This is a genomic window from Streptomyces sp. NPDC002785 (assembly GCF_040295565.1).
Classification (GTDB): Bacteria; Actinomycetota; Actinomycetes; order Streptomycetales; family Streptomycetaceae; genus Streptomyces.
Genome location: NZ_JBEOVN010000014.1, coordinates 1 through 55,134, shown reverse-complemented (window position 1 = coordinate 55,134; position 55,134 = coordinate 1). Strand labels below are relative to the sequence as shown.

Annotated in this window: 52 protein-coding genes and 6 pseudogenes (1 of these 58 only partly in view); 23 read left to right on the top strand and 35 right to left on the bottom strand. The window is 70.2% G+C overall.

Annotation, left to right across the window (positions count from 1 at the left end; translation table 11 throughout):
- Positions 1 to 140: pseudogene (locus ABTZ94_RS06465) on the top strand (EamA family transporter); its annotated part reaches 70 nt to the left of the window's first position; the annotation flags it as partial.
- A 136-nt stretch (positions 141 to 276) separates the two neighbouring features.
- Here the strand turns inward: ABTZ94_RS06465 and ABTZ94_RS06460 are convergent.
- From ABTZ94_RS06460 to ABTZ94_RS06435, 6 genes are all read right to left on the bottom strand, one after another.
- Positions 277 to 600, bottom strand: coding sequence for a hypothetical protein (locus ABTZ94_RS06460; RefSeq protein ID WP_351198092.1), 324 nt, complete (start codon positions 598 to 600; stop codon positions 277 to 279).
- A gap of 201 nt (positions 601 to 801) precedes the next feature.
- Entirely contained in the window at positions 802 to 1,602 is an 801-nt protein-coding gene (locus ABTZ94_RS06455) for an SDR family NAD(P)-dependent oxidoreductase (RefSeq protein ID WP_351198090.1), read from the bottom strand.
- Positions 1,599 to 2,762, bottom strand: a complete 1,164-nt coding sequence (locus tag ABTZ94_RS06450) for a serine hydrolase domain-containing protein (RefSeq protein WP_351198123.1) — start codon at positions 2,760 to 2,762, stop codon at positions 1,599 to 1,601. Before ABTZ94_RS06450 ends, ABTZ94_RS06455 begins: the two co-directional genes overlap by 4 nt.
- A gap of 83 nt (positions 2,763 to 2,845) precedes the next feature.
- Positions 2,846 to 3,616: an energy-coupling factor ABC transporter ATP-binding protein gene (locus ABTZ94_RS06445; protein WP_351198088.1), complete on the bottom strand. Its 771-nt coding sequence runs from the start codon at positions 3,614 to 3,616 to the stop codon at positions 2,846 to 2,848.
- Positions 3,613 to 4,374, bottom strand: coding sequence for a cobalt ECF transporter T component CbiQ (gene cbiQ / locus ABTZ94_RS06440; protein WP_351198086.1), 762 nt, complete (start codon positions 4,372 to 4,374; stop codon positions 3,613 to 3,615). The genes ABTZ94_RS06445 and cbiQ overlap by 4 nt, the downstream gene beginning before the upstream one ends.
- A gap of 1 nt (position 4,375) precedes the next feature.
- Complete coding sequence (locus tag ABTZ94_RS06435) at positions 4,376 to 5,434, bottom strand: energy-coupling factor ABC transporter permease (RefSeq protein WP_351198084.1); 1,059 nt, start codon at positions 5,432 to 5,434, stop codon at positions 4,376 to 4,378.
- A gap of 183 nt (positions 5,435 to 5,617) precedes the next feature.
- On the opposite strand from ABTZ94_RS06435, the gene ABTZ94_RS06430 reads away from it, so the two are divergent.
- On the top strand, positions 5,618 to 5,983 hold the full coding sequence (locus ABTZ94_RS06430; RefSeq protein ID WP_351198082.1) for an SsgA family sporulation/cell division regulator: 366 nt from the start codon (positions 5,618 to 5,620) through the stop codon (positions 5,981 to 5,983).
- 200 nt (positions 5,984 to 6,183) lie between these two features.
- Here ABTZ94_RS06430 and ABTZ94_RS06425 read toward each other — a convergent pair whose 3' ends face one another.
- Both ABTZ94_RS06425 and ABTZ94_RS06420 read right to left on the bottom strand, forming a co-directional pair.
- On the bottom strand, positions 6,184 to 8,427 hold the full coding sequence (locus tag ABTZ94_RS06425) for an MMPL family transporter (protein WP_351198080.1): 2,244 nt from the start codon (positions 8,425 to 8,427) through the stop codon (positions 6,184 to 6,186).
- 119 nt (positions 8,428 to 8,546) lie between these two features.
- Entirely contained in the window at positions 8,547 to 9,119 is a 573-nt protein-coding gene (locus ABTZ94_RS06420) for a TetR/AcrR family transcriptional regulator (RefSeq protein ID WP_351198078.1), read from the bottom strand.
- A 171-nt stretch (positions 9,120 to 9,290) separates the two neighbouring features.
- On the opposite strand from ABTZ94_RS06420, the gene ABTZ94_RS06415 reads away from it, so the two are divergent.
- A complete protein-coding gene (locus ABTZ94_RS06415) occupies positions 9,291 to 12,581 on the top strand; it encodes a S41 family peptidase (RefSeq protein WP_351198076.1) in 3,291 nt (1,096 codons plus the stop codon).
- 13 nt (positions 12,582 to 12,594) lie between these two features.
- Here ABTZ94_RS06415 and ABTZ94_RS06410 read toward each other — a convergent pair whose 3' ends face one another.
- Genes ABTZ94_RS06410 through ABTZ94_RS06400 form a run of 3 tightly spaced genes read right to left on the bottom strand, consistent with a single transcriptional unit; the run spans position 12,595 to position 15,412 of the window.
- Complete coding sequence (locus ABTZ94_RS06410; protein WP_351198074.1) at positions 12,595 to 13,173, bottom strand: NifU family protein; 579 nt, start codon at positions 13,171 to 13,173, stop codon at positions 12,595 to 12,597.
- Positions 13,170 to 15,107 (bottom strand): ferrous iron transporter B, encoded by a 1,938-nt coding sequence (gene feoB / locus ABTZ94_RS06405; RefSeq protein WP_351198072.1) that lies wholly within the window; start codon positions 15,105 to 15,107, stop codon positions 13,170 to 13,172. Before feoB ends, ABTZ94_RS06410 begins: the two co-directional genes overlap by 4 nt.
- Positions 15,104 to 15,412, bottom strand: a complete 309-nt coding sequence (locus tag ABTZ94_RS06400) for a FeoA family protein (RefSeq protein ID WP_351198070.1) — start codon at positions 15,410 to 15,412, stop codon at positions 15,104 to 15,106. The genes feoB and ABTZ94_RS06400 overlap by 4 nt, the downstream gene beginning before the upstream one ends.
- Positions 15,413 to 15,649: 237 nt before the next feature.
- Here ABTZ94_RS06400 and ABTZ94_RS06395 point away from each other — a divergent pair.
- Positions 15,650 to 16,381, top strand: a pseudogene (locus ABTZ94_RS06395) (NAD(P)/FAD-dependent oxidoreductase); the annotation flags it as partial.
- A gap of 557 nt (positions 16,382 to 16,938) precedes the next feature.
- Here ABTZ94_RS06395 and ABTZ94_RS06385 read toward each other — a convergent pair.
- Complete coding sequence (locus ABTZ94_RS06385) at positions 16,939 to 17,523, bottom strand: zinc-binding dehydrogenase (protein ID WP_502967188.1); 585 nt, start codon at positions 17,521 to 17,523, stop codon at positions 16,939 to 16,941.
- A gap of 222 nt (positions 17,524 to 17,745) precedes the next feature.
- Here ABTZ94_RS06385 and ABTZ94_RS06380 point away from each other — a divergent pair, with 222 nt between their 5' ends.
- Together ABTZ94_RS06380 and ABTZ94_RS06375 are read left to right on the top strand one after the other, a co-directional pair.
- On the top strand, positions 17,746 to 18,309 hold the full coding sequence (locus ABTZ94_RS06380) for an RNA polymerase sigma factor (protein ID WP_351198068.1): 564 nt from the start codon (positions 17,746 to 17,748) through the stop codon (positions 18,307 to 18,309).
- Positions 18,306 to 19,451, top strand: a complete 1,146-nt coding sequence (locus ABTZ94_RS06375) for a CU044_5270 family protein (RefSeq protein ID WP_351198066.1) — start codon at positions 18,306 to 18,308, stop codon at positions 19,449 to 19,451. Before ABTZ94_RS06380 ends, ABTZ94_RS06375 begins: the two co-directional genes overlap by 4 nt.
- 81 nt (positions 19,452 to 19,532) lie before the next feature.
- Here the strand turns inward: ABTZ94_RS06375 and ABTZ94_RS06370 are convergent.
- Positions 19,533 to 19,631 (bottom strand): annotated as a pseudogene (locus ABTZ94_RS06370) (ATP-binding cassette domain-containing protein); the annotation flags it as partial.
- 89 nt (positions 19,632 to 19,720) lie between these two features.
- Between ABTZ94_RS06370 and ABTZ94_RS06365 the strand changes: the two are divergent.
- The 3 genes from ABTZ94_RS06365 to ABTZ94_RS06355 are packed head-to-tail and all read left to right on the top strand — an operon-like array spanning position 19,721 to position 21,727.
- Entirely contained in the window at positions 19,721 to 20,092 is a 372-nt protein-coding gene (locus tag ABTZ94_RS06365) for a peptidoglycan-binding domain-containing protein (protein ID WP_351198064.1), read from the top strand.
- Positions 20,089 to 20,715, top strand: a complete 627-nt coding sequence (locus ABTZ94_RS37770; RefSeq protein ID WP_502967187.1) for a helix-turn-helix domain-containing protein — start codon at positions 20,089 to 20,091, stop codon at positions 20,713 to 20,715. Before ABTZ94_RS06365 ends, ABTZ94_RS37770 begins: the two co-directional genes overlap by 4 nt.
- Positions 20,675 to 21,727, top strand: coding sequence for a threonine/serine dehydratase (locus tag ABTZ94_RS06355; RefSeq protein WP_351198062.1), 1,053 nt, complete (start codon positions 20,675 to 20,677; stop codon positions 21,725 to 21,727). The genes ABTZ94_RS37770 and ABTZ94_RS06355 overlap by 41 nt, the downstream gene beginning before the upstream one ends.
- A 269-nt stretch (positions 21,728 to 21,996) precedes the next feature.
- Here ABTZ94_RS06355 and ABTZ94_RS06350 read toward each other — a convergent pair whose 3' ends face one another.
- The 4 genes and pseudogenes from ABTZ94_RS06350 to ABTZ94_RS06335 form a co-directional block, all read right to left on the bottom strand.
- Positions 21,997 to 22,191 carry a hypothetical protein gene (locus tag ABTZ94_RS06350; RefSeq protein ID WP_351198060.1) on the bottom strand — a complete coding sequence of 65 codons (195 nt, stop codon included), beginning with the start codon at positions 22,189 to 22,191 and terminating at the stop codon, positions 21,997 to 21,999.
- Positions 22,192 to 22,278: 87 nt separating this feature from the next.
- Entirely contained in the window at positions 22,279 to 23,169 is an 891-nt protein-coding gene (locus ABTZ94_RS06345; protein ID WP_351198058.1) for an SDR family oxidoreductase, read from the bottom strand.
- Entirely contained in the window at positions 23,166 to 24,116 is a 951-nt protein-coding gene (locus ABTZ94_RS06340; protein WP_351198056.1) for an alpha/beta fold hydrolase, read from the bottom strand. The genes ABTZ94_RS06345 and ABTZ94_RS06340 overlap by 4 nt, the downstream gene beginning before the upstream one ends.
- Positions 24,113 to 25,629, bottom strand: a pseudogene (locus tag ABTZ94_RS06335) (flavin-containing monooxygenase). Before ABTZ94_RS06335 ends, ABTZ94_RS06340 begins: the two are co-directional and overlap by 4 nt.
- 168 nt (positions 25,630 to 25,797) lie before the next feature.
- Here ABTZ94_RS06335 and ABTZ94_RS06330 point away from each other — a divergent pair.
- A complete protein-coding gene (locus ABTZ94_RS06330) occupies positions 25,798 to 26,448 on the top strand; it encodes a MerR family transcriptional regulator (RefSeq protein ID WP_351198121.1) in 651 nt (216 codons plus the stop codon).
- Positions 26,449 to 26,554: 106 nt separating this feature from the next.
- Here the strand turns inward: ABTZ94_RS06330 and ABTZ94_RS06325 are convergent.
- Positions 26,555 to 26,758, bottom strand: a pseudogene (locus ABTZ94_RS06325) (exodeoxyribonuclease III); the annotation flags it as partial.
- Here ABTZ94_RS06325 and ABTZ94_RS06320 point away from each other — a divergent pair.
- The 3 genes from ABTZ94_RS06320 to ABTZ94_RS06310 all read left to right on the top strand — a co-directional run bounded on the left by ABTZ94_RS06320 (position 26,731) and on the right by ABTZ94_RS06310 (position 29,833).
- Positions 26,731 to 28,281: a recombinase family protein gene (locus ABTZ94_RS06320; RefSeq protein WP_351198054.1), complete on the top strand. Its 1,551-nt coding sequence runs from the start codon at positions 26,731 to 26,733 to the stop codon at positions 28,279 to 28,281. The pseudogene ABTZ94_RS06325 and the gene ABTZ94_RS06320 sit on opposite strands and share 28 nt — an antisense overlap.
- 466 nt (positions 28,282 to 28,747) lie before the next feature.
- Positions 28,748 to 29,326, top strand: a complete 579-nt coding sequence (locus ABTZ94_RS06315) for a recombinase family protein (protein ID WP_351198052.1) — start codon at positions 28,748 to 28,750, stop codon at positions 29,324 to 29,326.
- Between the two features lie 141 nt (positions 29,327 to 29,467).
- Positions 29,468 to 29,833: a hypothetical protein gene (locus ABTZ94_RS06310; protein ID WP_351198050.1), complete on the top strand. Its 366-nt coding sequence runs from the start codon at positions 29,468 to 29,470 to the stop codon at positions 29,831 to 29,833.
- A 101-nt stretch (positions 29,834 to 29,934) separates the two neighbouring features.
- On the opposite strand, the gene ABTZ94_RS06305 is transcribed toward ABTZ94_RS06310, so the two are convergent.
- Complete coding sequence (locus tag ABTZ94_RS06305) at positions 29,935 to 30,528, bottom strand: XRE family transcriptional regulator (RefSeq protein WP_351198048.1); 594 nt, start codon at positions 30,526 to 30,528, stop codon at positions 29,935 to 29,937.
- A gap of 287 nt (positions 30,529 to 30,815) precedes the next feature.
- On the opposite strand from ABTZ94_RS06305, the gene ABTZ94_RS06300 reads away from it, so the two are divergent.
- The gene (locus ABTZ94_RS06300; protein WP_351198046.1) at positions 30,816 to 31,010 is read left to right on the top strand and encodes a hypothetical protein; all 195 of its coding nucleotides are present in this window, start codon (positions 30,816 to 30,818) and stop codon (positions 31,008 to 31,010) included.
- The gene (locus ABTZ94_RS06295) at positions 31,010 to 31,207 is read left to right on the top strand and encodes a hypothetical protein (protein ID WP_351198044.1); all 198 of its coding nucleotides are present in this window, start codon (positions 31,010 to 31,012) and stop codon (positions 31,205 to 31,207) included. The genes ABTZ94_RS06300 and ABTZ94_RS06295 overlap by 1 nt, the downstream gene beginning before the upstream one ends.
- A gap of 70 nt (positions 31,208 to 31,277) precedes the next feature.
- Here the strand turns inward: ABTZ94_RS06295 and ABTZ94_RS06290 are convergent, their stop codons facing one another.
- Positions 31,278 to 32,093, bottom strand: a complete 816-nt coding sequence (locus tag ABTZ94_RS06290) for an exodeoxyribonuclease III (RefSeq protein ID WP_351198042.1) — start codon at positions 32,091 to 32,093, stop codon at positions 31,278 to 31,280.
- A 50-nt stretch (positions 32,094 to 32,143) separates the two neighbouring features.
- On the opposite strand from ABTZ94_RS06290, the gene ABTZ94_RS06285 reads away from it, so the two are divergent.
- A complete protein-coding gene (locus ABTZ94_RS06285) occupies positions 32,144 to 32,623 on the top strand; it encodes a GNAT family N-acetyltransferase (protein ID WP_351198040.1) in 480 nt (159 codons plus the stop codon).
- Positions 32,624 to 32,802: 179 nt separating this feature from the next.
- On the opposite strand, the gene ABTZ94_RS06280 is transcribed toward ABTZ94_RS06285, so the two are convergent.
- The 7 genes from ABTZ94_RS06280 to ABTZ94_RS06250 form a co-directional block, all read right to left on the bottom strand.
- Positions 32,803 to 33,588, bottom strand: coding sequence for an SAM-dependent methyltransferase (locus ABTZ94_RS06280; RefSeq protein WP_351198038.1), 786 nt, complete (start codon positions 33,586 to 33,588; stop codon positions 32,803 to 32,805).
- Positions 33,589 to 33,758: 170 nt separating this feature from the next.
- The gene (locus ABTZ94_RS06275; protein WP_351198036.1) at positions 33,759 to 33,947 is read right to left on the bottom strand and encodes a hypothetical protein; all 189 of its coding nucleotides are present in this window, start codon (positions 33,945 to 33,947) and stop codon (positions 33,759 to 33,761) included.
- A gap of 65 nt (positions 33,948 to 34,012) precedes the next feature.
- Complete coding sequence (locus ABTZ94_RS06270) at positions 34,013 to 36,175, bottom strand: DEAD/DEAH box helicase (RefSeq protein WP_351198034.1); 2,163 nt, start codon at positions 36,173 to 36,175, stop codon at positions 34,013 to 34,015.
- A gap of 16 nt (positions 36,176 to 36,191) precedes the next feature.
- A complete protein-coding gene (brxD, locus tag ABTZ94_RS06265) occupies positions 36,192 to 37,577 on the bottom strand; it encodes a BREX system ATP-binding protein BrxD (RefSeq protein WP_351198032.1) in 1,386 nt (461 codons plus the stop codon).
- Positions 37,574 to 40,339 carry a BREX-2 system phosphatase PglZ gene (gene pglZ, locus ABTZ94_RS06260; protein ID WP_351198030.1) on the bottom strand — a complete coding sequence of 922 codons (2,766 nt, stop codon included), beginning with the start codon at positions 40,337 to 40,339 and terminating at the stop codon, positions 37,574 to 37,576. Before pglZ ends, brxD begins: the two co-directional genes overlap by 4 nt.
- The gene (locus ABTZ94_RS06255) at positions 40,339 to 44,421 is read right to left on the bottom strand and encodes a DUF6079 family protein (protein WP_351198028.1); all 4,083 of its coding nucleotides are present in this window, start codon (positions 44,419 to 44,421) and stop codon (positions 40,339 to 40,341) included. The genes pglZ and ABTZ94_RS06255 overlap by 1 nt, the downstream gene beginning before the upstream one ends.
- A 211-nt stretch (positions 44,422 to 44,632) precedes the next feature.
- Positions 44,633 to 44,833 (bottom strand): hypothetical protein, encoded by a 201-nt coding sequence (locus tag ABTZ94_RS06250; protein WP_351198026.1) that lies wholly within the window; start codon positions 44,831 to 44,833, stop codon positions 44,633 to 44,635.
- A gap of 26 nt (positions 44,834 to 44,859) precedes the next feature.
- On the opposite strand from ABTZ94_RS06250, the gene ABTZ94_RS06245 reads away from it, so the two are divergent.
- Both ABTZ94_RS06245 and ABTZ94_RS06240 read left to right on the top strand, forming a co-directional pair.
- Complete coding sequence (locus ABTZ94_RS06245; RefSeq protein ID WP_189547959.1) at positions 44,860 to 45,234, top strand: PadR family transcriptional regulator; 375 nt, start codon at positions 44,860 to 44,862, stop codon at positions 45,232 to 45,234.
- Positions 45,231 to 45,845, top strand: coding sequence for an HAAS signaling domain-containing protein (locus tag ABTZ94_RS06240; RefSeq protein ID WP_351198024.1), 615 nt, complete (start codon positions 45,231 to 45,233; stop codon positions 45,843 to 45,845). Before ABTZ94_RS06245 ends, ABTZ94_RS06240 begins: the two co-directional genes overlap by 4 nt.
- Before the next feature lie 46 nt (positions 45,846 to 45,891).
- On the opposite strand, the gene ABTZ94_RS06235 is transcribed toward ABTZ94_RS06240, so the two are convergent.
- A complete protein-coding gene (locus ABTZ94_RS06235; protein ID WP_351198022.1) occupies positions 45,892 to 47,307 on the bottom strand; it encodes an NsdA family TPR-like regulatory protein in 1,416 nt (471 codons plus the stop codon).
- A gap of 162 nt (positions 47,308 to 47,469) precedes the next feature.
- Here ABTZ94_RS06235 and ABTZ94_RS06230 point away from each other — a divergent pair, with 162 nt between their 5' ends.
- Entirely contained in the window at positions 47,470 to 48,561 is a 1,092-nt protein-coding gene (locus ABTZ94_RS06230) for an NAD-dependent epimerase/dehydratase family protein (protein ID WP_351198020.1), read from the top strand.
- Here the strand turns inward: ABTZ94_RS06230 and ABTZ94_RS06225 are convergent.
- Positions 48,558 to 49,439, bottom strand: a complete 882-nt coding sequence (locus tag ABTZ94_RS06225) for a glycosyltransferase family 2 protein (protein ID WP_351198018.1) — start codon at positions 49,437 to 49,439, stop codon at positions 48,558 to 48,560. The genes ABTZ94_RS06230 and ABTZ94_RS06225 overlap by 4 nt on opposite strands.
- Positions 49,440 to 49,527: 88 nt before the next feature.
- Between ABTZ94_RS06225 and ABTZ94_RS06220 the strand changes: the two genes are divergently transcribed.
- A complete protein-coding gene (locus ABTZ94_RS06220; RefSeq protein WP_351198016.1) occupies positions 49,528 to 50,244 on the top strand; it encodes an LbetaH domain-containing protein in 717 nt (238 codons plus the stop codon).
- A 111-nt stretch (positions 50,245 to 50,355) separates the two neighbouring features.
- Here ABTZ94_RS06220 and ABTZ94_RS06215 read toward each other — a convergent pair whose 3' ends face one another.
- Positions 50,356 to 50,727 (bottom strand): hypothetical protein, encoded by a 372-nt coding sequence (locus ABTZ94_RS06215; RefSeq protein ID WP_351198014.1) that lies wholly within the window; start codon positions 50,725 to 50,727, stop codon positions 50,356 to 50,358.
- On the bottom strand, positions 50,727 to 51,092 hold the full coding sequence (locus ABTZ94_RS06210; RefSeq protein ID WP_351198012.1) for a hypothetical protein: 366 nt from the start codon (positions 51,090 to 51,092) through the stop codon (positions 50,727 to 50,729). The genes ABTZ94_RS06215 and ABTZ94_RS06210 overlap by 1 nt, the downstream gene beginning before the upstream one ends.
- A gap of 184 nt (positions 51,093 to 51,276) precedes the next feature.
- Here ABTZ94_RS06210 and ABTZ94_RS06205 point away from each other — a divergent pair, with 184 nt between their 5' ends.
- On the top strand, positions 51,277 to 51,543 hold the full coding sequence (locus ABTZ94_RS06205) for a GntR family transcriptional regulator (protein ID WP_351198010.1): 267 nt from the start codon (positions 51,277 to 51,279) through the stop codon (positions 51,541 to 51,543).
- A gap of 57 nt (positions 51,544 to 51,600) precedes the next feature.
- On the opposite strand, the gene ABTZ94_RS06200 is transcribed toward ABTZ94_RS06205, so the two are convergent.
- The gene (locus ABTZ94_RS06200; protein ID WP_351198008.1) at positions 51,601 to 51,855 is read right to left on the bottom strand and encodes a DUF7008 domain-containing protein; all 255 of its coding nucleotides are present in this window, start codon (positions 51,853 to 51,855) and stop codon (positions 51,601 to 51,603) included.
- Positions 51,856 to 52,092: 237 nt separating this feature from the next.
- Between ABTZ94_RS06200 and ABTZ94_RS06195 the strand changes: the two genes are divergently transcribed.
- Both ABTZ94_RS06195 and ABTZ94_RS06190 read left to right on the top strand, forming a co-directional pair.
- The gene (locus ABTZ94_RS06195; RefSeq protein ID WP_351198006.1) at positions 52,093 to 53,151 is read left to right on the top strand and encodes a helix-turn-helix domain-containing protein; all 1,059 of its coding nucleotides are present in this window, start codon (positions 52,093 to 52,095) and stop codon (positions 53,149 to 53,151) included.
- Positions 53,152 to 53,269: 118 nt separating this feature from the next.
- On the top strand, positions 53,270 to 53,677 hold the full coding sequence (locus tag ABTZ94_RS06190) for a hypothetical protein (RefSeq protein WP_351198005.1): 408 nt from the start codon (positions 53,270 to 53,272) through the stop codon (positions 53,675 to 53,677).
- A gap of 84 nt (positions 53,678 to 53,761) precedes the next feature.
- On the opposite strand, the pseudogene ABTZ94_RS37765 reads toward ABTZ94_RS06190, so the two are convergent.
- The 3 genes and pseudogenes from ABTZ94_RS37765 to ABTZ94_RS06175 form a co-directional block, all read right to left on the bottom strand.
- A pseudogene (locus ABTZ94_RS37765) lies at positions 53,762 to 53,932 on the bottom strand (IS5/IS1182 family transposase); the annotation flags it as partial.
- Positions 53,933 to 54,056: 124 nt separating this feature from the next.
- Positions 54,057 to 54,626 carry a GNAT family N-acetyltransferase gene (locus ABTZ94_RS06180; protein ID WP_351198003.1) on the bottom strand — a complete coding sequence of 190 codons (570 nt, stop codon included), beginning with the start codon at positions 54,624 to 54,626 and terminating at the stop codon, positions 54,057 to 54,059.
- Positions 54,627 to 54,878: 252 nt separating this feature from the next.
- Positions 54,879 to 55,134 (bottom strand): hypothetical protein (locus ABTZ94_RS06175; RefSeq protein WP_351198001.1); only part of this gene is annotated, 256 nt, incomplete at its 5' end.

Sequence of the window (55,134 nt, the reverse complement as noted above, 5' to 3'; positions counted from 1 at the left end):
TCGCGGCCCTTCGGGAGTCGTCGATCATCGTCGGTGCGGCCATAGGAACGCTGTTCTTCAAGGAACGGTTCGGTGCGCCGCGCATCGCGGCGGCGGGGCTGATGGTGGTCGGCATCGGGCTGATGCTGCACCCGAGTTGAGAGACGGCCGGGCGGGCGCGCCACTGTCCGTTCTCGGCTCACCCGGCCCCTTCGGGGGATGTGACACCCGAGTCCCGATGTCGATGTGCTGACCGACCGGCCGCGTGGGGCGCGGCCGGTCGGTCGGTGAGGGTGGCTAACAGAACCGGTCGAACGACCGGCCGTAGCCCTCGTCGTAGCCGTCGGCGTAACCCTGCGCCCACCGCACGTCCACCTCCCGGTAGCTGCGGCTTTGGAACCCGGAACCGCGGTAGCAGTCGTCCCGCGCGTCCGCATATCCGTCCCGGAAGCCCTGCCGGTAGCCGTCCTGGTAACGATCAAAGACCGCGTCGTGCGCGGCTACTGCCTGCTGCGCAGGTCTGGCGGCGGCCGAAGCCTGCGAGGTGACCGCCGGCACGAATGCCAGGCTGCCGGCGAACAGAGCGGAGCAGAGAACCGCGAACACCTTGTTGGTGCGCATGAGATTTCCCCTTCGGTCTGCGAGTACAGACGGGCGTTTTCATGCTCCTGCGGGAATGGCTCCGGCGCGACCGCACTCCGGGCCGCCGGGACGCTCCGGGCCCCGCTCGACAAGGCGGCCCCGGCGGCGGAGCATGGGGAAAGAAGGGAACGTCGGGATTCGGATCGGCGCTCCGCTTCGTGTGGTGTGGGCAGTTTCCTCCTACTTCCCCGAAACCGCCTGTCGGAAGCCTGAGTTCACGGCTGTCAGACCCCCGTCCACGCGCAGCGTCGTCCCCGTGATCCAGGCCGCGTCGCGCGAGGCGAGGAAGGCGACGGCGGACGCGATGTCGTCCGGCTCGCCGACCCTGCCGAGCGGGTAGAGGCTGCTCAGCCGGGACAGTTCCGCGTCGCGGCCCGCCCAGGCGGCGGTGCGGATCGTGCCGGGTGCGACCAGGTTGACGCGTACGCCTCGCGGACCCGCATGGCCCGCGAGGGTACGGGTCAGGCTGCCCAGGCCCGCCTTGGCCGCGCTGTAGGCGTGATTACCGAAATCCTGTTCGCCGTTGACCGAGCCGATGTTGACGATCGCGCCCCGGCCGGAGGCCACCAGGTGCGGCAGACAGGCGCGGGCACAGCGGTATGGCCCGGTCAGTGTGATGTCCAGGTCGCGCTGCCAGACCTCGTCCGGCTCGTCCTCGAAGAGCGGCGCGTCGGGGGCACAGGCGTACGCGTTGTTCACCAGCACATCGAGGGAGCCGAAGGCGGCGACGGCGTGGGCGACCGCGGCCTCGACCGCAGCCCGGTCACCCACGTCGCAGGGCAGCGACTCGGCCGTCGCGCCCGTCTCGCGTATCTCCGCGGCGGTGCGTCCGGCACGCTCGCCGTCCAGGTCCGTGACCAGGACGGCGGCGCCCTCCGAGGCCAGTCGGCGGGCCGTGGACGCGCCGATGCCCTGGCCCGCTCCGGTGATGAGTACGCCGTATCCGTCGAACCGTGAACCAGCAGGGTAAGGAGGAGTCATAGCGCCGACCGTACTGCTCTGACCAGGGCTTGGGCACGGTGATCGGCGGTGACTCCCTTCTGCAGACCGTTCGTCACATAGCCCAGCGCGATACCGGATTCGGGGTCGGCGAATCCGAGCGAGCCGCCCCGGCCCGGGTGCCCGAACGAGCCGGGGGCCAGCAGCGGGGCCGCCGGGCCGTGCAGCATGTAGCCGAGACCGAAGCGGGTGTTGACGACCAGGACCCGGTCCGGGCCCGCCGACTCCTCGGTGCGGGCGAGGGTGAGCGTGGCCGGGGCGAACAGGCGGTGGCCGTCGACCGGGCCGATCATCGCGGCGTAGCAGCGGGCCAGTGCGCGGGCGGTGGCGATGCCGTTGGAGGCGGGGAGTTCGGCCGCCCGGTAGGAAGGGTCGTTCTCGTCGGGGAGGGGGTCGATGGCCCCGAAGGAGCGGCGGGTGAGGGACTCCGGGTCGCGGTACGCCTCGACGACGGACCGCTTGGGCCGCATCCGCAGGGCGCCGCCGTTGCCCGCGTCGGCCGAGGGTTCGACGGGCCCGATCCGGCCCACCCGGTGCGCCTCCTCCGCCGGAAGTCCGAACCAGAAGTCCAGGCCGAGCGGGCGGGCGATCTCCTCGGCGACCCAGCGGCCGACGGTGCGGCCGGTGACCCGGCGCACCAGTTCGCCTATGAGCCAGCTGTAGGTCTGGGCGTGGTAGCCGTGGTCGGTGCCGGGTTCCCACTGGGGGCGCTGGGCCGCGACGGCCTGTGGCCCGAAGATCCCGTCCGCCGCCTGAGAGGGGGTCAGCGGGCAGTCGAGGGCGGGGATGCCGGCCCGGTGGGCGAGGAGGTGACGGACGAGCACACGTTCCTTGCCGGCCGCCTTGAACTCCGGCCAGTACGTGCCGACCGGGGCGTCGAGGTCGACCTGGCCGCGCTGGTGCAGCATCAGCGGTACGGCGGCGGCGATGCCCTTGCCCGCCGAGCGGACTATCTGCACGGTGTCGACGGCCCATGGTTCGACGCCGTCGACGTCTCTCGTACCGGCCCACAGATCGACGACCTTGCACCCGTCCCGGTAGACCGCGACGGCCGCACCGCGTTCGCCGCGCTGCTCGAAGTTACGGACGAAAGTGTCCCTGACCGGTTCGAATCCGGCCGCCACCGTGCCCCGTACGTCCACGCCTGCTCCTGCGCTCCCGCTCATCCCCCCATGGTGCATCCCGCCGCAGGTCGGATGTGTGGCGGGTCATCTCATGTTCGCAGTCACGGGATGTTCACCGTCACGGAACGCGGGTCGAAGCCGAAGGGCAGCTCCAGACGGTGGGTGCGCATCAACTCCTCGTCGCAGAGCAGATCCTGGGTGCGGTCGTCGGCGGCGATGACGCCCTCGCTCAGGACGACCGCCCGCGGGCAGAGCTCCAGGGCGTACGGCAGGTCGTGCGTGACCATGAGCACGGTGACGTCCAGGGACCGCAGGATGTCGGCGAGCTCGCGCCGCGAGGCCGGGTCCAGGTTGGAGGACGGCTCGTCCAGGACGAGGATCTCCGGCCGCATGGCGAGGACGGTGGCGACGGCGACGCGGCGGCGCTGGCCGAAGGAGAGGTGGTGCGGCGGCCGGTTCGCGTACTCCTCCATGCCGACCTGCCGCAGGGCTTCGGTGACGCGTTCCTCCAGTTCGGCGCCGCGCAGCCCACAGGCTGCGGGGCCGAAGGCGACGTCCTCGCGGACGGTGGGCATGAAGAGCTGGTCGTCGGGGTCCTGGAAGACGATGCCGACGCGACGGCGGATCTCGGCGAGGTTGCGCTTGTCGACCGGGAGACCGGCGACCCGGACGGTGCCCGCGCCGGCGTCGAGGATGCCGTTGAGGTGAAGGACGAGGGTGGTCTTGCCGGCCCCGTTCGGGCCGAGCAGGGCGACGCGTTCGCCTCGGGCGACCGTCAGGTTCACCCCGAAGAGCGCCTGGTGGCCGTCGGGGTAGGCGTAGGCGAGGCCACTGACTTCCAGGGACGGCGCGGGGGCGGTGGGCAGGCTCATACGGTCCATCCCAGCAGACAGATGAAGAGGGCGAGGAGGGGGAGTGCCGCGGCGTACGCCCACTGGGTCCGGGAGGCCGTCACCTCGTCGATGACCGGCATGGAACCGGCGTAGCCGCGGCTGACCATCGCGAGGTGGACGCGTTCGCCGCGCTCGTACGACCTGATGAAGAGCGCGCCCGCCGATTTGGCCAGGACACCCCACTGCCGTACCCCGCGCGCCTCGAAGCCGCGGGAGCGGCGGGCGATCGACATCCGGCGCATCTCGTCGGTGATCACATCGCCGTACCGGATCATGAAGGAGGCGATCTGGACGAGCAGCGGTGGCAGCCTGAGCCGCTGGAGACCGAGCAGCAGCGAGCGCAGTTCGGTGGTGGAGGCGAGGAGCACGGACGCGGCGACGCCGAGGGTGCCCTTGGCGAGGACGTTCCAGGCGCCCCAGAGGCCGGGGACGCTGACGGAGAGGCCGAGGACATGGGTCTGCTCGCCGGGCACCACGAACGGCATGAGCAGCGCGAACGCGACGAACGGCACTTCGATGAGCAACCGCTTGAGCAGGAAGCCTGCGGGGATGCGGGCCAGCGCGGTGACGGCGCCGATCAGTACCGCGTACAGCGCGAACGCCCACACCGCCTCGCGTGGCGTCGAGACGACGACCACGACGAAGCAGAAGGCGGCGGCGAGCTTGCAGTGCGGCGGCAGGTCGTGGACGGGCGAGTGCCCGTGCCGGTAGAGCCTGTGCGCGTGTCCGGCGCCCATGTCAGGCGGCTTCCGGGGTTCGCGGGGTGTCTGCGGGCGCGTCCGGCGTGCGACGGCGGCGGACCACGTAGAAGACCCCGCTGCCGACCACGATCGTGGCACCGACACCGATCACTCCGGCGAGACCGCCGGAGATGCGGGCGTCGGACACGTCCTTGACCCCGTAGTCGGCGAGCGGGGAGTCCTTGGCGGCATGCTCCTCGGTCTTCTTGTCGATGCCCTGGTCTGCGGCGACCTTCTCCAGGCCGTCGGGGCTGGCGGAGGCGTAGAAGGAGACGAAGCCCGCCAGGACGAGGGCGGCGACCAGGCCGGTGGCCCGGATGCGGCGGGTGGAGCGGGCGGCGACCGGGGCGACGGGCTGCCGGGCGGGGGCGTCGACGAGCTCGCCGTCGACGCGGAGCTTGAGCGGGGCGGCGAGTCCGCGGGCGCCGTGGACCAGATCGGGGCGTACGGCGACGACGGCGCCGACGGTCAGCGCGGTGATCACGGCCTCGCCGATGCCGATGAGGACGTGGACCCCGACCATGGCGGTGAAGACCTTGCCGATGGGGATGTCGGTGGTGCCGCCGATCCAGTAGATGAGCGTGAAGGCGCCGGCCGCGGCCGGTACGGAGACCAGGGCGGCGACGAAGGACGCGGCCGTCACGGAGCGGCGGGTCCGCGGCAGGACGCCGACCAGCCCACGGAAGAGGGCGTACGCGACGACGGTGGTCGTGATGCCCATGTCGAGCACGTTCACGCCGAGCGCGGTGAGGCCGCCGTCGGCGAAGAGGATGCCCTGCATGAGCAGTACGACGGAGATGCAGAGCACCCCGGTGCAGGGCCCGACCAGGATCGCGGCGAGCGCTCCGCCCAGCAGATGCCCGCTGGTGCCCGCCGCGACCGGGAAGTTCAGCATCTGTACGGCGAAGATGAACGCGGCGACGAGGCCTGCGAGCGGCGCGGTGCGTTCGTCCAGTTCACGGCGGGCGCCCCGCAGGCTGACGGCGACGGCACCCGCGGCGACGACTCCGGCGGCGGCGGAGACGGGTGCGTCGATGAATCCGTCGGGTACATGCATGGGGAGGCTCCGCTTCCTGCGATCCTGCGTTGCCGCGGACGGTGTCGTGAACCGTTCGATGATAGGGCCTTGTTGCAAACGCTTCGCAAGAGCGGGGATGTCACAGCTGACCGCTCGCCGTGCCCATGGCGAAAAATATGGGACATTAGATGACAAAGAAGAACGAACAGGAGGAGTCGGCCCATGCCCCCCGTGATTCATGAACAGGCCGAGGCCTGGCTCGTCAATGACACCCCCGACCTCCCGGCGGTGCCGGTCGACCTGTTGTATGACGCCGACGAGGACCCGCGCACCGTACATGTCGCCTTCCCCGGCGGCACGGACTGGACGTTCGGCCGCGACCTGCTGGAGCGCGGACTGCGCGCCCCCGCCGAGCGTGGCGGCATCCGGGTGTGGCCGTGCGGCCGGGCGCAGCTGATCGTGGAGCGCCGCTCGAAGGAGGGCGTGGAGGTCGTGCAGTTCGACAACGCGCCACTGATCCGTTTTCTGCACCGCACACACGAGAAGAACGCCGCCGGTCCCGCACGCATGACACACACGCGCGCATGACACCACACGCATGCGGGTGACGCCCGCGCACGCATGACGTACGCGCATGACAGAAGCCCCCGCTCGCGCGGGGGCTTCTGTCATTGCCCCGGTCCCCCGTCCCCACAGGCAACCGGCGCTTCCGGGGCCTCGTTCCGCTCAGAAGCGGACCCCGGAGGCTACGGCCCGGCCCTGCGGCTCGGACCCGTGTCGGGCCCGGCTCAGACGCGGGTCAGCTCACGCTCGCCCTCGGCGTCACCGCCGTGTCCGGCGCGGCCGGTGCCGCCCTCGGGCGTCTCGCCGAGTTCCTTGCGCAGCCCCTCGCCCTCCACGTCCACGTTCGGCAGGAGCCGGTCCAGCCAGCTCGGCAGCCACCAGGCGCGCCTGCCGAGCAGGGCGAGGACTGCGGGCACGATCGCCATCCGGACGACGAACGCGTCGAAGAAAACGGCGATGGCGAGCGAGAAGCCGATCATCTTGATCATCTGCTCGCTGGAGCCGATGAAGCCGGCGAAGACCGCCATCATGATCACGGCCGCGGCCGTGACGACCCGGGCGCCGTGCCTGAAGCCGGTGACGATCGCCTGGCCGGGCTTCTCGCCGTGGACGTACGCCTCACGCATCCGGGTCACGAGGAAGACCTCGTAGTCCATGGCGAGGCCGAAGACCACACCCACCATGAAGATCGGCATCATGGACATGATCGGGCCGGTCTGTTCCACGCCGAAGAGCGAGCCGAGCCAGCCCCACTGGAAGACCGCGACGACCGCGCCCAGGGCCGCGACGACCGAGAGCAGGAAGCCGAGGGCCGCCTTCAGCGGCACCAGCACCGACCGGAAGACCAGCATCAGCAGCAGGAAGGCCAGGCCGACGACGAGCGCCAGGTACGGCAGCAGCGCGTCGTTCATCTTCTGCGAGAAGTCGATGTTCATCGCCGTGGAGCCGGTGACCAGGACCTCGGCGCCGGTGTCGGCCTTGATGTCCTTGCCCGCGTCACGGATCGCGTGGACCACGTTCTCGGTCTCGGTGGAGCTCGGCCGGTCCTTCGGGACAACGGTGATCATCGCGGCGTCGCCGGCCTTGTTGAACTGGGCCGGGGTGACGGCGACGACACCCGGGATGCCCGAGATCTCGTCGGAGACCTGCTTGGCAGCGGTCTTGCCGTCGGCGCTCTTCGCGGTGTCGACGACGACCATCAACGGCCCGTTGAAGCCGGGGCCGAAGCCGTCGGAGAGCAGGTCGTAGGCGCGCCGCTGGGTGGTGCTGGTGGGCTGGGAGCCGTCGTCGGGCAGGCCCATCTCCAGGGACGCGGCCGGTACGGCGATCGCGCCGAGGCCGAGGATTCCGACCAGCAGCACCCACACCGGCCTGCGCAGCACGAACCGCGCCCAGCGGGTGCCCATGTTCGGCTTCGCCTCGGGCCGGTTCTCGGCCTCGGCGGCCTTGCGCGCCTTACGCCCCATGACCCGCTTGCCCGCGAAGCCCATCATGGCCGGAACCAGGGTGAGCGCGATGAGGACGGCGATCGCGACCGTGCCGGCCGCGGCGAAGCCCATCTTCGACAGCATCGGGATGTTGACGACGGCCAGGCCGACCAGCGCGATGACGACGGTGAGACCGGCGAAGACGACCGCGGAACCGGCCGTGCCGACGGCCCGTCCGGCCGCTTCCTCGCGCTCCCGGCCCTCGGCCAGCTCGGCTCGGTAGCGGGAGACGATGAACAGCGCGTAGTCGATGCCGACCGCGAGGCCGATCATCATCGCGAGGGTGGAGGTGGTGGAGCCCAGGTCGAGCACGTTCGCCAGTGCCGTGATCGTCGAGACGCCGATGCCGACCCCGATCAGGGCGGTGAGCAGCGGCAGCCCGGCGGCGATCAGCGAGCCGAAGGTGATGACCAGCACCACCGCGGCGATCGCGACGCCGATGATCTCGGTGGCCCCGGTCTCCGGCATCGCCAGGAGCGCGTCACCGCCGATCTCCACGGTCAGCCCGCTCTTCTGCGCCGCGTGGCCCGTGTCCTCCAGCGCGTCCCGGGTCGCGTCGGTCAGCTCCATCGAGTTGACCTTGTAGGACACGGAGACGTACGCCGTGGAGCCGTTCTTGCTGACGGCGCCCGCGGTGTACGGGTCGGTGACCGAGGCGATCTGGTCCGATCCGGACTTCAGCTCGCCGACGATCTTGTTCACCTCGGCCTTGTTCGCCGGGTCCGTCATCTTCTGCTCGTCGGGCGCCTTGAAGACGACCCGTGCGGTCGCGCCGTCGGCGCTGGCACCGGGGAAGCGCTGTTCCAGCAGGTCGAAGGCCTTCTGCGCCTCCGTACCCGGGATCGAGAAGGAGCTGGAGGTGGCGGTGGACGCGGAGGCCGCGCCGAATCCGGCGAGTGCCAGCAGTGCCACCCAGATCAGGGCGACATAGCGGCGGCGCCGGAAGGCGAGCCGTCCGAGCTTGTAGAGGAATGTGGCCACGGAGGCGTACTCCCGGTCAGGTCGTGTGGGTGGAAAAGGGCGTGAGGAACCAGCCCGACGACGAGAGCGGCGTGTCAGGTGGGGCTTGGGGAGGGGGCCGTGCGAAGGGGACGGGAGGGTCAGACTCCGAGTGCGGGGAGAATCACGGAGTCGACGTAATCGGTGAGGAACGCCTGGTCGACGACGCGGTCCTCGACCAGCTGCCGGGCGGTGAAGGCACCGATCAGCATGTGCGGTACATATTTCAGCGCCGGGTTGTCCGGACGCAGCTCGCCCCGGTCCACGGCTCGGCGCAGCAGCGTGTCGAGGCCGGTCATCTCCGGCTCGATCAGCAGGTCGCGCAAGGCCTGGAGCAGATCGGGATTGTCGTGGACGGCATGGCTCAAACCCCGCATCAGCGCGGAGTTCTTCTCCATCTGGCAGTCGTCGCTACGGCTCAGCGCGGCGTGGAAGTCGCCACGCAGTGATCCGGTGTCGATCTCTGCGAGGGACACCGGCTTGTTGTGCCGCAGGGCCGTGACGACCAGCTCGGGCTTGCTCCCCCACTGGCGGTAGAGGGTGGCCTTGCTGGACCGGGTGCGGGCGGCGATGGCGTCCATGGTCAGGGCGTCGTAGCCGACCTCGCGGAGCAGGTCGAGCACGGCGGCGTACAGCTCGCTCTCACGCTCGGGCGTGAGCCGGGTGCGCGCCATGTGTCGACCTCCTGTTCGCATTCCTGTTCGTGACTCTCGCACAACAGTCAATCGAACGAAACTGTTTCGTACACCTTGACGGTATCCCTCCCGCCCAGCGAAACGAAATCGTTTCGCTTGTGTTCCGCACCACAAGTTGCCGAGGCCCTCCAGCGCGGAAAGCATTGGAGGGTGAGTGACGACGTCGCGTATCTCCGATTCCCGCACCTCCACGAGGATCTGCTCTGCTTCGCGGCCGAGGACGACCTCTGGGTCGCTCCCCTCGCCCCGGAGGGGCAGCGGCCAGGCCGCGCGTGGCGGGTGACCGTCGACCGGACCAGGGTCAGCCACCCGCGCTTCTCCCCCGACGGAACCCGTATCGCGTTCACGACCTGGCGCAGCCTCGACCCCGAGGTCCATCTCGCACCGATCGAGGGCGGCCGGGCCCGCCGGCTCACCTACTGGGGGTCGACGGACGCCCGGGTCTGCGGCTGGACCCCCGATCCCGGGGACGAATCCCACATCCTCGCCGTGTCCTCGCACAACCAGCCGTTCTCGCACGTCTCCTGGGCCTACAGCGTCCCCACGGACGGCAGCCCCGGCGGCAAGCTGCCCTGGGGACCGGTCTCCGACATCGCGGTCGCCAACATCGACGGCGAGCGGCGCACCCTCCTCCTCACCGGGAAACCGCCGCATGAGCCGGCCTCCTGGAAGCGCTACCGGGGCGGCGCGATGGGGCGGCTGTGGCTGCACGGCAAGCGGCTGCTCCCGGACATCGGCGGCCATCTCGACTCGCCCATGTTCGTCGGCGGCCGGATCGCCTTCCTCTCCGACCACGAGGGCGTCGGCAATCTGTACTCCTGCCTGCCCGACGGCAGCGATCTGCGCCGCCACACCGACCACGACGCCTTCTACGCCCGCCACGCGTCCAGCGACGGGCACCGGGTCGTCTACCAGTGCGCGGGCGATGTGTGGCTGGTGGACGACCTGACCTTGCCGGACACGGTGCCGCGGAAGCTGGAGGTGCGGCTGGGCGGGCCGCGCGCCGGACGGCGTACGTACCAGGTGCCCGCCGCCAGCAATGTCGACTCGCTGTCCGTGGACGAGACGGGCCGGGCCAGCGCCGTCTCCGTACGCGGCAGCCTGTACTGGCTCACCCACCGCGACGGCCCCGCCCGGACGATCGCCGACACCCCGGGGGTCCGGGTCCGGCTGCCCGAGATGCTCGGCAGCGGCGGCCAGGTCGCCTATGTCACGGATGCGGACGGCGAGGACGCGATCGAGATCGCCTACCTGCCGCGCGCCAGCGGCGACCGCGCGCCACGTCGGCTGGCCGCCGGACAGGTCGGCAGGGTCCACGAGCTGATCGCCGACCCGGACGGCGAGCGGCTGGCGATCGCGACGAACGACGGGCGGCTGCTGCTCCTGGACACGGACGAGGAGGGGGCCGCCGGCGAACCCACCGAACTGATCCAGTCCCTCAACGGCCCGGTCCGCGACATGGCGTTCTCACCGGACGGCGCCTGGCTGACCTGGTCGCACCCCGGGATCGGCCGTTCGCTGCGCCAGATCAAGCTGGCGCGCATCCTGGGGACCGGCTCTCCAGTGATCGTCGATGTCACCAACGGCCGCTTCGAGGACGAGAACCCCGTGTTCACGGGCGACGGACGCTATCTCGCCTTCCTCTCCTGGCGCGGTTTCGACCCGGTGTACGACGTCCACACCGGGGACCTCTCCTTCCCGCTGGGCTGCCGCCCGTATCTGGTGCCGCTCTCCTCGGCGACGCCCTCCCCGTTCGCCCTGTCGCCGGAGGGGCGCCCCGCGGCGGGCGGTCTCGATCCGGCCGACGACGTTCCCGACGTCGGCACGGGCGAGGGGCCGTCCACGGTCACGGTCGAGTTCGAGGGCCTGGAGAGCCGGGTGACGCCGTTCCCGGTCTCCGCGTCGAAGTACTCGGCCCTTCACCCGGTGAGCGGCGGCGGGCTCGTCTGGCTGCGCTGGCCGATCTCGGGCGCGCTCGGCGAGACGTTCGCCAACCCCGCGGACATGTCGGGCCGCCCCACGCTCGAACACTTCAACATCTCCAAGGCCAGGAAGACCGAACTCGTCGGGCATCTGGACTGGTTCGCGGTCAGCGGCGACGCGACACGGCTGGTCGTCATGGACGAGGGCGAGCTGCGCGCCGTCCCCGCCACCGAGATCGGCGACAGCGACTCGACGGTCTACATCGACCTGCGCCGCATCCTGCACGAGGTCGACCCGGCGGCGGAGTGGCGGCAGGCGTACGGGGAGGCCGGCCGCATCATCCGCTCGTACTTCTGGGAACCGGACATGTGCGGCATCGACTGGGAGGGCGTGCTCGACCAGTACCGCCCACTGGTCGAACGGGTCGCCTCCCCCGACGAGTTCGCCGATCTGATGCGCGAGGTCCTGGGCGAACTGGGCACCTCGCACGCGTATGTGGCACCGGCCCGGCGCAACGAGGGCCCGCCGCACTACCAGCGCGCGATCGGACTGCTCGGCGCGAACCTGGTGTGCCGGGACGGCGACTGGACGATCCGGCGCATCCTGCCCGGTGACTCCTCCGACTCCAAGGCCCGTTCCCCGCTGGCCGGTACGGGCATCCGGGCGGGCGCGGTCCTCACCCATGTCGGCGGCCGCCCGGTCGACCCGGTGACGGGGCCGTACCCCCTGCTCTCCGCGGCGGGCGGCACCACGGTCGAACTCACCTTCAGGCCCGCCGACGACGCAGGCCCCTCGCGCCGGGTCGCGATCGTCCCGCTGGTCGACGAACGCCCCCTGCGCTACCAGGACTGGGTGGCCAAACGCCGGGAAGTAGTACGGGAGTTGAGCGGCGGCAAGTGCGGGTATCTACACATCCCGGACATGGGCGGCTCGGGCTGGGCCCAGTTCAACCGGGACCTGCGCATGGAGGTCTCACGACCGGCGCTCATCGTCGACGTACGCGGCAACGCGGGCGGCCACATCAGCGAGTTGGTGGTGGAGAAGCTCACCCGCACGATCCTCGGCTGGGACCTGACCCGCAACGCCCAGCCGGTCTCGTACGCCTCCAACGCCCCCCGGGGCCCGGTGGTCGCTCTGGCCGACGAGGCGACGTCCTCCGACGGCGACATGATCACCGCCGTGTTCCGGCTGCTGAAGCTCGGCCCGGTGGTGGGCCAGCGGACCTGGGGCGGTGTGGTCGGCATGACCGGCCGCCACCGGCTGGGCGACGGCACGGTGATCACGGTGCCGATGAACGCTGCCTGGTTCGACACGTACGGCTGGTCGATCGAGAACCACGGCGTCGAACCGGATCTGGAGGCGCTGCGCACCCCGCTCGACTGGGCCGAGGGCCGGTACGCGGTGCTGGACGACGCGGTGCGGGTGGCCCTGGACCTGCTGGACGCACACCCGGCGGCGACCCCTCCGACGTACGACTCGGTCCCGGACCGACGGCGTCCGCCCTTGCCGCCGCGTTGACCCCCTTGGACGGTCACGCGCCGCGGCGGCGCAGGGTGAGCCAGGTGGGCCTCGCCGTCTTGCCGGGCTCCTCCGTGGCCCGCAGCTCGACCAGGTCGGGGAACCGGGCACGCAGCGCCGACTCAAGGCGCGAGTGGAGGGTGAACCCGGCAGCCGGGCAGTGCGCGCAGGTACCCGCCATCCGCACCTCCACATGCCGGTCGTGGGCGGATACGACCGTCACTTCGCCGCCGTGGGAGCGGATGTAGTCGCCAACGGGTCCGTCCAGGACGTCTTGCAGTGCGGCGCGCAGCATGTCGTCCTCGGTAACTACGCAGGCCGGCCTCCACCGCTGAGGGTGCCGCAGTGCGGCACTGAGTGCGTCGCGTACCCGTGCTCCGGCGCCGGACCAGCTCCGGCCGTCGGCGAGCCGGATCACCACGGCCTGTGTCTCCACCTCGATGGAGGCGACGTCTTCGGAGTGGAGCATCTCCCCGAGCTCGTCCGGTGCCTCGGCGATCTCTCCGACGACCGGCAGCGTGCCGGCGGGGACGACCCAGCGGACGGCCTGCGGGTCGGCCGTGGCCTCGGGGTGCATGGGGACGACGCTCATGTCAGCTGCGCTACGAGCGTGCGTGTCAGGAAGGCCATGGTCCAGGCCAGCACGAACATGTAGCCGAAGGCGACCGCGGGCCATCTCCATGAGCCGGTCTCACGGCGCATGACCCCGATGGTCGACATGCACTGCAACGCGTAGAGGAAGAAGACCAGCAAGGCGGCCGTCGTAGCCGGGGTGAAGAGCTTCTCTCCCTGGTGCGGCCCGTCGGTGTACGTCATGTGCGCCAGGGCCTCGGCCGGCTCGTCGGGGTTCTGGGCGGCGGCGACCTGGCCGAGGGTGGCGACGAACACCTCGCGGGCGGACAGCGATCCCAGCACGCCGATGTTGATCCGCCAGTCGAAGCCGAGGGGTGCGAAGACGGGTTCGATGGCGTGCCCGATGTGGGCGGCGTAGCTGTGGTCGACCTCATAGGCCGAGACCGCGGTCCGGTCGGCCGGGTCGACCCCGGCGGAGCGCAGTTGCGCATCGCTGTGCATGGGCAGGCTGAGCAGCAGCCACAGCCCGATGCTGACGAGCAGGATGATCCGGCCGACCTTGTGCAGGAAGCCCTTGCACGCGTTCCAGACGGCGTCGGCCACCGACCGCGGCCGCGGCAACCGGTAGGACGGCATCTCCATGTAGAACGGCAGCACCGGCCCACCCCGGCTGCTGAACCGTTTGAAGACCCAGGCCGTCGCCATGGCGGAGAGCGCACCGACGAGGTACAGGGCGAACATGACAAGGCCCTGGGCACCGAAGGGACCGACCCTGGTATCGGGACTCACCAGCAGGCCGGTCAGCAGCACATAGACCGTCAGGCGCGCCGAGCAGGTCATCAGCGGCGCGGCCATCATGGTCGCGAAGCGGTCTTTGGCCGACGGGAGGGAACGGGTGGCCATGATGCCCGGGATGGCGCAGGCGAGGGAGGAGAGCAGGGCGACGAACGCCCGGCCCTCCAGCCCGGCCTTGGCCATGAGCCGGTCCATCAGGAATGCCGCGCGGGAGAGGTATCCACTGCCCTCCAGCAACGAGATCACGAGGAACAGCAGGGCGATCTGCGGCAGGAAGACCAGTACGCTGCCTACGCCGCCGATCAGGGCGTTGCCGAGGAAGCCGGAGAGCAACGGGTTCGAGACGTACTCGGTGACCAGCGTGCCGAACCAGTCGAAGAGGCTCTGCACCGCATCCTGCAGCGGTGTCGCGACGGTGAAGATGATCTGGAAGAACGCGAACATGGTCGCGAAGAAGATGAGCGTGCCCCACAGCGGGTGCAGCAGCACGGCATCGATGCGCCGCGTGCGGTGATCGACCTCGGGCACCTCGTAGCCCGCGCTCTGCAGCAGCGACTCCACCCAGGCCTGTCTCTGCGAGGGATCGGTGGGCGGCGGGACGACCGGCCGCTCCCATGCGGCCCGGTCGAGCAGCATGGACTGCAACTGCGCCAGGTCATTGCGTGACCCGCTCGTCACCTCGACGACGGGCACACCCAGAGCACGCCGGAGGGCCGAGACGTCAAGGGTGCCGCCGCGACGGGCCAGCTCGTCACGGAAGGTGAGCACCACACAGATCGGCAGGCCGGTCTGCATGGCCTGGGCGAGCAGCCCGAGGGAACGACGCAGCGTCGTCGCGTCAATCGTGACGAGAATCCCGTCGGGTGTGCCGATGTCCGGATTGTCCGGGTCGAGCGCATCGGCGACGACCTGCTCGTCCGGGCTGATCGGGTCGAGACTGTAGGTGCCGGGCAGATCCTCGATGACCACCTCGTGCTCGCCGACACGCGCCACCCCCTCATGGCGCGCGACGGTCACTCCGGGGTAGTTACCGGTCTTGGTCCGCAGGCCGGTAAGGGCGTTGAAGAGCGTGCTCTTGCCCGAGTTCGGGCTGCCGACCAGAGCCAGGCGAGTCTTGCCGGTGACCGTCCGGGCCGCCGGACCGCAGTGCGCGCTCACGCGCTGCGCCGTACGTGGATGCCCGCGGTCTGCGCTTTGCGCAGCGCCACCTCGTACTCCGCGACCCGGAGAACAACAGGGTCGCCGAGCGGCGCCTTCCGCAGCACGGTGACCTCCGCGCCGGGGGCGAACCCCAGGTCGAACAGTCGTCGCGCGGTGCTCGGCTCGACCGACTCGTCGATGCCGGTCACCCGGCCGCTCATCCCCGGGCGCAGGTCGGCCAGTCGCGCGTCCGGCGTGGACTCCACCGGCACGGACGGGCCGTCCTTCCGGCGCGCATCCGGCTGCACAGAGACCTTCGACATCCTCACCACCGCGACCACCTGAGCGTCTGAGCTACTTATTAGGAAAGGCAAACCTTTTATCCCGATAACAGGAATATAGCTCCCGTCCCCCTGCCCCCCACGTCGCCCCCTCGACGGCACCCGCCAGGCGCTCCGCGCCCCGGTCCCGCACCGGTGCGGGTGATCTGCCTCACGCGATGTCACAGGAAGCCGTCACGCGGTGTCTTGATGCCGAAACCCGGCAACGAAGGAGACACCATGACCGAGAACACCGATGTGGTCGTGATCGGCGGAGGATACGCCGGCGTCATCGCGGCCAACCGCCTGGCGCACCGCGACGACGTGACCGTGACCCTGATCAATCCGCGCCCTGTCTTCGTCGAGCGCATCCGCCTGCACCAACTGGTCGGCGGCAGCCATGACGCGGTCGTCGACTACGGGGAGGTCCTGGCCGGGAACATCCGGCTGATGGTCGACAGCGTGGCGACGATCGACGCGGCCGGGCACCGCGTGGCACTGACGACCGGCGGCACGGTCGGCTACGACTACCTGATCTACGCGGTGGGCAGCGGCAGCGCCGAACCGGACGTGCCCGGCGCGGCGGAGTTCGCCCACCCGATCGCCACCCTGGAAGAGGCGCGGCGACTGCGGCCGGTCGTCGACGCCGCGCCCGCGTCGGCCCCGGTGACCGTGGTCGGGTCCGGTCCGACCGGCATCGAGACCGCCGCCGAACTGGCTGAGGAGGGCCGCGCCGTGACCCTGGTCTGCGGCCAGGTGCTCGGCCCGTATCTGCACCCCCGGGGCCGGCGCTCGGTCGCCCGGACCCTCGCCGGGCTCGGTGTGACCGTGCTCGAAGGCCCCGGCGCGAGGGTGACGGCCGTGACCCGCGATGCCGTGCGGCTCGGTGACGGCCGCGAACGCCCCAGCCGGGTCACCGTCTGGGCCACCGGATTCGGCGTGCCGGACCTGGCCGCCCGCAGCGGGCTGGCCGAGGGCGAACCACCGGTTCCGGTCCCACCACCGACGTGCCACGGGGCCGACCGGTGCGGTCCGGTTCGGCCGTGCGGCAGTGCTCCCCGCATCACCCGTCCACGACATCCCGGGACAGCGCACCCGGACCGGCTCCTGACCCCGGACCGCCGGGGCCGACGGTGACCGGCTCGTCCACCACCCGGTCCCACCCGACGGGCGCCCTCAACTCGCACCACACCGTCTTCCCGTACAGCCCCTGCTCGACGCCCCACCGCAGCGCCAACGCGTCCACGAGCGACAGCCCCCGCCCCGACTCGTCGCCCCCGGCAGCGGTCCGGAGAGCCGGCCAGGCACGCGGCTCGGGATCGCTCAGCTCGACACGGATACGGCCGACGCACGTACCGCTGACGTACCGTCGTTGGTCCCGCCAGAGGTCGGCGACCGGGCCGACCCGTGCGGCTCCGCTGCGAAGAATCGCAGGGGCCGCAGGGTCGCCTCCGCCATGTCCGAGCCGAAGGCGCGGAGTACGCCCCGGACCCGGGCCGTCGGCCGCGTCGCCACGGTCCGCCCGTGTGTCAGCGGCGGGGGTCCACCAGGATCTTGACGGCGGTCTCGTTGTGGTGGATCAGGGTCTCGAAGCCTTCGGTGACGAGGGCGTCCAGGCCGATGGTCTTGGTGATGGACGGCGCCAGGTCGATGCGCCCCTCCTGCACGAGCTTGATGGTCTGCGGGTGGGAGTTGACGTAGGCGATCGTGCCGCGCAGGTCGACCTCCTTGAGGACAAGCTTCTGCATGTCGATCGACGCCGGCTTGCCCCAGATCGAGATGACGGTGATGACACCACCCGGCTTGATGGCGTCGAACAGCGTGTCGAGGACGACGTTGACGGACGTGGCCTCGAACGCGACGTCCGCGCCCGTGCCGCCGGTGAGGCGCCGGACCTCCTCGGCGACGTCGGTGACGGCGGGGTCGATGACGTGGTCGGCGACCTTGGCGTCCAGCGCCTTCTGCCGACGCAGCGGGCTGAGTTCGGAGACCGCGACCTCGACGCCCATCGCCTTGAGCACCGCGCAGGTGAGCAGCCCGATGGGGCCGGCGCCGCCGACGAGCGCGAAGTCGCCCGCCTTCGCGCCCGAGCGCTGGAACGCGTGGTACGCCACCGCCGGCTTCCTCTGTCCCAGCACCGGGCGTTGGCCCGGCAGGTGATGGTGCGCTGTCTTCACGCGCTGGATGAGGCCGGCACTGCCGAACGCGACTGCGGACCCGGATGTGACGTACGCCTCGCCTCTCGGATGTGTTTCCCGACCTGCCGCTGTAACGATCAGCCCGTTCGGCCCACTACCCAATGACAGAACACACCAAGAGGGTCAGGAGGTGCGGCAGTGCCCGACTACGACGCGGATCGTTTCACCGCCATCTACGACGGCTGCCGGCAACGCGTGTGGGCCTACGTGGTCAGCCGTGCGGGACGACAGGTCGCCGACGAGGTGGTCAACGAGACATTCACCGTGGCCTGGCGCAAGCTGGACGACGTCCCCGAGCCGCCGCTGCCATGGCTGCTCGGGGTCGCCCGCAACATCCTGCGGGACAGCATCCGGGCGGAGGCCAGACGCGCGTCGCTCGCCGCCGAGCTGCGCTCCTGGGCGGAACCCACCGAGGCGGACATCGCCGAGGAGGTATCCGAACGAAGCGCGCTGCTCAAGGCGCTGACCACGCTGCCGGAGGACGATCGCGAACTGCTGATCCTCTCCGCGTGGCAGGGCCTGACCCCGGCACAGGCGGCCGCGGTGGTCGGCTGCTCGCCCATCACCCTGCGGGTCCGCCTGCACCGGGCGCGCAAACGTCTCATCCAGGCCGCGTCGGCCTCCCCGCTCGTGGAGGAAGCCGCAGCCGTGCGGCGCGTGTCCACCCGAGCCCGTATCACCGTAGGAGAGGAAGCCCGGTGAAGAACGACATCCTGCACCGCCTGACAGCCGCCCGCCCCGCCCACCTCGCCCCCGACCGCCCCACGACGTCGCCGGTTCGCGAAGAGGAGCTCGCAACGGTCATGACCCGTCCGCGCGCGACGCGCACGGCTCGCGCCACCGCCCGGCCACGGAGGATGGGCCGCCCTCTGGTCTCGGGTCTCGCCCTGGCCACGGCGATGGCGGTGGCGGCTGTGGTGATCACCGACACCACGCCTCAGAAGCCAGGACATGCGCCCTCCGCCACGCTGGGCTCCGGCAGCCAGGTCCTTCTCGCCGCCGCCTCCCACGTCGGACAGCAACCGGCCGGCTCCGGCACGTACTGGTACGTGGAGGAACACCTCGGTTCCCTCCACAAGGTCCCCGGCAAGAACTACACCGTCGACGACCGCTCCGAGCATCGGTACTGGACGGCCACCGCCAAGAACAAGCAGTGGTCGCAACTCCTGGACCCGGGCGCCCGTCCGGCCACGAAAGCCGACGAGGCGGCATGGAAGGCGGACGGTTCCCCCACGTCGTGGAACCTGGCAGGTGAGACCGTCACCTACGCCGGCAAGGGCGAGATCCAACACGACGCCCCCGGCGGATCCGGGGACATCGTCGCGATGGGCGACCTCCCCCTCCATCTCCTGGCCACGCTCCCCACCGACGAACAGGCCCTCCGCAAGCGCCTGTTCGCCCTGGTCGACAAGGACTACAACGCCCCGAAGAGAATCCTCGACCAGATCGTCGTCGACACAGCCATCCGACTCGCCACGGCCCTCCCCTCCACCCCGGCCCTGCGCGCCGCCGCCTACCGCCTCCTCGCCGCCGAACCCGGCGTGCGCTCCCTCGGCGACGTCAAGGACCACACCGGCCGCACCGGCTACGCCGTCGCCCTCCCCAGCCCCCACGAGCCCGCCGAAATTCGCCTGATCTTCGACAAGTCCACGGGCATGCCGCTCGGCACCGAGAGGGTGGCAACCCGGAGCGGCGACGGTGTGAGCAAGGGCGAGCTGCTGGACTACACGACGATCACGTCGATGAAGTGGACCGAGAAGGCACCGCCGTTCGACACCGACACCAAGGACCCGGGCCCGATTTCCGCTCCGGACGAGGCACCGGATCCCAAGGCGGCCCGCTGAGGCCGTTTACTCGCCATTAAAGGTATATCTGATCAACTCACCACATTCGAGGGCTAGTTAGCATCCCCCGATCGCCCCGAGGCCGTCGATGCGGACGCTGCCCGAGGTCGGCGGGTCCAGCCCGGCGGCGCAGTGCATCAGCGTGCTCTTGCCGGAGCCCGACGGCCTCATCGCGGCGAGGCACCTCGGGGCGGCGGCAACGCGAGGCACGGCGGGCCGTACGTCCCACCCCGGGCAGGCACCGGCGTGCCGGGGCCCTGGCCGCCGCCGTGTCCTTCGGGGCCGGGTTGCTGACGGCGCGGGCGTGGGACGCCGACGCTCCGGCGGGAAAGACCGGTGCCGAGGCGGCCGGAAGCGGGTACCTGCGTGGTCAGACCTACACATGCCACGTACAGCGGAAGAACGGTGAGCTGCGGGCGAACCACAGCGACACCCACGAGATGCTGCTCGACATCAACAGCACCGGTTTCGACGTGGTGGAGGCCCAGTGCCTGCTGCGCGAGAAGGGCTTCAGCCCCGGCGGCTTCGACGGGCTGTACGGCGAGCGGGCCAAGAAGGCCGCCAAGGAGTTCCAGGGCAAGCATCGCCTGGTCGTCGACGGCATCATCGGCCCGGACACCTGGAGGGAGCTGCGCAGATGACGGCCTCCACCGTGGGCGGGCAACTGGCGGAGGAACTCCGGAAGATCAGGGAACGGTCCGGGCTGAGCCTGGCCGCGCTGGCGTCCCGTACCCCGTACAGCAAGTCGTCCTGGGAGCGGTACCTCAACGGGAAGAAGCCCGTACCGCGCCAAGCGGTCGACGCACTGTGTGCGCTCACCGGGACGTCGGCCGGCCGGCTGCTGGCCCTCTGGGAGCTGGCGGACGCCGAGTGGAGCGGCCGGGCTCGGCCCATGTCCTCACCGGAGGCTCCGGACCGTGCCGCCCCCGACGAACCGGCCCCCGGCGCTCCCCGCACACGTATGAGGTGGTGGGCGGTGACCGCGGCCGTCATCGTGGCGGCGGCCTGCCTGGCCGTACCCGCCTTCGTCGGCGGGAGGCCGGACGAGCTGGCGCGCACAGACGCAGGTCCGCCTTCTTCGCCGCCGGATCGGTGGGTTTCCCACCCCGCGCCGGGGCAGGACGCAGGCAGGCGGAAGATCGTCTTCGTGTTCTTCCCCACCCGCACCACCACCGGTCCGGCTCGTCGCCCGGCCGTGGTCCTCTCCCGGCAGGAGCAACGACGTGCACCAGCTCACGTACGACGACATCAAGGCCGCCACTGACCGGATCGCCGGACACGTCCGCCCGGTCACCCTCGCCCCCGTCGACCCGGGAACGATCCGCACAGCGCACGGCGGTCCCCTCGACGGCCGGTCCGAGGAGCCCTGCGAGGTCTGGCTCGCACTGGAATTCATGCAGCACACCGGCTCCTTCAAGGCGCGCGGCGCGCAGAACTTCATCCAGGCCCACCGCGAGGCCGGCACCCTGCCGAACGCGGGGGTGACCATCGCCTCCGGCGGCAACGCCGGGCTGGCCTGCGCGTGGGCCGCCCAGCAGCAGGGCGTACGGGCCACGGTGTTCCTGCCGACCGTCGCCCCGGCGGTGAAGGTGACCAAGCTCCGCGACCTCGGGGCGGACGTGCGGATCGTCGGCGCGGAGTACGCCGAAGCCCTCGAAGCGTGCGAGGAGTTCGCCGCCACGTCCGGCGCGCTCGCCTCGCACGCCTACGACCACCCGTTGATCGCCGCCGGGGCCGGCACCCTGCTGGAGGAGATCCACGCCCGGATCCCCGGTCTGGACACCGTGGTGGTCTCGGTCGGCGGCGGCGGCCTGTTCGCCGGCGTCGCCACCGCCGCCCGGCACCACAACATCCGCACGGTCGCCGTCGAGCCGGAGAACTGCCGGGCGCTGAACGCCGCCATCGAGGCCGGTCGCCCGGTCGATGTCCCCGTCGACTCGATCGCCATCGACGCCCTCGGCGCCCGCCGCGCCACCGCCCTGGCCCTGCACGCCGCCCGCCAGGACGACGTCCGCTCCGTCCTGGTGCGGGACAGCGAAATCGTCCACGCGCGCCAGGCGTTGTGGGACCACCGCCGCGTCGCCGTCGAGCACGCCGCCGCCACCGCGCTCGCCGCGCTCACCGCTCCGGACTCCCACGTGCCCGACCGGGACCTGCCGACCCGGCCGACGGCACCGAGCCGCAGCTACCGGCCGGGCAGCGGCGAGCGAGTCGCCGTCGTACTGTGCGGGGCGAACACCGACCCGAGCGACCTGGTGCACCCGGCCGAGAGCTGACATCTGGTCGTCGGCACGGCCCGGCCGGGCCGTGCCCCGCACCGCGTGACGAACCGTGCCGTGGGGCAGGCGCTACGGCAGATCCGACACCGCGTTCCCCGAAGTTGCCGAGCGGTTCGCCGAACCGCTCCCGGTTCTGGAGGAGTTACGCCGTGACCACCGGCTGGTGGAGGACTTCTGGCAACGCGTGAAGGGCGTGCCCGGTCTCCCGGGCACGCCCTTCACACAGACAACGCGCGAAGTCGCGAAGTCGCAAAGTCGCGAACGCGTCAGCGGTCGCGGCGCTCGGGCATGTCATCCGCGGCGTCCTGGACTCTGCCACGGCCCTGCTGCGACGTCTTCGAGGCCCGCTGGGACGCGTCCCGCGTCCGCTCCCGGCCCTCGCCGCGGCCCTCGTTCGTCTTCTTCTTCGCCTGGTCGGCGAGCTCCTGCGCCTTGTCCTTGAACTGGTCTGCGATACCCATGCTTTTCACTCCTAGTGGTGCGTGGGGGACGGTCCGTGAGGACCTCGATCAGAGTTACACGCCCCGGCATCCACCGCATTTCGATCATTAACGCTGCGTACGCACCGCCCGTGCGTCCTGGTCCGCAGCGCCTCCCGCGCCCACGAGGCCCTTGCTCACGCCCTCCAGCCGTGACCCGAAGCGCCGCATCTCCCGCTGTCCGACGACACCGATCACCGAGGGGAGGTAGCCCCGCACGGACTGCATCCCGCGCAGCCACCACTGTGCGTACACATGCGCGGAGCGCCGTTCGATACCGGCCACGATCCGGTCGACGGCCGGGCCCAGCGGATACGTACGGTTCGACGGCCAGGGCAGCCGCTGTCGCAGCTCCCGCATCACGTCGTCCTGGTCCGCGCCCCGCACCATGTCCGTGTCGGTCCAGGACAGATAACCGACCCCGACCTTCACCCCGCGGTAGCCGACCTCGGCGCGCAGGCTGTGCGCGAACGCCTCCACGCCCGATTTGGACGCGCAGTACGCGGTCATCATCGGCGCGGGCGTGATCGCCGCGAGCGAGGCGATCTGCAGGAAGTACCCGCGGCTCTCCATGAGCACCGGCAGGAACGCCCGCCCGGTCACCGCGCCACCGATCAGATTGACCTCGATGACCCGACGCCACGCGTCCGGGTCCGAGTCGACGAACGGACCACCCGATGCGACCCCGGCGTTGGCGACGACGACATCGACCTTCCCGAACCGCTCCTTGACCTCCTGGGCGACGCGGGCCATCGCCTCGTGGTCGGTGACGTCCGCGAACCAGTGGTCGCTGTCCCCGTGCAGCCGCTCGGAGACCTTCTTCAGCTCGTCCGGCTCCAGACCGACCAGCGCGAGCTTGGCCCCGCGCGCCGAGAGCTTGCGCGCCAGCAGTTCTCCCACGCCACGCGCCGCGCCCGTGACGACGACGACCTGTCCTTCGAGACTCCGTCCGCCGTTCATGCCACATCCTCCTTCTCGGCCATGCCGTCCACACTGTCCGCGCCGCCCGTCGGGACGTACGCGGTGACGAGCTCCCGGATCTTCGCGGTGACCGCCTCCGGCGCCTCCACCGGTGTCATGTGCCCCATGCCCGTCAGCACGGTCAGCCCCAGGCAGTCGGGCAGCGCCGCCGCGATGGCACGGGCGTGCACGGGCGGTGTCAACCGGTCCTCCGTACCCGCGATCACTGCCGTGGGCACCCTCAACTCCCGTACCCCTGCGTCGAGATCGAGGTCCGCGATGACATGCCCCCAGGCGACCCTGGCCGCCCGCGGGCACGCGTGCACGATCCTGGCGCAGATCTCGACCCGCTCGGGGGCCGAGCCCGCTCCCATCGTGCCGTACTTGAGTATCCGCCTGGAGACCGGTGTGACCGGACCGAGCGGGGCCCGCGCCCCGAGAATCGCGCGGGTCATCCGGGTACGGACGGCCCCGGCCCGCAACGGCACCACCAACGACTCGGCGATCAGCCGCGAACTGCCGGTGCTGCACAGCAGTACGGCGGCCGCGTGCTCACGCAGCCCGGCCCGTCGCGAGGCGGCCATCATCGTCATGCCGCCCATGGAGTGTCCGGCGAGCACGGCCTTCTCGCCCGGTTCGAGTGTGGCGGCCAGCACCGCTTCGAGGTCGTCGGCGAGGGCGTTTGTGCTGTACCTGTCGCGGCCCACCGCGGGTGAACGGCCGTGGCCCCGCTGGTCGTAGACGACAACCCGGTGGTCCGCCGCAAGGTCCCGGATCTGCGCGGCCCAGAAGTGGGTGTTGCAGGTCCAGCCGTGCGACAGCACCACCGCGGGGGCGCCGTCCCGCCCGTGCACCTCGACATGGATGCGGGCACCGTCGGCGGAGAGCGCGGTCAGTTCACGCGCGGGGACCGGCGGGGCGTCGTCGCGCCGCAGCAGCCGGCTCATCCGACGACCTCCTCGACGACGGACCACCCGGGGGCGGCGGCCTGCTTCGGCACCCGTACGACCTCGTACTCCGCGAGGTCGACCGACCGCGTCACCTTCCGGAACTCGGTAGTGGTGCCCGGCCAGACCGTGGTGTTGCGGCGTCCAGGTACCAGCTGTTGCAGCCACCGGTGTTCCACACGGTGCGCTTCATCCGCTCCTGGACGCGACGGTTCCACGCGCCGACCGCCGAGGGACGCGCGTCGAGTGCGACCCGGCCGCCCAGAACGTTCAGCTGGCGCAGATAGTCGGCCATGTAGTTCAGCTGGGACTCGATCATGAGGATCATCGAGGAGTTCCCGAGCCCCGTGTTGGGGCCGATGATCGTCATCCAGTTGGGAAAGCCGGACGCGCTCGCACCGCGCAGCGCCTGCATGCCGTCCTTCCAGGACTCGGCGAGCGTGATGCCTTCCGCGCCCACCACCCGGTCGGCGATCGGCAGGTCGGTCACATGGAAGCCGGTGCCGAAGATGATCGCGTCGACCTCGGTCCGAGTACCGTCGAAGGCGACGGCCGTGGAGCCGCGCACCTCGGCCAGACCGGAGGCGACCACCTCCACATTGGGCTGGGCGAGCGCCGGGTAGTAGGCGCTGGAGAGCAGGATGCGCTTGCAGCCGATGCGGTACGAGGGGGTCAGCTTGGCCCGCAGCGCCGGGTCCTTGATGGCGCGCGCCATGTTGGACTTGGCTATCTTCTCGACCAGGCCCAGCTCGTTCGGGTGCTTGGTGAAGGCGCCGACCTGCAACTCCCTTATGCCCCAGAGCAGTCCGCGACGCGCGGTGCCGGTGATCGGGAGCGTGCGGTGCAGCCAGCGTTCGGCGCCGCTGATCCTGCGGTCCATGCGCGGCATGACCCACGGCGGGGTGCGCTGGAAGAGCGTCAGCCTGGCGGCCTTCGGCTGGATCGAGGGGACGATCTGGATGGCGGAGGCGCCGGTGCCTATCATCGCGACGCGCTTGCCGGCCAGGTCGTAGTCGTGGTCCCAGCGGGCCGAGTGGAAGACCTTGCCGGGGAAGCCGTCGAGCCCGGGTATGTCCGGCATCTTCGGGTCGGAGAGCGGGCCGGTCGCGGAGACGACGACATCGGCGGTGAACGTGGCCCCGTTCCCGGTCTCGATGACCCAGTGGAGCTCGTCGCGCTCCCAACGCATCGTCATCACTTCATGACTGAGCCTGATGTGCGGGCGCAGCCCGAAAGTGTCCGCGACATGTTCCAGGTAGGCGCGGATGTGTTCCTGGCCGGAGAAGGTGCGCGGCCACCCGGGGTTGGGTGCGAACGAGAACGAGTAGAGGTGGGACGGTACGTCGCAGGCGCAGCCGGGATAACTGTTGTCGCGCCAGGTGCCGCCGACGGATTCGGCCCGTTCCAGGACGACGAAGTCCGTGACGCCTTCCCGGCGCAGCCGGACCGCGGCCCCGAGGCCGCCGAATCCGGATCCGATCACCGCCACTCGTACGTGCTCGTGCTGGGCCATGCTGCCGCCTCCCGCGATACGCCACACGACTCTGCCAGCAATCACTGGCATTGTTCGGAGAGTAGAACAGCTCCGTACCGATGGGTAGGGGTACGGCAAGGGAAAGTTACCGGCGGTACAACATAGGGTGCGGGGGTGGCTGAAGGACGCGAGCACCGTGAATACCGGATGGAGGAGCTGGCCGAGGAGGCCGGCATCCCCGTGCGGACCGTGCGCTTCTACCGGGAGCGCGGCCTGATCTCGCCACCCCGCCGCGAGGGGCGCATCGCCTGGTACGACGACCACCATCTGGCCCGGCTGCGCACCATCGCGGGCCTGCTGGAGCGCGGCCACACCCTCACCGGTATCGCCGATCTCGCCCGCACCTTCGAGAGCGGCCACGACGTCGCCGAGGTGCTGGGCCTGGGCGAACCGACCGAGGAGACCCCGGTCCGCCTCACTCCGGAACAGCTCGCGGACTACTTCGAGGGCGAGGTCACCCCGGAGAATCTGGCCGCCGCCCTCGACCTGGGCTATCTGGCCACCGACGGCGACGAGATCGTCCACATCAGCCGACGCCTCCTGGAGGTGTCGGCGGAGCTGGTGCGGGAAGGGGTGCCGCTCGCCACCGTACTGTCGGCCGGCCGCCGGGTCCGCGAGCACGCGGACGCGCTCGCCGAACTCTTCGTGAGCGTCCTCGAAGCCCACAGTGACGAGGCGGAACCACCCCAACTGCGCCCGCTGGCCCGCGCGGTGATGGACGCCGAGCTCTCCATGGCCCTGGACCGCCGCCTGCGCCGCGAGAACACCGACCGGCCGCCGCACAGGCCAGCCCCCTGACAGGCCGGGTTCGGGCCCCGCCCGTACACACCTGGCGAAGACCCCCGATGAGCCCGCCCGTACACACCTGGCGAAGGCCCCCCGATCAGCCCGCCCGCCACCCGCCCTACAGGTCGAAAACCACCGTCACCGGAGCATGGTCGCTCCACCGCTCGCCGTGCGTAGCGGCCCGCTCGACGCAGCCCTTCACCGCACGCCCGGCCAGCCCCGGCGTCGCCACCTGGTAGTCGATCCGCCATCCCATTGAAATGAAGATACAGTTTGCCTGGGAGGGGGATTCGCATGACCAATACGAACAACGACCGCCCACGGCTGCGGGCACTCATCGCGGTACGACTGAGCGTCAGGACCGACGAGTCGACATCACCCAAGCGCCAGCGGGAAGCCGGTGAGGCGGAGGCCAGACGCCTTGGAGCCGAGGTCGTCGGCTACGCGGAGGACCTGGACGTCTCCGCCACCAGGACGACTCCGTTCGAACGGCCGGAACTGGGCGACTGGCTGGCCAGGCCCGACGACTTCGACGTGATCATCTGGTGGCGGCTCGACCGCGCCGTCCGCTCCATGGGCGACATGGCCGAGATGACGCGCTGGGCAAAGCGCCACGGCAAGCGTCTGGTCTTCGCGGAGGGCCCGGGAGGCAGCTCCCTCGAACTGGACATGACCTCGATCATGTCCGAATTGATCACCATGCTGCTGGCCTTCGCCGCGCAGATGGAAAGCCAGGCCATCAAGGAGCGCGTCACGAGCGCCAATGCGGCGCTGCGGGCGATGGGGCGGTACTCCGGAGGTCTCCCGCCGTACGGATACGCACCCGTGCAGCGTCCAGCCGGCGAAGGCTGGACCCTGGCCCAGGACTCGCAGCGCGTGGAAGCCATCGAAACGATGATCCGGATGCTGCTGGACGGCAGCGCTCCGAACGCCATCGCGTTCCATCTGAACAGCGAAGACATCTTGACGCCTCGCGACTGGAACGACGTTCGGCAAGGGCGAAACCCGAAGGGGCGCAAGTGGGTCGGCCAGACCGTCAAACGCGTACTGCTGTCCCCGTCACTCCTCGGCCACCAGACGTACGCGGGTTCTGTCGTCCGGGACCGCAACGGCCTGCCGGTGAGCATCACCTCCGACCCGATCCTTACGCGAGACCGGTTCGAGGAGATCAAGACCGCGCTTGGTGAACGGCCCAAGGGGGCCGCCGGGACCCGAAAGGACACCGGCGCGCTCCTGCTCGGCGTCCTGCACTGCGCCTCGTGCAAGGGCCGCATGTACCGGGTCCCCGCACACACCTACTCGGTCTACGTCTGCCGGGCCCGCACCAAGGGACTTCCCTGCGAGGCTTCCGCAGCCATCAAGACCGACTGGGTGGAGGAGTACGCGGAACGGGAGTTCCTGAAGGAGTGGGGAGGCTTCCCTGTGCTGGAACGGGTGACCTACCCCGGCTACGACCCCCGCCCCGAACTGGAGGAGATCACCACCGAAATCCGCGAGCTGTACGCCGTTCGCGAATCACGGCGATCACGTGTCGGCCTCGCCATCTGGCAGGAGCAGGTGGACGCCCTGGAGGGCCGCGCCGAGGTCCTGGAAGCGATTCCGGTACAGAAAGAACGCACGGAGCTGGTGCCCACAGGGAAGACCTACGCCGATTACTGGAGGACCGGCGACGCCCGGGAACGGCGCTTCATGTTGCTCGACACCGGAACCCGCCTGGAGTGCGCGAAGGGCCAGCGAGGGGGACGCCCGGCGGACATGAAGCGCCGCGCGCTGGAACGGCTGTCGATCGACTTGCGGGGCGCGAAGGTTCAGCGGCAGGGGGATACGGCGCCTGAGCCGGCCTGAGCGCCGTTCACGGCCCGCTACCGGGAACCCTCCTGGCGGCGGGTCGTGATCACCCCGCCGAGAGTCGCCGTGCTCTCTCAGCGGCAGAGCAATGACGAAGTGACGGTTCTCCCTACTTTTTTGATTGCACGTAGAAAAATAAGAGAAAAACAGAACAAGGGCCTCATCCGTCATCACGTCATCGTGGGCGCCCGCTTCGCTGTCGCGCTGCCGCACGTGGGCCCCAGGGAGGTGCCCCCTCCTCGCTTCCGGTCAGAGCGGCCGGGAGGGAAAACTCTCGCGTGGCTGATCGGACTGTTTGCGCGGGGAGTTGCTGTGCGTGACGGTCGACGGACGTCCATCAAACGATGGTTTATGAGACGCCTGCGACAGGGTCCGAGGGTGCCCGAACCCGTGTCCCAAAACCCGTCTCGGAACCCCTCGGGAACTCTTGATGTTTTGAGACGAGTTCTGAGACGATTGGTGCATGGTGAAGAACACGGGACACCTGATCGGCTATGTGCGAGTCTCCACCGACGACCAGGAAGCGCGGTTGCAGCACGACGCGCTGACTGAGGCGGGCTGCGCCCGGATCTTCGCGGACAAGGCGAGCGGCAAGAACACCGACCGCCCGGAACTGACGGCCGCTCTCGACTACGCCCGCCCAGGGGACACCCTGTGCGTGTGGAAGCTGGACCGGTTCGCCCGCTCGCTGATCGACCTGGTGACCCTGGTGGACTCCCTCGCTGCCCGTGGGATCGGCTTCAAGGTGCTGACGGGCGCGCTGGCGAGCATCGACCCGAACACCCCGGACGGTCGGCTCATGCTCCAGGTGGTGGGCGCCATGGCGGAGTTCGAGCGCAGCTTGATCAAGGATCGTACGCGCGCCGGTCTCGACGCTGCTAGGGCTCAGGGGCGCATGGGTGGCCGTCCGGCCGTGATGGACGCGGACAAGCTCGCTGCGGCCAAGGCTCGGAAGGCCAAGGGCGAGAGCGTCACGGTCATCGCAAAGGCCCTCGGGGTGTCCCGCGCGACGCTGTATCGGGCGCTGAGCGACAACGAGTAGTCCGACCAGCCCCAATAGGCCGTCCGCCCGATGAGGTGGGCGGTCTTTCGGCTTGTCCAGCCGCTACGACCAGTACGGCCCCGAAGTCCGTGTGGCGCTTGGGGGTGTCATTCAGAACGAGGCGTCGCCATGATGGCCCACGTGACGACGCACGGGTACAACGGAAGTCACGTTCTCTTTCGGCAAGCTAAGGCGCGTGCCCTCGCTGCGCAACGCTTTGCCGAGGAGGCGGCGCAGAAGCGGGTGGTCGGCGACTCCGACATGGAGCGGAGGCAGCGTGAACGGGGCGCCGTGATCGCCACAGTGATCTTGGCGCAGGGGGCTGCCGAAGGCTACGTCAACTGGGTCTTCCTCCAGGCCGGCGTCACGGGGAGTGGTACATGGATAGACCGATGGGCTGGCTTGCGCAATGCTGCCGCAGCGCTTCGCCGCGAGCACAAGTTTGGCCTTGAGAAGGAGCGCAGGAACTTCTTCACCCCGTTTTTTGGGGCGCTTTTCGCCGTCTGATCAGCGGAAAAGTGACGGGCAGCGTCGGAGAACGGCCCTGTGAAGGGGGGAGTGCCCCCGGAGTGCCCCGGGCGGGGGGCGGAACGTGGCGGCAGGCGGGTTTACGTACGGGTTTCCGGGCCCCGAGACACAGCCCGCTCCCACAGTTCCTCGCCGTGCTCCGCGAATCGGTCGAACATGCCCCCGCCGCCGTGGCGGCGCAGGTGCAGGAGGGGTGAGTCGTGGCCGACGAGTCGGGCGAGATGTGGTGTCACCAGGGCTTCGCCATCGAAGCGGAACACGGACAGGCTCACATGGTTGATGGCGTCCAGCGGGGCGGAGACGCGCACCTCCACGCCTTCGAGCGGCCCGAGACGGTCCAGGTGCTCCAGCGTGATCCTGATGCGCGTGGAGACGGACAGGGCCACGTCCTCGATCGTCTCCCGCTGACGGGTCACCTCACCGTCCGGGTCGCCCACGAGGAACCGCACCCGGCACCCCGCCTCGGCCTTGCGTCGGATCGTGTCCGCGAAGTGGGGCACCTGGGTCCAGAAGAAGTAGTTCGTGTAGCCGGCGAGGAAGAGTTCCGTGCGCGCTGACTCGACGAGTTCCGTCCAGATCGTTGACGGGCACGCGGACCGGTACGGGTAGCTGTGGACCAGCTCTCGATCAGTGCCGATCTTCACGCGTTCCTGTACCGCCTTCGGCCACAACATCTCTTCGTCCACTCCCAGCGCCCGACAGGCGTCCGCTCGGTTCCTTGCGTGTGGTGTCAGATCAGCATTGCTCAACCATCGTTCCACCTGCTTTGCGGATACCCCCACCCGGTACGCTAGCTGGCGCGTGGACAAGCCTGCGCCTTCCATGGCGGACTGAAGAGCGGCGTTCAAGTCAACCCCCCTCACCGTGCCCTTTTAGGCTTTCTTCGACCCTAGCGCCGAACGTCTCAACTGTCCGCCATGTGGGGCGAGATACGTCCGCGAGGGTGGGTCACGCTCCCGCCATGACCGAACCCACGCGATACAGCACCCCACCGGTTGAACTGCCGCTGCGACTGGACCCGGAACCGGCCCCGGTCGAAGAATGCGCTGGTTGTGTCGAGTTGGCCGCAGTGCGGGACCGCGCTCGCGTCGTGGGTGACTGGACGACCGTGACCGACTGCAACGTCTACATGCGGCGCCACCCCGAGGGGCACTGATGGTCACCCGGGCGGACATCGGCAAGCCGGTCAAGGACGACGCCGGGAGGATCGGCATCCTGCGTGCCGTGATCCGGGACTACGAGGACCCCGCCGATCTGCCGGGCGCGCGCCGGAAGAGCCCTGCGGCGTTCCTGTGGCCCGAGGGTGGGGGCCGTGAATGGCTGGTCCCGCCGGACAGTGTGCAGCGCGTGTAGCACCCCCTATTACGGCCCCGTCCGGCGACGGCGAGCAACACGGCCGGACGGGGCTTTCCGCTGCCGCTCCCTACAGGTCGAAAACGGCAGTCACGGGCGCGTGATCACTCCACCGTTCCGCATGGCTCGCGGCCCTCTCCACGTACGCCTTCACCGCACGCTCCGCCATGCGAGGGGAACTGACGATGAGGTCGATGCGCCAGCCCGTGTCGTTGTCGAAGGCCCGCCCGCGGTAGGACCACCACGAGTACGGCCCCTCCTCCTGCGGGTGCAGCGCCCGTACGACGTCGACGTACTCGGCCTCGTCGAAGACCCGGGTCAGCCACTCCCGCTCCTCGGGGAGGAAGCCGGAGTTCTTCTTGTTGCCCTTCCAGTTCTTCAGATCGGCCTCCTGGTGGGCGATGTTCCAGTCGCCGCACACCACGACCTCACGGCCGTCGGCCGCCGCCCGCTTCTTGAGGCCCTTCAGATACGGGAGGAACGCGGCCATGAACCGTTCCTTCTCGTCCTGCTTCTCCGTGCCGACCTCGCCGGAGGGCAGATACAGGCTCGCGACCGTGACACCGGGCAGGTCGACCTCGATGTAGCGGCCACTCGCGTCGAACTCCTCGCTCCCGGCGTCCCCGAAGCCGCCGAACCCTATCTGCACGCGCTCGGGCGCCCGCCGCGTATAGAGGGAGACACCGGCCCGCCCCTTGGCGGCGGCCGGTGCGTGCACGGTGTGCCAGCCCTCGGGTTCGCGCACCTCGTCGGGCAGCTGCTGCGGCTCGGCCCGCACCTCCTGCAGGCAGATCACATCGGCTTCGGTCCGGGCCAGCCACTCGACGAAGCCCTTCTTGGCGGCGGCGCGGAGCCCATTTACATTGACGCTGGTCACAGTGAGCATTACGGCACGATACCGACACCCCACGGGTGCATACCTGTACCATAACTCGCATGAATATCCACTTTCGGCCCTTCGATCACGCCGATGCCGTCAAACTCAACGACCAGGTGCAGCTCGAATACGCCGAGCGATACGGCGACGAGGGCGATGTCACACCGCTCGACGCATCAATGTTCGAGCCGCCGAACGGTCTGTACCTCCTCGCCTACGATGCGCCGGGCCGCCCGGTCGCCACCGGCGGCTGGCGCTCCCAGGACCGGAACGACGAGGGCTACTCCGACGGCGACGCCGAGATCAAGCGGATGTTCGTGGTACCCGAGGGCCGCGGCAACGGGCTGGCGCGCCGCATCCTGGCCGCCCTGGAGGCCGACGCGCGGGCGGCTGGCCGTAGCCGGATGGTGCTGGAGACCGGGGACAAGCAGCCCGAAGCGATCGCGCTGTACACGTCCAGCGGTTACACCCCGTGCGAGAAGTTCGGTCACTACCGCACGTACGAGAACAGCATCTGCTTCGCGAAGCCGCTGCGGTAGCCCGCGGGTCGCGACCGCGGGCGGGCCGCAGGCCTCGGCCGCGTACCGCCAGAACTCCCGCATCATCGCGGGCGGCGTCGGTCCGGCCGTTTCCAGCTGAGTGGCAGGACGGTGACCGTGCCGGTGAAAACTGCCGCTTTGGCCCCGGCTCATCGGTCCCGGACGTCACTCCCCCCGGCTCAGCGCACCCGCCCGACACCCACGTAGAAGCCACTGCGTTCCCGCACCGGCGCAGGCTCCCCCTGGTACCACTCCGTGGCGAACACCAGCCCGGGCTCGACGAGGTCCAGGCCGTCGAAGAAGGGCTCGACCTCGCTCCGCGTACGCATCCTCAGCGGGATCGCCCCCTTCTTGTACGCGCTCTCGGTCTCCTGCCGAAGTTCGGGATGCTGGTCGGCCGTGCCGTGCGAGAGCACCAGGAAGCTGCCCGCCGGCAGGGCCTCGACCAGGGTGCGGGTGATGCCGTACGGGTCCTGGTCGTCGGGCAGGAAGTGCATCAGCGCGATCAGGGACAGCGCGATGGGCCTGCTGAAGTCCAGCAGCTCACGGGCGTGTTCGAGGATCGCCTTCGGCTGCCGTACATCCGCGTGGATGTAGTCGGTGACACCCTCCGGGCTGCTGATCAGCAACGCTTCCGCGTGACGCAGGACGATCGGGTCGTTGTCCGCGTAGACGATCCGGGCATTCGGTGTGATGGCCTGGACGACCTGGTGCAGATTGGGCGCCGTGGGGATGCCCGTGCCGATGTCGAGGAACTGCGAGATCCCGCCCAGCGCCAGCCACGCGGAGGCCCGGTGCATGAAGGCCCGGTTCCGCGCCGCGTTGCCCCGCGCCTCCTCGGGCAGCGTCTCCCCCACCTGCTGGTCGACCGGATAGTTGTCCTTGCCGCCCAGCAGCCAGTCGTAGACACGCGCGGGATGGGGCTTGCTGGTGTCGATCTGGGGTTTGGGCATTCCGGCCGTCACAGGACGCTCCTCCGTACGGGGAAATCACGAGCAGCTGAGAGCTCGGCCCGACATGGGAACACCCCCGGCAGGACCCACTGAACGGGCGGGCAACGCCAGCGTAGTCGGCCCCGCCGTCACCGCCCCGCCCCGGGCGCCGGGAGAACCGCGAACGGGCGTGCCGCGCCCGCTCACACGTCATCGACCGGTGGTTCGACCCTGCGGCCGTCGTCGGGCAGCATCACCAGGCGTACGGCCATCCGGCGTGCGTCCGGCGGGTGTTCGCCGGGCTCACTTGCGTATGTGTGCAGCAGCGTCTGGTACTCCTCGGTAAACGAAGCGACCTGTTCCTTCGTCATCCGCAGTCGCCGCTCACTCACCCGCCCGCCATGACAAGGTTCCTGCAGCGGCGCCGGGTTGTGCCGTTGCAGCGGGAACGGCGGCGCTACGTGTTGCCGAGCGTGATGAAGCGCGCCGGTTCGGTGAGGACCATGCCGGCACTCTCCTCATCCGTCATGCGCGCAGCAAGGGTGGCCTCGGCCAGGCGGAGCGGGAGGGCTTCTCCGAACTTGAGGCCACGAACCGCCCGGCTGTCGACCTCGGGCAGGCACAGGCCCGCCCCGGTGTCCGCGCGGGCGATCTGCCAGACCTGATGCGTGAGGTCGTCGCGGAGCCGGATCCACTGGTCGCTGACGCGCCGATGCGGGACCGCCACCGAGGCCAGCGACGCTGCCAGAGTGGCGTTGGCACGGTGGCCCGCCCATGTCCACCAGCGGACGTCGCCGTCGGCGTGTCGGGTGACCACGGTTCCACCGGGGTGGACTGCGTGCAGGTGGACGTCACGTGCTTCGGCAAGTTTGGCCGTTGCGCGTGCGGTCAGGCGGACCGGTGGGTCCTGGCCGAGGAGTACGTCCCGGGCGGCGCGGGTCAGGGCGAAGGAGCGGATACGATCCGCGCCGAAGCCGCTCCAGCGGGCGCGACCTCCTTCGTCGGCCGGCTCCACGAAACAGCGCTTGCGCGTCCAGTCGATGTAGGTCACCAGCCAGTTGCGACCCGCGAGAAGCAGCTTGCGCGGGCCGTCGATCTCCTCGGTGAGCAAGTCGGGGTCGGTGCGGCCGATCTCGGTACGGCCGTTGAGTACGGTGAACTCCGGCGGGGAGGTGAACATCGCCGTCAGTTTCATGAAGTGGCGGTGACCGTAGCGTCGTTCGGCCTCCGGGCCGATGAACAGCAGTCCACCGTCCTGGTCCAGATACCCCTCCTCGACCAGGTGGCGGACGACGGGCAGCGCGCCCGGCCCGAAGGGGCCCATGCCGCCCCACCACTCCCGCCACAGGTTCTCCCCGACCCGGTGCTCCTGCAGGCACAGGGCCAGCAGCTGCTGGGCCACCAGGTGGCGGGGCTCGGGCGGCGCGACGACGGGTTCAACCCAGCCACGGGACCACTGCAGCAGAAGCGCAGCGGCCGAGAGCAGCCCTTCGGGGGTGAGCGCGAGGAAGAGGCAGTTGCGTGTGGTGCCGGAGCGGCGTCCGGTGCGGCCGATGCGCTGGAGGAACGAAGCGACTGTGGCCGGAGCGTCGAGCTGGATGACGCGGTCCAGGTCGCCGACGTCGATGCCGAGTTCCAGAGTGCTGGTGGAGACGATCACGCAGTCGCGTGCTTCGGCGAAGGCTTCTTCGGCGCGCCGTCGTTCATCGACGGACAGCGAGGCGTGGGACAGGAAGGTCGTGACGCCCTTCAGGCGCAGTTGCTCGCCCAGTTCCTCAACGGTGCGGCGGGTCTCGCAGAAGACCAGACGCTTCTCACCTCGGTGCAGGGCCGCGATGACGGTGGCGGCGTTCGCGACGGAACCGACGTAGTCGAGTTCCACATCCCCGGGCGGCGGCGTCGCGGCGGCCTGTCCCTCCGTGTCCACCTCTGCTCGGCTCTCCTGCGCGAGGTGAGGCGCGACAACCCGCGCGGGCCGGCGCCCGTGTCCTGAGCCCTGAAGCCAGGTCAGCAGCTCACCGGGGTTGCCGATGGTGGCGGAGAGGCCGACCCGCTGGAGCGGGCGGCCGACGATACGGCTCAGGCGTTCCAGTACGGCGAGCAGGTGCCAGCCCCGGTCGTCGCCCGCGAACGCGTGCACCTCGTCGATCACGACCGTGTGGAGTCCCGAGAAGAAGGAGCGGTGGTCGACGTGTGCGCTGACCAGCATGGATTCCAGGGACTCGGGTGTGGTGAGGAGGATGTCGGGGCGCTGGGCAAGGATGCGGCGCCGTCGGCTCGTGGTGATGTCGCCGTGCCACAGCTCGGCCGTGCGGCCCATCCACCCGGTGTAGGTCCGCAGCCGTGGGTGAAGGTTGTTGAGCAGGGCCTTGAGCGGGCACACGTACAGCACGCTGGTGCCCTTCCAGCCCTGCCGGTTCATGCGCGTCAGCAGGGGAAAGGCCGCCGCTTCGGTCTTTCCTCCAGCGGTGGGCGCGAGGAGTACGGCGTCCTCGCCGCCCAGGAGCGGCTCGACCGCCTCTTCCTGCAGAGGGCGCAGGGAGCGCCAGCCGAGGGCGTTGACGATGTGGTGCCCGAGGACGGGGTCCAGGAGGTCGAAGACGTCGGCCTCTTCCTTCATGACAGGTCCGGTTCCTTCATGACCGGTCCGGCGCGAGGCCCAGGTCCGGCTCGGGGCCCAGGTCCAGCTCGGGGCCCAGGTCCAGCTGAATGTCCCCGGCGCCGGTGGCCGCGCTGCGTTCCGTCTCGTTGAGTTCGGCGCTGTTGAGGGTGAGCGCGTAGTGCGCACGGGGGTCGAAGTCGGGGAACTCGTCGACCCTGTCGAGGATGTCGGCGACGAGCTTGCGCAGGTACAGGCGCGGGGCGATGCCGACCTTGCCGCCGAGGGACCCGGTGACAGCACGGGCCAGTTCGTCGAGGTAGGCGTCGTCCACCCGGTCGGCAATCCGCTGCGGGTGGCGGGCCGCTCCCGTGTACAGGTCCCGCACCTTGCGCCCGAGTTCGCCGAGCGAGTCCAGGTCGAATCCGGCCAGCCGCAGTTGGACGGCGCGGGGGGAGTCGAAGCGGGGGTCGGTGGTGAAGTCGGTGGCCAGCCGCTGGGCGAGGGGCGCAAGGCGCTGGACGCCCTGCTGTCCGTCGTAGAAGGCGGGGGTGCCGGTGATGACGAGGAAGAGGCCGGGGAAGCGTCCGGCGTCGATCTCGTCGAGGAGCTGGCGCAGCGCGTTGAGGGACTTCTCGCGTACGTCGCCGCGCACGCGTTGCAGGGTCTCCACCTCGTCGAGGACCAGGAGCAGTCCGGGGTGTCCGCAGTCCCGCAGGACGGTCAGCAGTCCTTGGAGGAAGCCGAGGGCGCCGAAGTGGTCGAGGTCGCCGCGGATGCCCGCGGCACGCTTGGCGGCGGCGGCCACCGATTTCTGGCCGCCGAGCCAGGCGATCAGCGCTTCGGCGTGCGCGCCGTCACCGGCGGCCACCGCACGGCGGTAGCCGCGCAGGGCGGCGGAGAAGGCCGGGGTGGTGCGGGCGACGTCGGCGAGCCGGCGTTCCAGCAGTTCGTCGACGGCCTGCGCCAGCGCCTCCTCGTCGTCGTCGGCGACCTCACCGGCGGCGAGGACCTCCTCCTCCAGGGCGTAGAACCAGGAGTCGACGACCGCCCGGAGGGCGGAGGGCTGGTGGGTGGCCGTGGTGAGACGTTCGACGAGTCGGCGGTAGACGGTCTCCAGGCGGTGCAGCGGCGTCTCGGTCTCGGAGATCTGCACCTCGCTCACCGCGAGTCCTCGCCGCTTGGCGCGTTCGGCGAGCCAGCGGGCGAAGAAGGTCTTGCCCGAGCCGTACTCGCCCCGCAGGGCGTGGAACGCGCAGCCCCCACGGGCTGCGGTGGCCAGGTCGTCGTCGAGGGCCGCTTCGAAGCGTTCCAGGCCGACGGCGAAAAGCCCGAGGCCGGCCTGCGGCACGGTGCCGCGCCGCAACGCGTCGACCACGTCGCGCCGCCGCACGGCGCTGACGTCGGATGCCGGTGTGTTCATGCCGTCTCTCCGAGGAACTGTTGCTCCAGCAGTGCCCTGTCGAGCTGGACGGTGCGTCCGGACTCGATGAGCTGGAGCACGGAGTAGCCGTCGATGTTGAGGAGGCGTTCCAGGACGGTGGCGAAGCGTTCCGGATTGCGCTGCGAGCGCCCCGTGGCGGCCTGGGCGGCGGCGGTCACCGCTCCGGGCGACAGTTTTCCCCCCGCCGCAAGGAGCGCGTCGAGCACGGCGGCGACGGCCTTGTCGGCGGGTGCGCCACGGACGAATTCGCGCTGTGCCTTGTAGGACGCGGACCGTACGGTACGGGCGCCGGGGCTGTCCTGACCGGTGGTGGGGTCACCGGTTTCCTGGTGCTGGACGTCCGGCCTCTTGCCGGGCGCGGTCGCAGCCACGTCCCCGGACGGCTCGGCCCCGGAGGCGGGGCTCTTCTCGTCGTCGCGCCACCAGCCCGGGGCGATGCGCTCGGTCGGCAGCAGTGTCCATCCCTCGGGGACCAGGTCCGCGGACGGCACCAGGGTGATGACGGGGACGGTGACCTCTGCGAGGGAGGCGCCACCGTGGTAGCCGGCCTGCCGGGCGGTGTAGCGCAGGTCCTCGCGCCAGGCCAGGGTGATCCGGCCGCGCACCCGGGGACCGGATACCTCGATCTCGCCGTCCGCCGGGGTCCCGGTGCGCCACCGGGCTCCTTCGGCCTTGCCCCCCAGGGGCTGCTGCCCGTGGTCACGCGGGGTGCGGTCGATGATGTGGCCGTGGTCGGAGACGAGAACGACCGGACGGCCGTAGTTGCGTGCCTCTTTCAGCAGGTCGGGCAGTTTGCCGATGTCCTCGGGCACCCACCGGCCCCGGGCGCCTTCGCGTCCGTCGGCGAGCGCGTCGTCGACGGTGTTGAGGACGACTCCGACGATGTCGTCGGAGGCCAGGGCCTGAAGTACCTCGGGGGCCAGCCGGTGACCGGGCGGTCCTTCGTAACCGCCCTTGTGGAAGAGCTGGGCGGCGCGGTGGCGCTTCTTCCAGAACGCGGTGAACCCGGCGCGTTCGGTGCTCTGTCCGCCCTCGGCGGGCTGTCCGCACAGCAGGGAGGCCCTGCTGAGGGTCGTCACGGACGGCAGCATCGACACGGCGGCCCGGCGGGCGGCGTCCTCGCCGGGGCGCGGCTTGGGGACCACTTCGGTCCATGCCCGCCGGTCGAGCGCGCCGGCGAGCTGTACGGCGACGTCGGCGCTCATGCCGTCGAGCACGAGGATCAGCGGCCTGCCGGGCTCGCGGCCGGCTGCCCCGTCGCCGTCGCGTTCGAGCGTCCTGCTGAGCGGTACGGCCGCCTCGGTCAGCACGTCCTCGATGAGCAGTGCGCCTCCGGGTGCCTGACGGCAGGCGCCTTCGCTCCAGAGGGCGAGCCGCTGGGCGAACTGCTCGTCGAGGGTGGCCCTTCGTGCCCGTACCGCTCCTATCAGCCGCTGGTAGGCGTCCGCGACGGCCGGGTCCCGGGAGGTGTCGCCCTCGGCGAGGACCCCGACGGCCAGGTCGGCCCAGCCGGAGGACGTCAGATGGCTGTGGACGCCGTGGGCCACCGACTCCACGGGCTGCAGGGGTTCCTGCAGCCAGCGGACCAAGTGCACCGCCGTGCGGGCATTCTCGGTGGAGTCGGCGTACAGGGCGGCGAGGTGGTGCCCGGTGAGGTCGCGCAGTGCGGCCTGGGCGTCGCTCGCCAGGCCGTGCAGGGTACCGGCGAGATGACGCAGCCGGGTCCGGTAGCCGGAGGGCAGCAGCCGGTCGGTTCCGGTCAGGGGGCCGAGCCGGGCGTCGTCGGCGAGCCGGTCGGCACGGTCGAGGATGTCGAGTACCCGGTCGCGGGCGTCGGCCCGCTGCGGTCCGTGGCCTTCGGCCTCGGCGATCCAGCGGGTGAGGACTCCGGTGACGGCGTCCGCGAAGGGCCGCAGCGCGTCGAAGGAGGCGAGCGCGGGGCCGAAGAGGGTACCGAGCGCGAATCCGGTGGATTCCGGCGTGGCGGAGGCCAGTGCGGCGGAGGCGAGTGCGCCGAGCGGCAGAGCGTCCGCGCCGCGCCCGTCGGCGGCGAGGGCCAGGAGGGTGGGGGCGGCCGGTCCGACGGTCCGCAGGAGCCAGTCGCTGAGCCCGTCGCGTTCGGCGACGGGCAGCGCGGCGTAGCGTGCGGGGCCGGTGGGTGTACGCGTCCAGGCGAACAGCGTGTCGGCGTCGAGGTCGAGGGTGTCGGTGGTGGTGTCACCGAGTGCGAGCCGTGCGGCAAGGAGGGTGCGTACGGCCCGGTCGCGGGTGAGGACGGCTCCGGCACGGGGCCAGCCGTCGGCCGGTTCGGCTTCCAGCAGTGCGTCCAGGAGCCAGCGTTCACCGGCCATCCGGGGGTCGACGTCGGTGGCGCCGAAGAGCTGCTTGACGATCTCGGCGCGGTCGACGGCCAGCGGGCGGTGGCGGACGGCGTGGGCCCGCAGGTCCCACCCCAGTTGGTCGGCGGGGACCGCTCCGGTGACGACGAGGACGCTGTCGCCGTCCGGGTCGTCCTCGGTGCTGTGGCGCTGCCAGGCGTCGGCGATGCCGAGCGGGGAGTCCTGGTCGGTGATACGGACCCGGCGGCTCGTGTCCGCGACGCGCAGGGTGAACTCGGCGCCCTGCCCCGGGCCTTCGTAGGTGGCGTCGACGAGGACGAGCCGCCGGCCTCCGGCGTCCGGGAGTTCCGCTTGCAGCAGGACTTCGATGGCGCGTCGGCCCACGGCGGGGCGAGTGCCCATCAGCGGTGCCCGTCCGTCCCGGCTCCGAGGCCGCCGGAACCGCCGGCAGAACCCGAACCGCCGGCGGAACCGGGACCGCCCGAGGGGCCGGGTACCGTCGCACCGCCCGTCTGCCCACCGGCGTCGACCGCCCGCCAGATGATCTCCACCGGTGTGTCGGGGTTCCCGGCGCGGAAGTCCTCGATCTCCTGCCGTACGGCGGCCAGTTCACCGGCGAGCAGCGTCTCCAGGCCGCTCGCTCCGGCCTGGACGACCCGCCGGGCGGCACGGGGGCCGGGCACGGCCGCGGTGGCCTCTTCGGCCGCGGACCCGGTCGTGGGCCCGGGTGCGGGCCACAGGAACCCGGTCTCCGCGGGGCCCGCCGACGGACCGGCCGACGGTTCCTGGCGCGAGGACACCGCCGGACTGCCGTGTTCGGTGAGGGAGACGGTTCCGGGTCCCGGCGCGGGGGCCGGCGGCAGCGGCGCCGTCCGTTCCAGCTGGAGCGCGGCGTCGAAGATACCCATCGCCGTCGACCGCACCTCGCGGAGCACGGGCGCCAGCGGCCGCTCGAACTCCGATGCGTGGACGGTCTCGGCGATGTGGTCGAAGAGCCGCCCGGCCCGGTCGCCCACGCTGTCGTCCCGGTCACGGAGGCTCTGGACGCGCTTCAGCACGGGCCAGTCGGTGGCGTCCAGGGCGGCGAGCACGCCCTCGGCGCTTTCCATGGTGTGGGCCAGTTCCCGGGCGGGGGTCTGGTGGGTGACCGCGGCGAGTTCCTTGACCAGGGCGGTCGCGTCGCTGCCGTGCCGCCCGAGCCGGGCCAGCACGCCCGCGGCGTCCCGCAGCATCGCGGTACGCGGCACCGCGGTACCGGCGCCGAGGCCGACCAGCTCCGCGTGCCGGTCCAGTGCGGCGCGCACACCCGCCACGTCCTTCTCGAACTTCTCCGCCTTGGCGCGCACATCGGCGGCCAGCTGGTTGACGTTGCGCGCGTACGGCTGGGGCTTGGCGGACACACCGAAGAGGTGCCCGGCACGGTCCCTGGCCTTCTCGTACTCCTCGTTGTCGGGCAGCGGCTGGGCGCGCAGCCTCCAGCCGGGCCCGATCGACATGAAGTCGGGGGCCACGCTCTCGGAGCCGGAGTGGAGCACCCAGGCGCGGTCGTCCAGCAGCGCGTAGGCGGCGATCAGCAGGTTGGTGGTCTGCTTGTCGAGTCCGGAGTAGCCGAGGGGTTCCTCGGTGATCCAGCGGCGGATGTCCTCGACGGAGAGGTCGTCCCGCTCCTGGTTCTGGGCGGCGGCCTGGTTGATGCGGGCACGCCAGTCGGCGCGCAGGACGAGCGGGCCGTCGTGGACCGTGCCGAGTTCCAGCGGTTCGACGATGCGTTTGACGGTCGCCACCTGGTTGCGGTCGACCTCTACGCGTCCCCCGTCGTCCATGGCGCGGGTGATCCACTCCAGGGCGGTGCGCAGCTCGGCCGGGGTGACGGCCTTGCGCTGGCCGTGGCGGTCGGTGCCGAAGTCCGGGTGCTTGGGGTGGAGCGCGCCGAACATTCCGTCGGCGAGGTGAGCCACGTTGTCCGCGAACTGCTTGCCGCCCTCCAGCTCGGGGCGCGGGAACTGCGGCAGGAGCGACAGGACATGACGGCCCTCGACCACCTCGGCGGCCTTGGTGCCCTCCTTGGGCGCGGAGATGCCGTACACCTCGCCGAGCGAGGCGACGAGCGTGTGGGTCAGGGTGTCCCGGCCGATTTCGAGCTGACGCCGGGCCTTGACCCGGTCGTCGGGCGCGTAGGTACGGGTGTACTCGTCCAGCCGGTTGCGCTCCAGCAGGAAGTTGATCCGCATCAGCCGGCCGAGCTGGGCCTTGCGCTGCTCGGAGAAGAAGTCGGGCAGCCAGACCAGGGTGGCGGCGGACAGGCCGTTCTTCTCCAGCTCCTTCACCCGCTGGTAGTCGTAACTGGGATAACGGCCGTCCTTGTCGTCCCAGGGGTAGTCGACGACGAAGCGGACGTGCGCGCTGTCGGACGGCGTGAAGTGCTCGTCGGCCACCTCCCGCGGATCGCATACGTTGCCGAACACGAACTCCGCGGTGCGCCGGGTGCCCCGCCAGACGATCTCCTTCTCGACGATCAGACTGTCCTTGACGCCGAACAGCTCCCACAGCCGGTCGCGCACCCACACCCGGCGCACGCCGACCTTGTCCTCACCGGCGACGGCGTCGAGCAGCGGTTCGATGTCCAGGTCGGACAGGTGCAGCGAGAACACCGGATCGGTGTGGCCCTCGGCGAGCAGCTCACTGTGGAAGGTGCCGCGCAGCGCCTGCATCCTGTCGGCGACCTTGTCGCCCGGCGGGACGGTCCGCGACCGTACGGAGCCGTGGTTGAGGGCGGCCAGCCGCGCGCCGGTGAGCCTGCGCAGCGCGGGGACGTCGGGGGCGAGCGCGGCGAGCAGCAGCGTCTTGACGAACCGGTCGTCGGCGAGGAAGTCGGGGTGGTCCGCCCGGCCGTACTGCGCCAGCAGGTGTGCCCGGGCCTTGACGTGGAACTTCTCGGCGGCGTCGGACTCGCGCTTGAGCTGCTCGGTGAAGGCCGCCCCGGTGCCGTCGACGAGGATGTCCCACAGGTCGCCGAGCGGGATGAGCTGCCCGAGCGGGGCGTCGGCGTTCTTCTCCAGCAGCTGCTGGACCAGCTTCAGCCCGCTGCGTTCACGCTGGAGTGCGCCGGACAGCGCGACGAGCACGTTCAGCAGGGCCGGGGAGAGCGGGTAGACGGCACGGAAGTCGTCCCAGTTCGCACTGGTGGCGCCCTGGTCGTCCAGCAGGATGTCCTTGACCTGCTGGTTCGACCGGTCGATGCCCGCGAAGGCGCCTTCCAGGACCTCTTCCTGGCCGGGCTTCGCCTTCAGCACCCGCTCTTTGATGATCTCCGGGAGGTTGCGGTCCTCCAGGTTGATGACCTCGAAGCGCTCCTGGAGGTACTGGAGCGCCTGCTCCATGTTCTGTACGTCGGAGCCGAGGATGTCCTTGCCGACGAGCTGGGACAGGTCGCGCTGCCGGGAGATGAAGGAGACGATCGGCACCGGCCGGGCGGCGTTGCCCGACTCGATGAGCTTGACGAGCTTCTGGATCTCCTCGTTGACCCAGGTGCGGTCCCGCATCCGGGCCTGGAGCCAGAGGATCAGCTCGTCGAGGAAGAGCACGACGCCGTCGTAGTCGAGCGCCCGGGCGTGCTTGCTGATCTCGCTGAGCCCGTCGTCCAGCGATACGAACGCACGCACATCGTCGGCCTTGCCGGTGGCGTACGACTTCATGGGGCCGCTGAGGAGGGCGGAGACGAGGCGCTTGCGGCCCTCGTCGTCGGCGTGTGCGGCAAAGGCGGCGTCGAGCTCCGCACCGGTCCACGGGGTGGCGGTGGCGGAACCGATGGGAGCCAGGCCGCCGTCGGCGGGAGCGGAGCCGATGGGGGTCAGGCCGTCACCGATGGGGGCCAGGCCGTCGTCGGCGACGGGCGTACGGGGCGCGGCAGGCGCGGCGGTACCGGTGGTGGGCAGCAGCCGCGCGAACGCCTCGTCGCCGAGCGACTCCCGCATCGCCCGGGCGTCGGCCAGCAGCGCGTCCGACTTGTAGACCGCCGGGGTCGGCGCGTCCGGATGCTCGGCACGCACGGTCCTGACGTAACCGTCGAGCAGCGCGGAGTCCAGGTTGGCGGCGCCGATCAGGTGGTAGGGCACCATCAGGAACTTCTTGCCGGGCAGCCAGTCGTTGTGCTCCCCGACCACCTCGCGCAGCCGGGGCTTGGCCCTGGCCGCCGGGTCGCCGTTGAGCACGGCGTGCAGCACGGTCAGGAAGTGGCTCTTACCGGCGCCGAAGGAGCCGTGCAGATAGGCGGCGTACGACGAGTTCTTCCGCACCGCGCCCCGCACCAGCCGCAGCGCCTTGTCGAACTCCTTCGCCAGCTGCTCGGTGACCACATAGTCGGCCACCGATCCGGCCTGGGCATCGCCGAAGCCGTCGGTCAGGGCGACCTTGAAGTCACCGGCGTGGGCATCCTCCTTGATGTCGAGGACATCCCTCAGCACGACATTGCTGCCCCTGGCCATCAGCCGCTCCCGCTCCCACCGCGTCCGCCCGGCTCTGCTGGCCGGTCACTCGCCGGTCCGGGCCGTCACCGAGGCCCGCCGCACCGTTTTCACCGTTCCTCCATCCTGCCAGCTCGGTGCGACAGCCGGGGACGGCCCAGCAGAAGAGGCGAACGAGCCCGTTCCGGCCCTGTGCCTGCGTACACGGCCGGAACGGGTGCACGCGTGGGGGTTACGCGTCTCGGGGTGCGTCCTCGGAGGTCGTCCGAGCCGGATCGGCCCTCTCGCCGGTCCGGTCCGCCTCGGTGATGTCCTGCTCAGTGATGTCCTCGTCGGTGATGTCCTCGTCCTGGTCGGGTACGTGCGGCAGGCGCAGCGTGCCTCCGGAGCCCCGCGATGGGGAAGGGGATCCGCGCCCCCCTTCCCCATCCACTTGCCTCACCAGGTATCTTGCATCGCATGGAACCAGGTGATTCGACCAAGCAGGCCCGGGCAGCCGCCCAGCTGCGCAAGGGTGTCCTGGAGTACTGCGTACTCGCCCTGATGCGGGACCGCCCCCGCTACGGCGTGGAACTCCTCCACGCCCTGGAAGACTCCGGCGCCCTGGCCACCAGCCAGGGCACGGTCTACCCGCTGCTCTCCCGGCTCCGCCGCGACGACCTGGTCACCACCACCTGGCAGGAGTCCGCCTCCGGACCACCCCGTCGCTACTACGCGCTCACCGACAGCGGCCGGGCCGCGCTCGACGAGTTCACCCGCGTCTGGCCCGGCTTCCGCAACGCCGTCGACGCCTTCCTGACCACCCCGCACCCCTCCACCGGAGACCTCACATGAAGACCTCTGCCGACCCCGTACGCGGCTACCTCTCCGCCGTCGAGCGCGAGTGCTCCGCCCTCCCCGCCGACCGCCGCCAGGAACTCCTCGCCGACCTCGCCGAACACATCGAGGTGACGCGCACCGAGCGCCCCGACGCCGCGATCGGCGAGATACTCACGGAGCTGGGGGACCCCCGCACGATCGCGGCGACAGCGCTGGCCGAGGCGGGGAACGGGACCACGGGCACCCCGGCCGGGAGCGACGTGGACGCACCCGCCCGGCGCGGCAAGGTGCACCCCCTGGTCCCGCTCCTGATGCTCACCCTCTCGCTGCCCTTCACGATGGTCTTCTCCATCGGCCCCGACGCGGCGTTCGACCCCGGCCCGGTGTTCGGCTTCCTGTTCCGCGTCACCGGCGCGGTACTTCTCTGCACCTCAGTGCACTGGACCGCCGTCCAGAAGACCACCGGCGTACTGCTCACCGTCATCGTGCCGACCACCGTCATCGTCACCTGGAACCTGATCAGCGGCTGGGCGGCGGGCGAGGTCCCGGCCCTCCTGGGCAACCTGGGAAGCCTCGCCCTGATGGTCGGCACGGCAGCATGGCTCTGGCGGGTCCGCCGCGCCTGAGAAGCTGTTTCCGGTCTGCGGGTTTGTCGAGAGGGTAGCCGCGCTCTCAGGCCGCGATGGTGGTGGGCTGGGCGGTGGCAAGGTCGCGGGCACGGGTGAGGAGTTCTTCGACGGCGGCCGCTGTCTTGTAGGGGCGGGCGGCGTCGAGCAGGGTGTTGAGGCGGGAGGCGACAAGGGTGGAGTCCACCCTGGTGGCTTCGGTCAGGGCCTGCTGGGCGACGTCTGTGGCCTGCTCGACTTCAGCTTCGTCGAAAAGGGCGGCGGCGAGCCCGATCCGGTCCATGATGCGGACGCGGTCGAAGCCGGGCGCCCGTAGCCGCAGTGCGTCACGGAAGTGGGTGCTGGCCCGCCTGATGCTTGCCGGGTGGAATCCGGCGAGGTCGCGGGCGGAGACGGCGCGGGCGCCGGCGTGTTCGGCGGCGTCGAAGTAGGCCACCCACTCGGGCACGTCGCCGAGTCCCTCGGAAACGAGTTTGTCGGCGCGGCCGAGGTGGGCATCGGCCTGCTGTTCCTGTCCGAGGGCGGCGTGCACTCGGCCGGTCTGTGAGGCCACCAGCGCCTCCAGTGCGGGTTTCTCCGCTTTAGTGGCGGCAACTTCGAGCAGCCCGAGGGCATCTTCGGGACGCCCAAGGTAGATCATCTGGTGGGACATGCGGGTGACGATCTCGACCCCGCGGTCCCGTTGCCCGGCCTCGCCAGCCGCGTAGATGCCGTAACTCCAGTACCGCTGAGCGGTGGCGTACCGGCCGCAGTCGTGGCTGACCCATCCGGCCAGGGCTGCCAGGTCGGCGGTCGCGGCGAAGACCCGGGCGCGTAGGGAGGCGGGGACACCGTCCTGGATGCGGCGGGCGACTTCGGCGAGCTGGGCGACGATCGCCGAGCGGTACAGGCCGCCGCCCTTGGAGGCGTCCGCGCGGGAGAGGAACGCCGTGACCTCTTCCAGCGCGGTGACGGTGTCGGTGTCGAAGCCCTGGTGTCCGGGGTTGAGCCGGCTGGCGACGCCGCCGAGCATCCGTTCGGCGGCCAGGACCAGCGGGGCGCCGATGGCGAGCTTGAGACTTTCGCGGCGGTCCAGGAAGAGGTCCATCTGTGTCCATCCGGCCAAGGTCTGGGCGGCTGCCTCGGTCAGCAGCGGTAACTGGATCGTATCGAGGACCACCCCGGCGGCCGTCAGTCCGAGGTCACCGGGTGTGAGCGTCTGGCCGACCGCTTCGGACAGCACGGCCGCGAGGAGTTCGGGCACCGGCGGGCGGGGCCGTTCGCCTTCGATCCAGCGACGGACGCGGGTGGTGTCCGGGGCGATCTGCCGGTGACCTCGGCGGATCGCTTCGGTGGCGACCCGGCGGGCGATCTCGCCGTGCGAGAGGCCCGTCGCGGCGATCCACAGCGCCAGATGCGGGTTGGTGCTCGTGGTTCCCACCGTGGCCTCACCCTCCCCGAACTCCGTTACGGAACGTGGCATTTCCGCCACGTTTCGCGACACCCACGGTACTCGTCAGGCCGGGCACGGCGGGCGGATTCTCAGAGGCGGAGGCGGCCCCAGGGCCCTGGGCAACACCTGCGGCCAACGAGCTTCGCCGCCCGCACAGTCACGAGTTCACCCGAACCAGCTTCTGGAGGCAGCGTGCACCATCCCTCAGACCTCGCCGTCCTGGCCGGCAGCACCGTGCTGGTGACCGGCGGCACGGGGCTCATCGGCTCCCGGATCACCATCCAGCTCCGGGCCCTGGGCGCCCGCCCCGTCGCCCTGTGCACCATGAACGCCTACCCCGAGCACGTATACGCCGACCTGTTCGGGGTCCACGCATCCGACCCGGACGTGGTCCTGGGCGATATCCGGGACACGGCGCTGGTCCGCAAGCTCGTAGCCGAATCGGACTACGTGATCCACACTGCCGCCCTCGCGGACGTGGCCGCGTGCACCCGCGAACCGCTGGCCGCGATCGACACCAACATCGCCGGTACCCAGAGTGTCCTGGACGCTGTTGCCGCCACGGACCGCATCCGGCGCATGGTCTTCGTCTCCTCCGCGAGCGTGTACGGCGACGGCAACCCGGAGGAGACCGACAGTCCTGAACTGCTGACCATGCGGCAGCTGCTGGAGTCCGTTCACGGCCGCATCCCGCCGCAGTTCCACGAGTTCACCCGCAGGCGGCCGGTGTCGGTCTACGGAAACACCAAAGCGTGGGGCGAGGAACAGACCGCTCTCATCCTCGGCCAGGTCGGCACCTCGTACGCGACTGTCCGGTACTTCTCCGTCTACGGCGAGCCGCAGACGGTCAAGCCGAACTCGCATTCCTGGGTGGTCGCCTGGTTCGCTGCCCGCGCTCATTTGGGCCTTCCCCTGCACCTCAACGGCGGCGGCCGGCAGGTGCGGGACATGGTGCACGTGGATGACATCGCCGAGGGCACCCTGCGGGCCCTGGTCAGCCCGCGGGCCCACACCGAGACCGTGAACATCGGGACCGGCATCCCGACCAGCGTGCGCCAGGTCGCGGAACTGATCCGCGAGCACTACCCAAGAACGACCTTCCTGGACGCCCCGCTGCCGGCCGGTGATCCCCTCGGCGGGTACGCAGCCACCCGCCGGATGGAGAACGTCCTGGGCTGGAAGCCGAACGTCACCGTCTCGCAGGGGGTGGCCCGCTACGTCAACTGGCTGAGGAACACCCCAGCCGCCGCCCCCGGCTGGCTGCGGGAGTCCACGGCGGCCTAAACAACCGGCGGCCGGCCCAGTCGAGTCATCCGCCACACCGTCCGCCACCTGATGGGACGCCGAGGGCCCCCGCTGGTCCGGATGCCCTCGGCGAACCCACCGAACCAGGCCCACAATCCCGCCAAGGACTTCCTGCGGACCACGGTCAACGCCACCCACACCCCCAGGTAGACCGGCACGAGAAGGGCGGGCAGATGCCGCTTGGCAAGCCAAACCCGGTTCCGGGCCGTCATCCGGTAGTAGACCGTGTGCCGGGCCGGCGAGGTCTTTGGGTGTTGGAGAACGAGCTGCGGCTCGTAGAGGACGTCCCAGCCCCGGTCGATCGCCCGCCAGGCAAGGTCGGTCTCCTCGTGCGTGAAGAAGAACGCGTCCGGCCAGCCGCCGGTCTGCTCCAGCATCGGCATCGACAGCGCGTGACCGCCGCCCAGGAACGTCGTCACCAAGCCCCGCCGCATCGGGTCCTTGGCCCGCAAGCGGGGCACGTGACGCCGCTGGGTTGTGCCGGTCTCGTCCGCAATCCGGAAACTGACGATGCCCAGACGGCTATCCGCCTCGTACGCGTCTGCGATCCGCCGGAACACGTCCGTCTCGATCAGCAGCCCGTCGTCGTCCAGGTCCACGAGCACGTCCACGTCCCCGAACTCGCGCAGCCGCCGCCAAGCGACGTTGCGGCCTCCGGACACCCCCAGATTCTCATCCAGCTCCACCGCGGTCACGCCGTCCGGCAACCCCGCAAGTGGCGTCCCGTTCCCGACGACGACAACCCGGGCGGCGGGCTCGTCCTGCTTGGCCACCGACTCAAGCAGAGCCAGCAGTTCAGGCATCCGGTCGCCCATCGTCAACACGGCAACACCCACACGCGGCCGGGTCACGACCATCACCACTTCCCTCGCGCCGGCATCAGGTGAACGGCGAGCGTACCCCGGCCAAAACCTGCTGCCGCACCCATCCGAAGGGCCACCACACATGGACCAGATCATCCTCGGCGACTACGTCACCGCCCCCGCCCGAGGGGCCATCGCCACGACCACGTACGCAGGCCTGGAGAAGTTCGACCTGGCCGACTTCCTGACCCAGTGGCGGGGCCTCCAGCGCGAGGCCCTGACCATGTTCAGCGAAGACCAGCGCATCCACCCGAGCGCGTACATCCACCCCACAGCGATCATCGGACACGACGTGATCATTGGACCGGACGTCAAGGTCCACGAGTTCACCACCGTCCGCAAGGGCAGTGTCCTGTGCGCCGGGGCCCAAGTCGGCTTCAACTGCGAGGTCACCGCGGCATTCGTGGGAGAGGACGCGGTCCTGGGGCACCGGATCGGCGCGAACCGGACGATCATCGGGGCCCGAGCCCACCTGTCGGCGAGCGTCACCGTGGCCGCCATCAACATGACCGCCGACATGCGCAAGCCCGACCGCGAGGTCATCATCCGCACCGGCCTCGGCCTCTACCGATGCGGAACCACCCAGTTCGGGGCCGTCATCGGCGACGACACCCAGACCGGCAACAACATCAGCATTGGTCCCGGCGTCGCCATCGGCCGCCGCTGTCACATCACCAGCGGCGTCGCCCTCGCCATCCGCGCCATCCCGAAGGACTGCACCGTCACCGCCCCACACGCCACGGAAGCCACCGTCCGCCGCCGTCGCCGCCCCTTCCCACCCAACCAGACCACCAATTAGGCCGCAGAACATGACTTACTTGTCTGCATGCCCCCACTCGCGCTGGCCTGCGAGTTCACTTGACAACCCTGGGTGACCCCGGCGGACCGGGAGTCCCAAGGGCTGTTCCGGTCACGCGTCACTGGTTCCGGCGTCCTGGGGATCCTCGGCGTCCTGGATGTCCGTTGCGGGCAGACGCATCCCGCGTGACTCGGCGACCCGCAGCGCGTCACTGAGGCACTCGGCGAGCCTGATCCCGGCGTACCGCACCTCGCTGTACTGGGACATGGTGTCCCCCAGCACCTCGCGGGCGTGGTCGAGGATCTCAGCTCCCATGTCCAGTTGCACGGCCTCCATCTCGTCGGCCAGCCGGGAGAGGTGGCTGTTCTGGTCGTCGGTGACGAGGAAGCACGGCTTGCCCTCGGGCGACAGCCAGGGGAGCAGACGGGGCGGGTCGGCGGGCGGAGCGACAGGCTGAGCTGCGACGTTCGGCAGGGCGTCCATCAGACCGCCACCCCCCACTGCGCGCCGACCACATGCAAATCGAGATCCAGCCCGAAGTCGGCGGCGAGCACCAGCGCGAGCCGCCGACGCTGCTGTACGCGTTCCTGGTCCGAGGCGAGGAGATACGGGCGCACCAACGCGCTCGCCCCACCGTCCAGCGCCTGGTCCAGCCCGTACGGCGACCGGGCGGCAGGGAGATCCGCGGCGGGGCGGGGACGGGGGCGGGGGCGGGGTGTGCCCGGACGGCGAGTCGGGGCGGGGGCGGTTGGGGGGTACGGGGCGCTACCGGCACGGTGGCGGCCGGTGCGGGGGCCGAGGATCAGCCCCAGCAACCATGCGGTGATCCCGCGGATAAGGTCGTACATGTCGACGCTCCTAAGTCAGCGTTGGCCATGCCCCGGGAGGTCTTGTCCACCTCGCCGGGGTCTTGTCGTCTCGACCATACCCGCAACTGCGTCCCCCTGCATCCCTCCGCAAAGTACCGCGTCCGGACGCGGTTCGACGCGTCCCGCCCCTGCGTGCTGCTCCGCAGTGCGCCACTGTGGAGGGATGAGCGATCTCCCGCGCTACGAGTACGTCAAACTCGCCGACGCCATCGCCGCCGATATCGCGTCTGGCAAGCTCCCGCAGGGCGCTGCCCTGCCCGGCGAGCGCGCCATGACAGAGCTACACGGGGTGAGCATCGGAACCGTACGTCGCGCCATCGTGGAACTGCGCAGGCGCGAACTCGTCGCGACTCTGCCCGCGAAGGGGACGTACGTGATCGGGGCTCCGGAGGCAGCCGCCAGCGAACCAAACGAGGACGAGACTGCCTGACGGGTCAGGGCCTTCATCCATGTCTGGCTGAAGGCCCCTTCGCCGCTGACCCGCGCCCTACTCGGCGGCTTTCTTCCGGCCGGCCTTCTTCTTCTCCGGGCGCCAGGCGCGAAGGTCGTCCTGTGACAGGTTGCGGTCCACAGAGCCACGGTTCAGCGCGGTCTGGAACTCCTTGGCGGGGTTGTCGCCCCACTCCTCGTCGTACGCGTCGTACCACTGGTGGACCCACGGCATGATCTCCTGCAGCCCGGCGAGCAGTACGGCGTAGCGGTCAACACCATCCGCAGGGCAGTCCGCGAACTGCGCGACCATGCCTCGTCATCACGGTTCCCATCAAGGGCGCCTTCGTGCGCGCCGAGGAGCCCACCGGCGACTCCCCCGGAGAGGACGGGGCCGTGGAGGGAGCTTGCAGTGCCACCTACTCATACAACTCCCGCAGGAAGGGGCGAACTTGGTCGCTGTTCGTGCGTGCGTGGCAGACTTAGCCTCGATCCAGACGAGCGGATGAAACGAGCGCCGGGTACTTGCCGCACTTCGAGCATCACGCTCATGATGGTGGTCATGCCAGAGGAATGGGGATCGGCGGGCGGCAGGGGTGTCGGTGCCAGCTCTCTGGTTTCGATGTCGAGCGGCGAGCTGCCGCGGGGCGACAGGTTCGACTGGTACGTAGAGCTGGTACGAGAGAGCATCGCGCCCTTCTCTCTCAGAAGTGTCCACGCCCACGGTTTCGAAGCCCGTGTTGCCGCAGTGGACCTTGGCTCTGTACAGATCGCGCATTTCGTCTTCGAGTCGCTCCATGCCGCGCGGACGCTGCGGCACATCAGGCGCGGTGACCCCGAGACGTATCAGCTCGCCCTGGTCGGTGGCAGTCCAATGAGTGTCAGCCAGTGTGGCAACGAGGCCGAGGTCGACACCGGCAGCTTGGTATTTTTCGATACTTCTCACCCTTTGAAAGCCTTTGTTCCGGATGAGCATGGGTGGGGCTGCGTCACGTTGCTGCGGATACCCAAACACGCCTTTCCATTGCCCGCAGGTCAGGCCGATCGGGTCCTGTCCCGGCGGCTCACCCCGGACGGGGTGACCGGGCAAGTTCTTTGCCAGTACCTGACCACCATCCGAGACCGTGCAGCCGATCTCGGCGCGGGCGAGCGTCATCGGCTCGGAACGATCGCGGTCGATCTCGCCGCCGCGTTCCTCTCCGAGCATGTTGACGCCCGACATCTGCAATCGCCGGAGTCCCGCCAGCAGGTCCTGCGCGCACAGATCGACTTCTACATAGAGCGCAACCTCGGAAGCATGGAGCTGACCCCCGCTCACGTCGCGGCGCACCACCACATATCCCTCCGCTCGCTCCACCGGCTCTTCCACGCCCGGCAGGAGACCGTGGCGGCCTCGATCCGCCGGCGCCGCCTGGAGCGCTGCCGTGCCGACCTCGCAGACCTGCGGCTGGCCGAATACCCGATCGCCGTCCTCGCGGCCCACTGGGGGTTCCCGGCACCCGCCGAGTTCAGCCGTGCCTTCCGGACAGCGTATGGGCTGAGCCCCCGTGCCTTCCGTCACCGAGCCGCCTCCGCCGATGCTCCCTGCACGGCACGCCCCGCCAAGTAACGCGGCGCGCAGGGCCAAGTGCCGTCCCCCGGCTGCTGTAACGATATGAGCACCCATCAGGCAGCACGGCGAGGCCATCCCCGGACCGGCCGACGGGCCTGAGACAACAGGAGGAATCATGCAATGCACCAACCGGACCATCACCGGTATTGGCTCCTCACCCGCCAGCTGGCGGGTAACTTCAGTGAGACGTCTCGCCCGCATTTTTGCCGTTTCAGGGGTTGCGCTTGCGATTGCCGTGGGGGTGACCTCACCAGCCTCGGCTCAGAACCGTGTCATCACGGGCGCCTACGGCTACTTCGACCCGGGGAAGCTCATGTTCGGTGTGGGAGACACCGAACGCGACGGTCACGGCGTATTCATTCGTTGGCATGTGGACACCTACTGGGACACCGTTGTGAACGACAAAGGCAACGGCACGTGGACTGACGAGTACCTGCCCTACAACTGGCCTGACGCGACCCTGGAATGGCAAGTCTGCGTCACCGGCGTCCGCTGTTCGTCGTGGGTTCGAGAGCGCCTGTAGCGCCTAATTCCGGCAAGTACGGCTGGTGGAGGGCCACACCACCAGCCCCCGTTACCTTCTTCGTGGCCCCGGGTTCGGGGCTCCTGGGAACCCGCGCTTCTCGGTGTAGGACGCCAGGATCGGGCCCAGGTCGAGCACCTCGTCGACCAGTTCGGCCACGAATCGGGCCAGATGCCCCTCGGGCAGCCACTCATCCAGCGACGGCGGCAGCATCAGCATCTGATCGGGGACGAACGCCCGGAAGGTCTTCTTCACCGCCACCGTCGGCGCGATCTCCGGCTTCACCACCGCCGCCGGATCCACCTCGAACAGGCCATCCCCACCAGACATACCAGGATTCTCCCATATGGAAGATCACGAACAGGAGGCAGCGTCGGGCTCAATCGCCTGATCGACTGCCAAGATCCGCGGACAGCGCCGCGTAGATGTACTCGCTGCCCCAGCGATCCCCGTCGAGGTCGTTCTCGACCAGGTGCGCCTCCCGGCGCATCCCGAGGCGCTCACAGACCCGCACAGACCCGGTGTTCTCCACATCCAGCCGTGCGTAGAGCCGGTGCACGCCCAGCGTGTCGAAGGCAAACCCGGCCAGCGCCGCGGCCGCCTCGGTCGCGTAGCCGTGTCCCTCGTGACCTGGGTCGAGAGTCCAGCCGATCTCGGCCTGGGCGGCGCGGGCATCGGCCAGGGTGAGGCTCACCTCTCCAAGGACGCCGGGCTCATCGCCTCGGCAGACAGCGAGCGCCAGCTTGTCCCCGTCGGCGCGCCAGGCCGTCTGCGCCGCACGCTCGGCGGCAACCTGCTCGCTGCGCTCACGCGTGTGCGCCGGCCGGTACAAGTAGCGCGCCACGCTCGGCAGGCTCTGGTAGGCGTACAGGTCGTCGGCGTCGCCGGGAGTGAACAGACGCAACGACAACCGGCACGTGGTCAACGGCAGCAGCGAGGCGATGTCCATGCGGACCTCCGGGACGCGGATGTGGATCAAGTTGCGGACGGATTGTCGCATCACGACTGCCCGGCAGCCACGCCTTTTCAAGAGCAGCGGTCGGCAGCCGCACTTCACCACGAGGCGTGGCATTCCAGGAGTTGTTTACTGACCCACGCTCCTAGCGGTCACCGCGGAGGCGACCGCCGTGCGTCCGCCTCGCCGACTCGCACACCGCAAGCGGCGCGCACTCGCGATGTGCGATGCCTCGGGCGTCGGCGATCAGCCCACCGGGCCGTCGGAGTCGGGTGCGTGCTCGTCAGTGGTGCCCTCGTCCCGGTCGGGTTCGTACGGCAGGCGCATCCCTCGGGACTCGGCGACGCGTAGCGCGTCACTGAGGCACTCGGCGAGCCTGATCCCGGCGTACCGCACCTCGCTGTATGGGGACATGGTGTCCCCCAGCACCTCGCGGGCGTGGTCGAGGATCTCAGCTCCCATGTCCAGTTGCACGGCCTCCATCTCGTCGGCCAGCCGGGAG

Bases quoted from the DNA above. Each gene is read 5' to 3' on its own strand.
- ABTZ94_RS06460 (WP_351198092.1), bottom strand. From the start codon at position 600: ATGCGCACCAACAAGGTGTTCGCGGTTCTCTGCTCCGCTCTGTTCGCC.
- ABTZ94_RS06455 (WP_351198090.1), bottom strand. From the start codon at position 1,602: ATGACTCCTCCTTACCCTGCTGGTTCACGGTTCGACGGATACGGCGTA.
- ABTZ94_RS06445 (WP_351198088.1), bottom strand. From the start codon at position 3,616: ATGAGCCTGCCCACCGCCCCCGCGCCGTCCCTGGAAGTCAGTGGCCTC.
- cbiQ (WP_351198086.1), bottom strand. From the start codon at position 4,374: ATGGGCGCCGGACACGCGCACAGGCTCTACCGGCACGGGCACTCGCCC.
- ABTZ94_RS06435 (WP_351198084.1), bottom strand. From the start codon at position 5,434: ATGCATGTACCCGACGGATTCATCGACGCACCCGTCTCCGCCGCCGCC.
- ABTZ94_RS06430 (WP_351198082.1), top strand. From the start codon at position 5,618: ATGCCCCCCGTGATTCATGAACAGGCCGAGGCCTGGCTCGTCAATGAC.
- ABTZ94_RS06420 (WP_351198078.1), bottom strand. From the start codon at position 9,119: ATGGCGCGCACCCGGCTCACGCCCGAGCGTGAGAGCGAGCTGTACGCC.
- ABTZ94_RS06410 (WP_351198074.1), bottom strand. From the start codon at position 13,173: ATGAGCGTCGTCCCCATGCACCCCGAGGCCACGGCCGACCCGCAGGCC.
- ABTZ94_RS06400 (WP_351198070.1), bottom strand. From the start codon at position 15,412: ATGTCGAAGGTCTCTGTGCAGCCGGATGCGCGCCGGAAGGACGGCCCG.
- ABTZ94_RS37770 (WP_502967187.1), top strand. From the start codon at position 20,089: ATGACGGCCTCCACCGTGGGCGGGCAACTGGCGGAGGAACTCCGGAAG.
- ABTZ94_RS06350 (WP_351198060.1), bottom strand. From the start codon at position 22,191: ATGGGTATCGCAGACCAGTTCAAGGACAAGGCGCAGGAGCTCGCCGAC.
- ABTZ94_RS06345 (WP_351198058.1), bottom strand. From the start codon at position 23,169: ATGAACGGCGGACGGAGTCTCGAAGGACAGGTCGTCGTCGTCACGGGC.
- ABTZ94_RS06340 (WP_351198056.1), bottom strand. From the start codon at position 24,116: ATGAGCCGGCTGCTGCGGCGCGACGACGCCCCGCCGGTCCCCGCGCGT.
- ABTZ94_RS06330 (WP_351198121.1), top strand. From the start codon at position 25,798: ATGGAGGAGCTGGCCGAGGAGGCCGGCATCCCCGTGCGGACCGTGCGC.
- ABTZ94_RS06320 (WP_351198054.1), top strand. From the start codon at position 26,731: ATGACCAATACGAACAACGACCGCCCACGGCTGCGGGCACTCATCGCG.
- ABTZ94_RS06315 (WP_351198052.1), top strand. From the start codon at position 28,748: ATGGTGAAGAACACGGGACACCTGATCGGCTATGTGCGAGTCTCCACC.
- ABTZ94_RS06305 (WP_351198048.1), bottom strand. From the start codon at position 30,528: ATGTTGTGGCCGAAGGCGGTACAGGAACGCGTGAAGATCGGCACTGAT.
- ABTZ94_RS06300 (WP_351198046.1), top strand. From the start codon at position 30,816: ATGACCGAACCCACGCGATACAGCACCCCACCGGTTGAACTGCCGCTG.
- ABTZ94_RS06295 (WP_351198044.1), top strand. From the start codon at position 31,010: ATGGTCACCCGGGCGGACATCGGCAAGCCGGTCAAGGACGACGCCGGG.
- ABTZ94_RS06290 (WP_351198042.1), bottom strand. From the start codon at position 32,093: ATGCTCACTGTGACCAGCGTCAATGTAAATGGGCTCCGCGCCGCCGCC.
- ABTZ94_RS06285 (WP_351198040.1), top strand. From the start codon at position 32,144: ATGAATATCCACTTTCGGCCCTTCGATCACGCCGATGCCGTCAAACTC.
- ABTZ94_RS06270 (WP_351198034.1), bottom strand. From the start codon at position 36,175: ATGAAGGAAGAGGCCGACGTCTTCGACCTCCTGGACCCCGTCCTCGGG.
- brxD (WP_351198032.1), bottom strand. From the start codon at position 37,577: ATGAACACACCGGCATCCGACGTCAGCGCCGTGCGGCGGCGCGACGTG.
- pglZ (WP_351198030.1), bottom strand. From the start codon at position 40,339: ATGGGCACTCGCCCCGCCGTGGGCCGACGCGCCATCGAAGTCCTGCTG.
- ABTZ94_RS06255 (WP_351198028.1), bottom strand. From the start codon at position 44,421: ATGGCCAGGGGCAGCAATGTCGTGCTGAGGGATGTCCTCGACATCAAG.
- ABTZ94_RS06245 (WP_189547959.1), top strand. From the start codon at position 44,860: ATGGAACCAGGTGATTCGACCAAGCAGGCCCGGGCAGCCGCCCAGCTG.
- ABTZ94_RS06240 (WP_351198024.1), top strand. From the start codon at position 45,231: ATGAAGACCTCTGCCGACCCCGTACGCGGCTACCTCTCCGCCGTCGAG.
- ABTZ94_RS06235 (WP_351198022.1), bottom strand. From the start codon at position 47,307: ATGCCACGTTCCGTAACGGAGTTCGGGGAGGGTGAGGCCACGGTGGGA.
- ABTZ94_RS06225 (WP_351198018.1), bottom strand. From the start codon at position 49,439: ATGGTCGTGACCCGGCCGCGTGTGGGTGTTGCCGTGTTGACGATGGGC.
- ABTZ94_RS06220 (WP_351198016.1), top strand. From the start codon at position 49,528: ATGGACCAGATCATCCTCGGCGACTACGTCACCGCCCCCGCCCGAGGG.
- ABTZ94_RS06215 (WP_351198014.1), bottom strand. From the start codon at position 50,727: ATGGACGCCCTGCCGAACGTCGCAGCTCAGCCTGTCGCTCCGCCCGCC.
- ABTZ94_RS06210 (WP_351198012.1), bottom strand. From the start codon at position 51,092: ATGTACGACCTTATCCGCGGGATCACCGCATGGTTGCTGGGGCTGATC.
- ABTZ94_RS06205 (WP_351198010.1), top strand. From the start codon at position 51,277: ATGAGCGATCTCCCGCGCTACGAGTACGTCAAACTCGCCGACGCCATC.
- ABTZ94_RS06200 (WP_351198008.1), bottom strand. From the start codon at position 51,855: ATGGTCGCGCAGTTCGCGGACTGCCCTGCGGATGGTGTTGACCGCTAC.
- ABTZ94_RS06195 (WP_351198006.1), top strand. From the start codon at position 52,093: ATGATGGTGGTCATGCCAGAGGAATGGGGATCGGCGGGCGGCAGGGGT.
- ABTZ94_RS06190 (WP_351198005.1), top strand. From the start codon at position 53,270: ATGCAATGCACCAACCGGACCATCACCGGTATTGGCTCCTCACCCGCC.
- ABTZ94_RS06180 (WP_351198003.1), bottom strand. From the start codon at position 54,626: ATGGACATCGCCTCGCTGCTGCCGTTGACCACGTGCCGGTTGTCGTTG.